Consider the following 56,249-nt stretch of genomic DNA (forward strand, 5'->3'; position numbering starts at 1 on the left):
ATGCTGTGGGCCGCCCGCACCGCGTCGGCATCGTAGGCACCGGGTTCATCTCCGCCGCGTACCTCGGCACGCTGGCCGGCCATCCCGGCGTCACCATCGCGGCGGTCGCCGACATCGACGCCGCCCGGGCCGCGACGGTCGCCGCCGGCCTGGCGGGCTGCCGCGCCCTCCCGGTCGACGAACTCCTGCAGGACCCGCAGGTCGACACGGTTCTCAACCTCACGGTGCCGGCCGCGCACGGACCGGTCGCGCTGGCGGCCATCGCCAACCACAAGCAGGTGTACGGCGAGAAGCCGCTCGCCGCCGACATGACCGCCGCGCGTGCCCTGCTCGACCAGGCCGCCGCCTTCGACGTGGCGGTCGGCTGCGCCCCCGACACCGTGCTCGGCACCGGCATCCAGACCGCCCGGGCCGCCGTCGACGACGGGCTGATCGGCCGCCCGCTGTCCGCGGTGGCGGTGATGGCCACACCCGGCCACGAACGCTGGCACCCGAACCCCGACTTCTACTACCTGCCCGGCGGCGGCCCGCTGCTCGACATGGGCCCCTACTACCTGTCCGCCCTGATCCACCTGCTCGGCCCGATCGTGGCGGTCACCGGCGCCGCCTCCCGCCTGCGTGACTCCCGGGTCATCGGGTCCGGCCCGCGCGCCGGTTCGCCGGTCCCCGTCGAGGTCGACACCCACGTCACCGGCGTCCTGCACCACGCCGGCGGGGTCCTCTCCACGATCACCACCAGCTTCGACGCGGTCCGCACCACGGCCGCCCCGATCGAGGTGCACGGCGAGACCGGCACCCTGGCCGTCCCCGACCCCAACCACTTCGACGGCGACGTCCGGCTGTTCGCGCTGGGCGCCGACGACTGGCGCACCCTGGAACCGTCGGCCGGCTATCAGGGCGCGGGCCGCGGCATCGGCCTCCTCGACATGATCACGACCGGCGCACCCCGGGCGAGCGGCGCCCTCGCCCTGCACGTGCTGGACGCGATGACGTCGCTGCTGCGCTCGGCCGCGGAGGGCCGCCGCATCGACCTGACCACGACGGCCGACCGGCCGCCGGTGGTGCCGTTCACGCCGGCGTCGGGCTGGCGCTCTTAACGGCGGCCGGGCTGAGCACCGACTGGCCGTTACGCTCGGTGCTCATCGGACGGCCGCCGCGATCTCGTCGGCGCAACCCCAGGACAGCGTCATGCCGGCGCCGCCATGCCCGTACGCATGAATGATGTTGCCGTTGATCTCCATCCGAGGGCCGCCGTGCCGGGCCGGTCGCAGGCCGATCCGCTCGGCCAGGATCTTTGCCCCGCGCAGCTCCGGCACCAGGTTCGTGCAGCGTTCGACGATCGCGGCCGCCTCCGCCGGATCGGGGTCGAGGTCGCCGCGGCCGATCTCGAACGTGCCGCCCAGCACCACGTCGCGGGAGCGCGGATGCACGTAGGTGGAACCGTTCTGATCACGGACCGCCACCGTCACGCCCGGATTTTCGACCAGCACGATGTGCCCGCGCACCGGATGCACCGCCGGGTCGCCGGCCAGCTCGCGCGCCGCCAGCCCGGTCGCGTTGACCACCCAATCGGCCTCGGCCTCGGCCAGCGCATTCACCCGGCGGCGCTCGATCCGGCCGCCGGCCTCCTCGACGCGGCCGGCCAGCCACGGCAGGTAGGTGTCCATCTCGGCGAGCGGGGCCAGAAAAAGCAGTTCCTGAGCGTACGGACCAAAGCCCTCCCGCAGCTGTACGCCGTCCGCCTCCCCGGCCCACCACGGAAGCTCGGTGATCGGGGTGCGTAGCAGGTTGCGGGTCGGCCGGAGCAGCAGTCCCGGGACGCTGTCGGCCAGCTGCTCGCGGAACTCCCGGTAGGTCGCGGCCGCCCACCGTGCCACCTGCGGGTTGCCGTCGGTGCGGGTCGGGTACCAGGCGGCGGCCGCCACCGCCGACACCGTGTCGAGGGGGTCGTCGGCGGTCCACACGGTCACCGCGGCGCCGCGCTCCAGCAGCCGGATCGCCGCGGTCAGCCCGATCACCCCGCCGCCCACCACAATCACGTCGGTCATGCTTCGATCCTGGCCTACCGTTCTTCGCTGGCCGGCGGCGCCACCTCGTCCAGAGCCCGCAGCGCGTTGAGCGTGCGCGGGTAGCCGACGAACGGCAGCAGCTGGGTGATGACCGCGAGCACGGTGGCGCGGTCGTTGCCGACGTGCAGGTTGGCGGCGACGTGGCCCTTGACCTGCGGGTCGGCGCCGCCGAGGGAGATCAGCATGGCCAGGGTGAGCAGCTCGCGGGTCGGGATGTCGATGCCGTTACGGGTGTAGTGGTCGCCGAAGCAGTTGGCCGACAGCAGCCGCTGGATGTGCTGCTCATCGGCGGGCGCGTTGGCGTACATCGCGTCGACGCGCTCGGCGCCGACGATCTGTTTCTGGACCGCCAGCCCTTTCTCGGCCCGGGTCTCGGGGGTGGTGGTCGACTGGCCGGGCAGCGGCAGCACGACGCCGTGCTCGGTGAGCACCTCGTTGGTGACGTGCAGGAAGTCGTAGACCCTGCCCATGCCGGCGTAGGGCACGGCCTGGTAGACGATCTCCTTGATCTCGACCGGGGTGACACCGGCGGTGAGGGCGGCGCCGAGCATCATCCGGTACTCCCTTATCGCCTGCCCGGCGATGAGGGCGGCCAACTGCACCATCAGCCGGGTGCGGGTGTCGAGGTCGCTGTGTTGCAGCACCTCGTCGAACGCGAAGTTGTCGAAGTACTCGATCAGCTCCGGGTCGGTGACCGCGAGGGTCGACACGTGCCCCGGGAACAGCTGCTCGTGGTTCTTGCGGGCCGTCTCGCTGATGGCCATGGCACACCTCGTCTCTCTCCGACAGCAGCGTTACCACCTTGCCGGGATCCAAACCGGGGTGGGAGGTAAAGCCAGAACCCCCCCTGGCAGCGCGTGCTGCGTTCAGGGGCGCAGTTCGGCGGCGACGGATGTTCGCAGGTAGGCCTCCACCCAAGCGGTCACCGCCTCCTCGTCCGGGTCCGGGCCGAGCAGCGCGGCCAGGGTTTTCAGGGTGTCGGCGACCCGGCGCAGGCCGGTGCGGCCGAGGCGGTCGGCCGCGGCGTGCAGGCGGGCCGGCATGGTCGGCGGGGTGTGCAGCAGGCCGCGGTGGGCCACCTCGGACAGCAGCGACAACGCCTCCTCCAGCGCGTGCCCGAGCGGATCGGTCGCGGTGTCCGGCAGGCGCTGCGGGTCCGTGCCGTTCCCGGCCGGCGCCAGATCCGGGACCAGCACGCCGTCGCCCACCGCGAAGCCGATCGGATCGATCAGCACACTCCCGCCGGCCCGCCGCACGCTGCCCGCGACAAACCGAACCTCGCCGCTCAACGCCTCGGCCACCGCGTCGAGCCGGCCGGGCGCGCACGCCGCGTGGGTCGCGCTGATCGTCGCGGTGGTGCCGGACTCGTCGGCGATCACGGCGTCCAGCCGCTGCGCCCCCGGCGCGTAGCTGATCGACAGCACCTCGGCGACCGGCACCACCCGGACCAGTTCGGCCTCGACCCGCGCCCGGATCTGCCGCGGCGGCAACGCCGCCAGCTCGGCGGCGAGCCGCCCCAGGTCGGCCGCGATCAGCGTGCGGGGCAGCTGCTCCCACGACCCGCGCGAGGTCATCGCCTCGGTCCGGCTGAGCCGCCGGCTGCCGAGCCGCACGGTCCGGCTGGCGCTGCGCGACGCCGACTCGGTGACGACGGCCCCCGACGCGAGCGCCCGGAGGGTCACGCCGGCGACGCGGCGTTCGCCGAGCCGTGGTCCGGCTTCCTCCGTTTCGTACGCCCGTCGCAGCACCAGAACGCTCGCACTGTCCGCATGAGCGAGGAAGACCTCGACGACCCGCTCGGCTCCGACCACCGAGACCCGGGCCCCGAGCCCGTCGAGCCGGGCCCGCCGCAGCGGAGTCTCGGACGCCTCGTCGGTCCCGAGCACCCGGGAGGCGAGGCCGGCCCCACCGAGAGCCCGATCCCGCGCGAACAGCTCCGCCACATGATCGGCGAGCGCCTCCGGCCGATACCGCGCACTCCGCTCCCGATAGGCGTCAAGCTGCCCGACCAGGTCATCCACCGCGAGCAGAGGCCACCGCATCCGCTCCGACTCGAGCCCCCGCCGAACCGAGGTGACCTCAGCCCCGATCCCCGCCCCGAGGTGCACGGCCCCTTCCCGAAGCACAAGTCCGGCGAGCCCGACGGCCCGCCGAAGCCCGGCCCCACCGACAGCCGAAGCCCCACCACCGACCTGAACCTGAACGTCACTCCGCCCAGGAGCCCGCTCGTCGGCGGCCCGAAATGCCCAGACCGCAAGCGCAATGACGTCGTCCCGAACCCCGGCCACCGCATCGGTCCGAGCAAACCCAAGGTCCCGGGGCACAAGAAACCGAACGGTCGCGGTAGGAAGCTCCACAGTAGGAACCGGATCCCCCGGCCGCCCCCGATGAACCCGAGCCACATACCCGGCCCGCTCCACCCGCCGCGCCGCAGCAACCCCACGTTCCCCGACCCGAGCGACAACCTGAGCATCAGTGAATTCCCCAGGTGACCACCCGCCCCCCACCACACCAGACCAAGCACCGCTTGCCCCGGCATCCGCGCTGGCGCTCGGTCCCGCGGAGGTGTCCGCGCTCGTGCTCGCATCGGGCTGAGCGGTTGCGCCGGGCTCTGCGTCTTCGACCCGACCCGCGGGCGATCTTGTGGAGTCTGGGGCATCTGCTTGCGGCAAATCGACAAGATCGGAGGCGGGTTGCCGTGCGGTGGTTGATCTTGATGAGTTGTCGCCACGATCGACCGGAAAGTCGACTAGATCGCCGGAGCCGGCTGTTGGCGGTGCTTCGCCTGCGGTGGTGGTGGCGTCGTGCGAGTGCTGGTAGGCGAGTGCCAGGGCGACGATGTGGCGGCACACGCCGGGGGCGCCGCAGCTGCACTTGCCGGCTTCCAGGCCGCCGGTGGGCAAGGTCGTCGTGGTGCCGTCGGGGGCGGTGGCGTGGACCGTGCCGTCGGGGTCCTCGGAGAGCGTGGGGGGCTCCCGGTCCACCTCGCGGCCGGCGCGTTTCACCAGGCCCCGGTTGGTCAGCTCGGCCAACGTGTCGGGGGTCAGGGCCAGGAGATCCGCTCTCATCGGGTCACCTGCTCGGCCACGAACTCGGCCAGCCGGCCGGGAGTCATCGCTCCCACGGCGGCGCCCACGTCGGCCAGGCGCTGGCCCATCGAACGGTCGTAGACCGGGTTGGCCTCCTCGTCCAGGGCGGCCAGGCAGAGGACCTTGGTGCCCTGCTCGACCAGGTCGCGGACGGCGCGGACCAGGGCGCCCTCCGAGCCGCCCTCGTAGAAGTCGCTGATCACCGCCACGATCGCGCGGCGGGGCTGTTCGATCAGGCCGGCGCCGTAGCGGACGGCCAGGCCGATGTCGGTGCCGCCGCCCAGCTGGACCTTCATCAGCAGTTCCACCGGGTCGTCGACGTCCTGGGTCAGGTCGACGACCGTCGTGTCGAAGGCGACCAGGTGGGTGCGCACCCCGGGCAGGCCCCACAGGCAGGCGGCGGTGACGGCCGAATGGATGACCGAGTCGACCATCGAGCCGGACTGGTCCACCAGCAGGATCACCTGCCACTGGTCGACGTGCTTGCGGCTGCGGGAGAAGAAGTGCGGCGTCTCGATGTAGAGGCGCTGCTCGTCCGGCCGGTAGTGGCCGAGGTTGGCGCGCAGGGTCCGCCGTACGTCGAAGTCCCGGGCCTGCTTCCAGCGGCTCGGTCTGCGGGCCCGGGTGCCGGTGAACGCGGACCGCACCTCGGTCGCCATCCGGGCCATCAGGTCGCGGACCACGGCCTCGACGATGCGCCGGGCCAGGCGCAGGACCTCGGGGTTCATCAGGTGCTTGGTCTGCAGGACGGCGCGCAGCAGGGCCGGGTTGGGTTCGACGGTCCGCAGCACCTCGGGGTCGGTGACGATGTCGGTGATCTCGTACCGTTCGATGGCGTCGCGCTGCAGCCGCTCCACCGTCTCCTTCGGGAAGAGCTGGTTGATGTCGTTCAGCCAGTCGACGGTGGTCAGCGGCGACGGCCCGCTGCCGCCGGCCCGGCGCCGGACGTCGCGCTGGTCGAGCTCGCCGTCGCGCCCGTAGAGCCAGTCGAGGGCCGCGTCGCGCCGGGCGGCCTCCGCGCCGAGCTCGCCGGCCGCGGCGGCCGGCTCGCCGAGGACGAGCCGCCACCGTTCCAGGTCGGGATCAGTCACGACGCCCTCCGATCAGGCCTTCCCGCCGCAGCACGGCGTCCACCAGTTCGTCGAGCGCCATGCCGGCCGCCACAACGGCCGGGTCGCCGCCGCCGCGCAGCAGCAGCCGCCCGGTCCCGCCGATCCCGCGCCGGGCGAGCAGCCGCCCGGCGATGGCCTCCCGCTCGCGCGGCGGGAAGTATGCGAACGCCTGCCGCAGGGCCGGCAACGCCACGAGAAAGTCGTCGGCGGCCATCCCCGACATCAGCTCGTCGAGCAGCCCCACGATCTCCGGGTGCTGCAACACCTCTTCCCGGGCCAGCGCGAACAGCCCGGCCAGCCAGTCCCCGGCCGACCGCGGCACGAACGCCCCGCGAACAGCCCGCACCGGATCGAAAGCGCCCGGCGCCGAAACCGCACCGGCGGGAACGCCGAGCCCGCCGCGCCCGCCGGACTCGGCACTCACCTCGGGAGCAGCACTCCCGGCCGGCGCCGAAGTCGCTGCAACGGCATCGACAGGCGGCGCCGGTGGCTCAGCGGGTGCTGCGGGCGCGGCAAGGGTCTCGGCCGGCGCAGCGGCGTCGGCGGGCACGGCGAACTGGGCAGATGCCGCTACGTCGACCGGCGATGTGGCGTTGGGTGGCTGCGCCGGGTGGCCGGCCGATGCTGCGGCGGTGGGTTCTGTGGGGGACGGTGGGGTGGGGAGCAGGGCCCAGCGGAAGCCGAAGGCTGCGCCTCGCAGGTCGGGTGGGACCTCGTCGTCGGTGGCCAGGCGGGTGGCCGTCTCCAGGGCCGCCTCGCGGTCCAGGGTCAGGCGGCGGCCGGCGTGGTGCAGGGCGTCGCGGCAGGCGGCCAGGGCCGCTATGCGGGCCGGGTCGGCGGGGGCGTCGCCGCCTCGGATGCCCTCGGCCAGCCACATCACCCGGCGGACCGACGCTTCGATCACGGTGCCCAGGGTCGCGCTGTGGGCGGTGCCGAACAGGTGGTCGTGCCGCCACATGGTCAGGACCACCGCCAGCATGCGGCCCAGTGGGCCCAGCTCCGGCGCGGAACCCACCGACGCCTCGATGTCGGCGAGGGTGCGGGACGAGATGTCGGTGATGCCGGCCAGGGCGGCGTCGAACAGGACGGTGGCCAGCGCGTCCACGTCGCGGCCGGCCTGGGTGGCCCGGTCGGCCAGGGCGGCGCCGGCCGCGTCGGCGAGCGTCGCACCGTAGGCGCCGGCCTCGATCACCGCGGGCAGGCGTTCGGCGGTGGGGCGCAGGGTCCAGCGTTCGCGCAGGATCGGGTCGAGGCCGGTGGTGGGGCCGGCGTCGCGGCGGAAGCCGGGCAGGCCGAGCACGCGGACCCGGTGCAGCACGCGGCTGCGCAGCCGGTCCGGCTCGCGGGTCAGGTCGAGATCCAGGTCGGCGGAGCCGTCCAGGCCGGCCCGGGACAGCTCGGCGTCCAGGTCGTGCACCAGCGGCGGCGCGGGCGTCTCGGGGTGCAGGCGGCCGACGCGCGTTCCGCTCAGGGCGGCGACCATCTCGACCACGACCGGGTGGCTGCCGGCTCCGAGGATCCCGCGCTGCGACCACGGCAGGGGTACGTCGAGGGCCTCCTTCACCAGCGCCGACACCAGACCGTCGAGCACGTCGGTGCGGCCGGGGTGCCGGTGCCCGCGCACCGTCGCCAGGCCGTCGGCGGTGGCGTGCGCCGCGATCAGGTCGGCGGTCGAGACCGGCTGTTTGCGCTCGCGGAGCCGGGTGGCCACGGCCTCGACCAGGTGCCGGGCGGCGCCGTCCGTGCCGGACTCCCAGAGCTCCTGGTAGTAGCCGGGCGACGGCATCCCGGACTGGTAGCCGTCGAAGGCGTCCAGGCGCCGGAACGAATACGGAACCAGGAAGCTGCCGCCGATCGCCCCGTCCGGCATGGCCGGCACCGACGGCCAGACGATGTCGACGGCGGCCGGTACCGACGGCCCGGCGACATCGACGGCGGGCCGTGCGGCCCGGGCCGCGACCAGGGCCGGGCGGTGGAAGCCGCCGGTCACCACGACGACCGGGCGGTCGCCGGCTGCGGCCTCGGCGGCGGCCACCCACGAAGCCATGTAGGACTCGCGGGCGCGGTCCGATTCGCCCGGGTCGGCGTCGCCGCGGATCAGGTCGAAATACGTGTCCAGGTGGGTGGTGAGGGACTCGGCGGGGGCCAGCTCGAACAGGTGGTCCCAGAGGGCGTCGGTGTTGTCGACCTCGAACGAGCGGCACAGCCGGGTCATCACGTCGGCGTAGCGGAGTTCGGCGTCGGCGTAGCGGTTGGTGCGGCCGTCGAACGCCGGGTGCCAGGCCGGCAGGTCGATGAAGCGGGCCGTCGCGCCGACCTTGCGCGCGTGGGTCAGGGCCAGCCACTCGGGGGAGTAGTCGCACAGCGGCGCCCATGATGCGTGCCGCCGCTCCTCGTCGCGGTAGCTGCTGAAGATGGCCACCGGGAATTCGTGGCCCAGCAGCAGCTCGTCGAGCCGGGGGTTGAAGTCGGCCGGGCCCTCGATCAGGACGTAGGCCGGGCGTAGCTCGTCGATGGTGTCGGCGACCAGCCGGGCGCAGGCGGGACTGTGGTGGCGGACGCCGATGAACGTGACCGGCATGGCTCAGCCGGGCAGCAGGTGACGGGCGCGGTGCAGGGCCTGCCACTGGTCGCCGTCGCGCCAGGTGACCTGCTGCGCAAGGTACCGGCGGAGCTTGGCCAGGTCGTCGGGGCTGTCCTTGGCGGCGGTGCCGGCCAGGCAGGCGACCACGTCCTCCGCGTTGCCGGGCTCGCTGCGCAGGAACCAGCCGCGCAGGCCGACCGCGTGCGCCACCGAGACCGCCTCGGCGGTGCTCATCACGGCCGACAAGCGGTCCATCGAGTCGCCGCGTGCCGTCTCCCCGGTGCGCAGCTCGCGGAACGTGGTGACCAGGACCTCCAGGACGTCGCGCCGGGGCTCGGCGGTGACGCCGGAGCGGCGCAGCAGGCGGGCCGCCTCGTCGGTCACCAGGTCGAGCTCGGTGCGGAAGTCGGCGATCGGGAAGACCGTCTCGAAGTTGAAGCGGCGTTTCAGGGCCGAGCTCATGTCGTTGACGCCGCGGTCGCGGGTGTTCGCGGTGGCGATGATGTTGAAGCCGTCGCGGGCGAACACCAGCGCGTCCGGGCCGGTCAGCTCGGGGACGGTCAGGACCCGGTCGGACAGCGGGGAGAGCAGGCAGTCCTGCACCTCCAGCGGGCAGCGGGTGATCTCCTCGAAGCGGACCGTGCGGCCCTCGGCCATGCCGCGCAGCAGCGGGGCCGGCACCAGCGAGCGCTTCGACGGGCCCTCGGCGACCAGGAGCGCGTAGTTCCACGAGTAGCGGATCTGGTCTTCCGTGGTGGCGGCGCCGCCCTGGATGGTCAGGGTGGAGTCGCCGCTGACCGCGGCCGCCAGCAGCTCGGAGAGCAGTGACTTCGCGGTGCCGGGCTCGCCCACCAGCATCAGGCCGCGGCTGGTGGCGAGGGTGATCAGGGCGCGGTCGATCAGGGACGGGTCGCCGACGAACTTGCGGGACACGTCCAGGGCCGGGTCGCCGACCACGAAGCGGCGGGCGGCCTGGACGCTCAGGTGCCAGCCGGGCGGGCGGGCCGCCGTGTCGGCCGCGTGCAGGCGGGCCAGCTCGGCGGCGTAGCGGGTCTCCGCGGGTGGCCGCTGCACGGCGTCGGCGGGCTCGGTGACGTCAACAATCATGGGAGGCCTCACGAGGTGATGTCGGTCAGGTCGCGGATGATCTCGGACGCGGCGACCGGGTCGAGCTTGCCGAGCTGGATCTTGCCATGGCTGCCGCGGGACCAGCCGGAGACGCTGCCGTCGTGCAGGATGATCTCGGTGATCTTCTGCTCCGGGAACTCGGTGGGCATGCCGACGATGATGCCGGGGTCGAGCTCGACGGCCAGCTCCACCCGCGGGCCCAGCTCCAGCTCCATGGCGCCCTGCACGCCGCCGTCGAGCGGTTCGGCCCGGCGCCAGCCGCGCCGCTCCAGGCCCAGCAGCTTGGTGGTGGGCAGGGTGATGCCCTCGAAGCGGTGCAGGTGGCTCTCGGTCGCCTCCTGCTCGGTCAGGGCGAACGTCTCCCGGCTCAGCTGCGGGAACGGCTGCAGGATCTCGTAGTCGGCGAACAACTCCGACCAGGTGGGCAGGTCGCCGGCCAGCTGCAGCGGGTGGGCGACGCCGACGAGCGCGTCGTCGGGGACCGTGGTCGCCTCGTCGTCCGCGGTGGTGAACGTGCGGTCCTCGGCGACCCGGATCGCGCCGACCAGCGTGCCGGCCGGGTCGTAGACGCCCCAGACCAGGCGGCGGACGATGTGCCAGACCAGCGGGTGGCCGACGAACAGCTGCCGGAACTCGGTGCCGGACCAGCGGCGGCCGGTGACCATGGCGCGCTCCAGCCGGCGGATCTGGTCGGCGGCAACCGTGCGGACGTCCTTCTTCAGGGCCGCGAACTGCTTGGACGCCGCGTCGCCCAGGGCCGCGTCGTCGCGGGCGCCGGGCTTGGGCAGCGCCTTCAGGTGCTTGCCGGCGGCATCGGTCACATACGGCCTGAGCTGCTCGTCGAAACCCACCACGAACTGGCGGGGGCCGTAGTCGAGGCGCAGGCTGCCGTCGGCGTCGAGGCCGAAGTCGGGCACCAGACGGTCGGCCAGCTGCTCGGCGCTGAGCCCGAGCGCGGCGGCGACCTCGTCCATCTTCTGGTTGGCCGCCGCCTTCAGGCCCTTGAACTTGGCCCGCTGGGCGATGCCGTGCAGGTGCATGAGCGCCACGTCGCTGCCGATCGCGGCCAGCACGTTGACGCCGGTCACGGCCTTGGTGTGGCCGCCCTCGCCGGGCCAGGCCAGGATCAGCGGGGTGAGCCGGCGGACCGTCTCGTCGTCGCCGATCAGGCCGAGCGCGTCGAGCACCCAGCCCTCCTTGGCGCTGGCGCCGGCTGACTGCCAGCGCTGGAACACACCCCAGGCGAACTCGGCCAGGCCGGCCGGTTCGCACGCCTGCTTGACGATCTCGACCCCGCCGTACGGCTCGTCGATCTTGGAGAGGGCCAGGACGGTGAGCAGGTTGGTGACCGCGTCGGCGGGCAGGCAGCCGGCGCCGTCGCGCAGCGGAACCGGGGGCAGCAGGCCGGGGACCGCCCACGGCGGGGTCGCCGGGAGCTTGGCGGGCAGGACGGCCAGCGGGTCGGTGGCGAGCAGCGTGTCGATCGCGGCGGCGGCCACCGGGCCGTACGAGATGCCGGCCGCCCGGACCGCCTCGGTGTGGCCGTTGGTGTGCAGCGCGAACAGGGCACTCTCGGCCTGGCGGCGGGCGGTGCCGGCCTTGCCGAGCGCGGCCGGGACCAGCGCCCGGGCGGCCGTCGCGGGGTGCCGCAGCAGCCACGTGAGGGCGAGCCGGCGGGCGCTCTTGAGCCGGGCCAGCCAGTCGGCCATCTGCACGGCGAGCTCGGGCGTGGAGAACGGCAGCAGGGCCGGGGCGATCTCGGCGGTGCGCTGGGCCAGGTGCAGCATCGGCTTGAGGGCGTCGACCTCGAAGCGGGCCGCGACGACCCGCATCCAGGTGCCGGACTCGTAGGTCTCGTGCGGCCGCCACTGCGCCAGGGCGGGCCGGACGAACATCTCGGGGGCCTGGGTGAAGAACCGGACCGGCTCGTAATAGGACGTGCGGCCGAGCAGGACCCGCTTGGCGATCGACGCCCAGTCGTCCTTGTTGCCGTCGTAGTAGGCGTCGATCCTGGTCTGCGACCAGGTCTCCCGCTCGCCCGGCAGCCACTCGACGGTGGCCGGGTCGTCGCAGGTCAGGTCGGGGATGACGATCGGCTTGGCGGCCTTCGCCCGGTTCTGCCACGGCGGGGCGGCCAGCAGGGCGGGCACGGCGCTCGGGTCGGCGACGATGAGGGAGGCCGCGTTGTCGGCGATCGCGTCGACCCGGGTCGCGGCCTCCGGGGTCAGGGCCGGCCGCACCTCGTCGATCAGGTCGGGGTGCGCGAGGACGTGACCGCGCAGCAGGTCGGCGATGACCCGTTTGCCGGCCGCCTCGGCCAGCAGGCGCAGGGCCCGGGCCGGGAACCGCTCGGCGATCTCGAGGAGGGCGGGCACCACGTATTTGACGTCGGCCCGCTCGATCAGGCCGGCCATCGCCGCCTCGCCCGGGAGCGCGGCGAGCACCGTCAGCACGCGGCGCTGGGCATCGGCGCCCTGGTCCTCGTCGAACCAGTGGAGCAGGGCGGGCGCGGCGGCCGGCCCGACCCCGTCGGCGAGGGTTACCGGCAGGCCGATCTGGCCGGCCGCCGACCAGGTGTTGACCAGCGAGGAGAGCAGGGTGGCCTGGTCGCCGGTGCCGGCCGCGGTGATCAGGGCCATGCCGAGGTAGCCGTCGCTCGCCGCGTCGGCGGCGGCGATGTCCTGCTCGACCCACTCGGTCTGGCCGGGGGCGAGCACCGAGGTGGCGACCCGGGAATAGAGGTGGCCGGAGCGGTAGCGGGTGAGAAGCGTCAGCGCGGCCGCGTAGTCGTCGTCGGGGGCGGTCGCGAGCGCCTGGCGGACCCGCAGCGCGATGGCCAGCGGCACATCGATGTTCCACCCGGCGGAGCGCTCCTCGCCGGGCCGCATCGGGCGGATCTCGAACGTCTGCCGGCCGGGCATGCGATGGCCGCCCTCGACCAGGCGCAGGGTCATCAGCTCGACGGCGGCCTCGATCGCGAACAGCAGGCCCCGGTCGGTGATCCAGAGGTCGGCGAAAGCGGCCGGCTTGCCGTCGTCGCCCCAGTGGCCGAACGAGGCCGCGATTGCGACGGCGGCCGCGCCGATCGGGGGAGCGGTGGTGTCGCCGCCGAGCCAGGCGAGGGCGGGCTGCCGGATGGCCGGGTCGGTGCCGGGTGCCTCGACGATCTCGCGCACCTGGCCGGGGCGCCACTTGATCTCTTCGTCGACGGTTGCGCGGGCCTTGGGGTCGGGGGTGAATGTGCCGAGGCCGGCGCTGCCCCGGCGGGCGTAGCGGTATCGGTACCACCCGGTGGGGACCACGAAGGTGTCCTCATCAGCGGGAGCCGGAGCCGGAGCCGAAGCGGGAGCGGGAGCGGGGATCGGGGCCGGCGGCGCGGCAGCGGGCGCGGGCACCGTGAGAGCCGGCGCGGGCGTGGAAGCGGGGGCGGCCGCCGCTGCGGTGGTGGAACTGACCTCCGCGTACCCCTTGCGAAGTTTTTCGGTGATGAGTTTGTCGGTGTGCACCTGGGCGAGCGACGGGTCGTCGAAGGGTTTGACCTTCGTCTGGCCGCTCGTGCCGACACGGCCCCACCGGACCGTGACCTCGGCGCCGTCGCGCCAGATCTCCCAGAACTTGGCCGAGGTGCCCTCGACGAACTCGAAACTCCGCATGGGCCGAAACGTTAGCGGGGGCGTACGACAAAAAGCCGGGAGTCCGATGTGGACGGACGGCTTGCCTTGTGGGCCGCGAAACAGGCTTGTAACGTCCGGATCGATAAATGAGCTAGTTGTTCGGATATCGAACTAGGGAGCCCGTCATGGCCGCCAAGCCCTTCGCCTCCTCCGCGGACCTGGACGCCAAGGAGCAGACCCTCGAGGTCCTCGCCGACGGCGTCTACGCGCTGACCGCCGAGGGCGACCCCAACGTGGGCGCCATCGAGGGCGAGGATTTCCTGGTCTGCTTCGAGGCCCTCGCCACCCCGGTCGCGGCCCGCCGCTGGCTCGCCAAGCTGCGCGAACACACCGACAAACCGATCCGCTATCTGGTCCTGTCGCACTACCACGCGGTGCGGGTGCTCGGCGCCGCCGCCTTCGGCGCCGACGTCATCGTCAGCACCGAGCAGACCCGCCGGCTCATCGCCGAGCGCGGTAGGCAGGATTGGGAAAGCGAGTACGGACGAATGCCGCGTCTCTTCGAAGAGCCGGCCTCGATCCCCGGCCTGACCTGGCCTTCCTTGACTTTCACCGACAGTTTGACGATCCAGCTCGGGGGGCAGCGCGGCGAGTTGCAGCTGCGCTATGTTGGTCGCGGCCACACCGAGGGCGACCTCGTGGCCTGGCTGCCGCGGTCGGGCATCCTCTTCGCCGGCGACCTGGTCGAGTCGCAGGCGGCGCTCTACACGGGAGACGCTTTCCACTTCGATTGGGCGTCCGGCACGCTCGACAACGTCAAGGCCCTCGGCGCCGAGCAACTCGTCGGTGGTCGCGGCGCGATCGCCCGGGGCCGCGACGAGGTCGACGCCGCGGTCGAGCAGACCCGGGACTTCCTTCTCACCATGCAGCAGACGGTCGGCGACGCCTACAAGCGTGGCGGCACTCTCCGCGAGGCGTTCGCGGCGACGCATGCTGCGCTGGCACCGAAGTACGGGCGGTGGCCGATCTTCGAACACTGCCTGCCGTTCGACGTGCAGCGGCTCTGGGACGAGTTCCACGGCGTCGAGCGGCCGATCATCTGGACCGCCGAGCGGGACCGCCAGGTGTGGGACGAGCTTCAGGGATGAAGCCGGTCCTGGTCCTGGGCGCCGGCCCGGTCGGCCAGACGGCGGCGCTGCTGCTGGCGCGGTGGGGCCTGCCGGTGCTGATGCTCGACGCCCGGGAAAAACGCGACATGGTCGGCAGCAAGGCGATCTGCCAGCAACGGGACGTGCTGGACGTATGGGAGACGGTGGGTGCCGGGGCCGAGATCGCCCGGCGCGGGGTCACCTGGACGACGGCACGCACGTTCCACGGTGACCGGGAGCTGTTCAGCTTCGCGTTCACGGATCGGGGCCGGTCACCCTTCCCGCCGTTCGTGAACATCTCCCAGTGCGAGACCGAGCGAATCCTGGACGAGAAGATCGCCGGGAACCCGCTGATCGAGGTGCGGTGGGCCACCGCGGTCAGCACCATCACACAGGACGACGAGGGGGTGACGGTGAACGGCACGATCGACGGTTCCTACGCCGTCGCCTGCCCGGGCGCGCGCGGTGACCTGATCCGCGACCAGCTCGGGGTGAGCTTCGACGGCGAGAGCTTCGACGACCATTTCCTGATCTGCGACATCCGTACCGACCTGCCCGGCTGGCAACGGGAGCGCCGCTTCTACTTCGACCCGGAGTGGAACCCCGGCCGGCAGGTACTGATCCACCCCTGCCCGGACGACACGTTCCGGATCGACTGGCAGGTCCCGCCCACCTTCGACATCGCCAAGGAGGACCTCGACGGGCGCATCCGCCTGGTCATCGGCGACCGGCCGTACGAGTTGCTCTGGCAGTCCGTCTACCGCTTCCACTCCCGGATCGCCGACCGCATGCGCGTCGGCCGGGTCCTGCTGGCCGGCGACGCCGCCCACCTGGTCTCGCCGTTCGGGGCTCGCGGCCTCAACTCGGGGGTCCTGGACGCCGAGAACGCGGCCTGGAAGATCGCCTTCGTCGCCCACGGCTGGGCGCCGGAGTCGCTGCTGGCGAGCTACCACGACGAGCGGCACGCGGCGGCCGCGGAAAACCTGGCGGTGACCGGCGCGACCATGCGGTTCCTGGTGCCGCCGACCGAGCGCGACGCCCGGCGCCGCCGGGAGATCCTGGCCAAGGCCGCGGTCGACCCGTCCGCGCGCAGCCAGGTCGACTCGGGCCGGCTGGCCGAGCCGTTCTGGTATGTCGACTCGCCCCTGACCACCCCCGACCCGCACCGCCCGTTCCCGGGCCGGCCGGCCCGCGGCGACGTGCCCGTCCCGGCGCCCGGCATCCTGGTCCCGGACTGTCCGATCGGCACCTCGAGGCTGCGCGCGAAAGCCCGCAACGGCATCATGGTGCTGGTCGGGGACGACGCGGAAATGCCCGTTCTGCACAACGAGAAAGTCGAGTCGCACCGGATGAGCGACCCGGAGCTCCGCGAGGCGCTCGGGGCCGAGCCGGGCGAGATCTGGCTGCTGCGCCCCGACGCGCACGTGGCCGCCGTGGTCCGCTCCGCCCACGAGGTGGAGCCGGCCCTGAACCGGATGCTGAACAAACCGGAGGTAAAACAATGACGTTCTACCGGCAGGTCGGAAGCATTCCGCCGAAGCGGCACACCCAGCATCGGCGGCCCGACGGCGGCCTCTACGCCGAGGAGTTGGTCGGCGAGGAGGGCTTCTCCTCGGACTCGTCGCTGGTCTACCACCGGGGGATCCCGTCGGCGCTGGTCGACGCCCGCCCGTGGGAGCTGCCCGACCAGAGCATCGTCGCGAACGCGCCGCTGATCCCGCGCCACCTGAAGCTGCACGACCTGTTCGTCGGCGAGGAGTACAAGGCGGTCGACGCGGTCACCGGCCGCCGCCTGGTGCTGGGCAACGCGGACGTGCGCATCTCCTACGCGGTGTCGGGCCGGCCGTCACCGCTCTACCGGAACGCGGTCGGTGACGAGTGCGTGTTCGTGGAGCGGGGCACGGCGACGGTGGAGACGACGTTCGGCGCCCTCGATGTCGGCCCCGGCGACTACGTGATCATCCCGCGGACGACGACTCATCGCTGGGTCCCGACCGGCGACGAGCCGCTGCGCACCTACGCGATCGAGGCCAACTCGCATATCGCGCCGCCGAAGCGCTACCTGTCCCGCTACGGCCAGTTCCTGGAACACAGCCCGTACTGCGAGCGCGACCTGCGCGGCCCGGCCGAGCCGTTCCTGCAGGACGGAACGGACGTCGAGATCTACGTGAAGCACCGCGGCGACGGCCCCGGCGGCCTCACCGGCACGGTCCACGTCGTCCCCGAGCATCCGTTCGACGTGGTCGGCTGGGACGGCTGCCTCTACCCGTACGCGTTCAACCTCAAGGACTTCGAGCCGATCACCGGCCGCGTGCATCAGCCGCCGCCGGTCCACCAGGTCTTCGAGGGCGCCAACTTCGTCATCTGCAACTTCCTGCCCCGCAAGGTCGACTACCACCCGCTCGCCATCCCGGTGCCCTATTACCACTCGAATGTCGACTCCGACGAGGTCATGTTCTACGTCGACGGCGACTACGAGGCCCGCAAGGGCTCCGGCATCGGCAAGGGCTCGATCTCGCTGCATCCGGGCGGCCACTCGCACGGCCCGCAGCCGGGCGCGGTCGAGCGGTCGCTGGGCGCCGAGTTCTTCGACGAGACCGCGGTCATGGTCGACACGTTCCGCCCGCTCGGCCTCGGCGAGGCGGGCACCGCGTCGGACGACGGCCGGTACGCCTGGTCATGGTCGGGCCGGGGGCCGTCATGATGTTCACCGGCCTGTTCGACGACGCCGCGCTGTTCCCGCCCGGCAACGCACCCCTCGACGAGGCGATCCCGGCTCATCGGTCGCTGCGCGCCCGCTTCGGCGACCTGGTGGGACCTTTCGTCACGCCCGCGTCGAGGCTTCCGCAGCTCCTTGCGTACGCGGTGGAAGACGCACCCCTGGATCTCGCGCTGATCGCCGCCCCCGACGAGCTGGCGTCCGCGCTCCGGGCCGCCGACCGGCCGGGCCTGCGCGTGGCCGCGGTCGAGATCCCGGTGCAGTCGACGGCGCCGGACGCCCGCGACACGGTCAAGATCCTCGACGACGTCCTGCCGCCGGACGTGCCCGCCTACGTGGAGCTCGCCTGGCACGCCCGGCACGTGGTCGAGGTGCTGGCCGGCACCCGGTACCGGGCGAAGCTGCGCACCGGCGGGCTGCGCGCCGACCTCTTCCCGGCGCCGGCCGCGCTGGCCGACGCGATGGCCGCCTGCGCCGCCCGGGACGTCGCGTTCAAGTGCACGGCCGGCCTGCACCACGCGATCCGGCACACCGATCCGGCGACCGGCTTCGAGCACCACGGCTTCCTCAACGTGCTGCTGGCCGCGGCCGCGCTCGGTGACGGCGAGTCGGTCGTGATCGCGGAGGGTCACCTGGAGGCCGATTACGGTCCGGGGATAGCGGCCGCCGTGCGGGCCCTGTCACCGGCCCAGGCGACCGAGGCCCGGCGGCTGTTCACGTCGTTCGGCACGTGCAGCGTCCTCGAACCGATCGCCGACCTGACCGTCCTCGGCCTGCTGCCGGACCCCGCCGAGCCGGACCCCGCCGAGCCGGACCCCACCCACGCCGATCGGAGCGCCGCATGACCGGCTACGGCATCTTCTCGACTCCCGGCACCGCGCCCCGGACCGGCGTGCAGGTGAACGGCCAGATCCTCGACCTGGCCGCGGCCACCGGCGACCCGGTCCACGCCACCGGCAGCCTGAACGCGTTCCTGGCCCAGGGCCCGGCCGGGTGGGCGGCGCTGCGCGAGCGGATCGCCCACCTGGACGGCCCGATGATCTCGCCGGCCGAGGTGACCATGCACCTGCCGGCGGAGATCGCCGACTACGTCGACTTCTACAGCTCCCGCCACCACGCCGAGAACATCGGCCGGATATTCCGCCCCGGGTCGCCGCCGCTCACCCCGAACTGGACGCACCTGCCGATCGGCTACCACGGCCGGGCCGGCACGGTGCGCGTGTCCGGCACCCCCGTCGTACGGCCGAAGGGCCAGCGCAAGCCCCCGGAGGCCGCACCGACGTTCGGGCCTTCGCTCCGCCTCGACATCGAGGCGGAGGTCGGGTTCGTCGTCGGCGTGCCGTCGGCGCTGGGGGAGTCGGTGCCGGTGAGCGCGTTCGCCGAGCACGTGTTCGGGGTGTGCCTGATCAACGACTGGTCGGCGCGGGACCTGCAGGCGTGGGAGTACGTTCCGCTCGGCCCGTTCCTCGGCAAGTCGTTCCTGACCTCGATGTCGCCGTGGATCGTGCCGTTGGCAGATCTCGAGGCGGCCCGGGTGCGGCCGCCGGCCCGGGACGAGCCGTTGCTGCCCTATCTGGACGACGCCGACCATCCGTGGGGCCTGGACCTGGCGATGGAGGTGCGGCTGAACGGCGAGTTGATCAGCACGCCGCCGTTCGCGGGGATGTATTGGTCGGCCGCCCAGCAGCTCGCGCACCTGACGGTCAACGGCGCCGCGCTGCGCACCGGTGACCTGTTCGCCTCGGGCACGGTGTCCGGCCCGGAGCGGGACCAGCGCGGATCGCTGATCGAGCTGTCCTGGAACGGCGCCGACCCGCTGAAGCTGGCCGACGGCAGCACCCGCACCTTCCTGGAGGACGGCGACGTCGTCACGATCAGCGCCACCGCGCCGGGCGCCGGCGGCACCCGCATCTCGTTCGGGGAAGTGACCGGGCGGATCGAGCCGGCGACGTGACCACCGGCCCGCTCGACTGGTTCGAGCACGCGGTGTCGGCGGCGTGCGCGCCGGTGCAGGTGCGCCCGGACGACGGCGTCGCGTTCTCCGGATCGCTGCGCGGGGCCCGGGCCGGCGATCTGATCGTCGCGCATCTGCGCACGTCACCGAGCACGGTCCGGCGCAGCGGCCGGTTGCTGTGCTCGACCGACCCGGAGTTCGTGAAGCTGGCCTGGCAGCGCCGCGGGTCGAGCCGCCTCGAACAGGACGGCCGGCGGTGCGTGGTCGCGGCCGGCAGCGTGGTGGCCTACGAGACGATCCGGCCGTACCTTCTGCACAGCGACGACCCGCGCTGGGAGGCCCTGGTCGTCGCGGTGCCGAGGTCGCGGCTGGGCACGCACCGGCTGCGCACCGCGCTGCCGGTCTCGGTCGGTTCCGGCCCGGGCCGGGCGCTGACCCTGCTGGTCGAGGAGCTGGCCCGGAACACCGGGTCGCCGGCCGCCTCGCACCTGGCCGACGCGGTCGCCTCGACGATGCTCGCGGTCTACGCCGGAGCTCCGGCGTCCCCACCGGCCGATCCGGGCACCCTCGCCGAGCGGGTCCGGACGTTCGCGCTGGCCAACCTGAGCGATCCGGGCCTGTGCGTCGAGTCGGTGGCCGCCGCGCTGGGGGTGTCGGTGCGGCAGGTCCACAAGGCATGCGCGGCCGGGGGTTTCACGATCGCCGCCTGGATCCGCCGGGAGCGCCTGGAACGAATAAGGCGCGACCTGGCCGACCCGGCATTGGCCGGCCGGGGCACCGCCGCCGTCGCCCGCCGGTGGGGCCTGCTCGACGTGAGTCACCTGGCCAGGCAGTTCCGGGCGGTTTTCGGAGCGCCGCCGTGATCTTCAAAGCAGCTGGACAGGTTTCTCCGGGCCAATACCTAACCTTGTTGGTCAACATACTGCGCCATGGTGAAGATCTTGTATATCGCTGGGTGGGGGCGCAGCGGAACCACGATCGTCGACAACATCTTCAACTCCTACAAGAACGTGTTCTCCACCGGAGAGCTGTTCTACCTGTGGCATCGCGGCCTCATGATCGGCCGGCGGTGCGGCTGTGGCATCCCGTTCGCCAAGTGCGCCACCTGGAAGAACGTCCTCGAAACCGCGTTCGGCTCGCGGCGGCCCGACCCGGCGCACGTCGTCGCACTGCAGAAGCAGGCGATCCGGGTACGCCACACCCAGCACCTCACCGACGGCGCGCTCTCCGCCGAGGCCGCCGAATACCTCGACATCTACACCCGGCTCTACCACGCGATCGCCGAGGTGACCGGGGCCGAGCTGATCGTCGACTCGTCGAAGGTGCCGTCCGGGGCCGCGTTGCTCACCCGGATGCCCGGCACCATTCCGTACCTGCTGCACATGGTCCGCGACCCGCGCGCGGTGACCCACTCGTGGATGCGGGCCGCCCCGCCGCCGGAGAAGCGCAACGGCAGCACGATCCTGCAGCGGCCCACCTCCAGCACCATGCACTGGCTGGTCCGCAACGCCATCACCGAACGGCTCGGCCGGGCCTTCCCGGGCCGGCACACCCGGCTGCGCTACGAGGATTTCGCGGCCGAGCCGCAGGCCGCCATCGAGCGGGTGCTGACCATGACCGGGGTGGAACCGGCCGACGGCCCGTTCGTCGACGAGAACACGGTGGTGCTCAAGCCGAACCACACGATCGCCGGCAACCCGAGCCGCTTCCGCAACGGCGAGATCGCCGTCAAGCCGGACAACCGGTGGCGCTCCGAGCAGCACTTCGGCCCGCGCTTCACCTCGACCGCCCTCGCGCTGCCGTTCCTGCACCGCTACGGATATCGGATGAACGCCGGCCGGTGACGGCGGTAGGTTGCCGCCATGTCCGAATTGCTTGCGGAAACCCGGCGCGCGCTGCGCCATCGTCTCGCCACCGGCCAGGTCCAGGGCCGGGCGCCGTCGGTCGTCGCCGCGATCGTGCGCGACGGCGGTCCGGTGTGGCTGGAGAGCTGGGGGAGGGACACCGGCGGCGACGTGCAGTACCGGATCGGCTCGATCAGCAAGACATTCGTGACGGTCCTCGTCCTGCAGTTGCACGCCGAGAGCCTGATCGGGCTGGCCGACCCGCTCGGCGCGCACCTGCCCGGCACCCTCGCCGACGGCGCCCGGATCCGCGACCTGCTCGCGCACACGGCCGGCCTCGTATCGGAGTCCCCCGGACCGTGGTGGGAGCGCACCGAGGGGACGCTGCGCCCGGAGCTGACCGACGTGCTCGGCAGCGCCCCGCGCGAGGATCGCGGTTTCCACTACTCCAACCCCGGGTTCGCGCTGCTCGGCGCCCTGGTGGAGAAGCTGCGCGGCGCGTCGTTCGGCGACGTCCTGCGACAGCGGATCCTCGAGCCGCTCGGGATGAACCGCACGACCTTGCTGCCGGTCGCCCCGCATGCCCTCGGCTGGGCCGTCCACCCCTGGGCCGATGTCCTGCAGCCGGAGCCGCTCACCGACACCGGCCGGATGGCGCCGGCCGGCCAGATCTGGTCGACCGCCGAGGACCTGTCCCGCTACGCCCAGTTCCTGATGCACGGCGACGACCGGGTCCTCGACGCAGAGTCAATTTCCTTGATGCGTACGCCCGCCAGCGCCCCCGACGTGACGAGCTGGCACAGCTCCTACGGCCTCGGCATGGAACTCCGCAACCGCGAGGGCCGGCTGCTCAGCGGCCACACCGGCTCGATGCCCGGCTTCGTCGCCACCGTCTGGACCAGCCCCGGCGACGACGTGGCCGCGGTGGTGCTGGCCAACACCACCGCCGGCCTGCGGGTCGGCAGCCTGGCCGCCGAGTTGCTCGACATCGTCGCCGACCGCGAGCCGCGCATCCCGGCGCCGTGGGAGCCGCTGGAGTCGATCGTGCCGGAACTGCTCGCCCTGGCCGGTCCCTGGTACTGGGGTCCGGCCGCCCACCTGCTCAAGCCGCGGGCGGACGGCTGGCTGGAGCTGACGAGTGTCTCCGGTGCCGTCGAGGGCCGGCTGCGCCCCACCGGCGACGACCAGTGGGTCGGCGTCGGCGGCTACCACGACGGCGAGGACGTGCGGGCGGTCCGCGACGAGGCCGGCGCGGTCACCCACCTCGACTTCGGCACGTTCGTCTACACCCGGCAGCCCTACGACCCGGCGGCGGTGATCCCCGGCGGGGTCCTGAGCCCGTGGAGCACGAAGTCGAGCCTGCGCCGGTAGTCGGCCCGGGTCTGCTTCGTGCAGGCCCGGACGATCACCCCGCGTTCGAGGATCAGGCAGGTCAGATCCTCGGGCGTGAGGTCGGGGCGGACCACGCCGGCCGCCTGCGCGTCGTCGAGGAGCCGGCGGCCGAACTTGGCCGCCCGGTCGCACAGCGTGGTCAGCGGCTCCGACTCGGGGAGCATCCGGACCAGCACGTCGTTGGCGGCCGGCTCGTCGAACTGGAGCAGCCACGTGCGCAGCAACCACTCCTCGAAGCGGACCAGCGGCCCGTCGAGCGCCTCGACCGCTTCGATGATCTCCCGCACCTGCTCGGCGACGAGTTCCTCCACCACCGCGTCGATCAGCCCGCGGCGGCTGCCGAAACGGTGATAGATCGTGCCCTTGCTGACCCCGGCGACCCGGGCCACCTCGTCGAGCGGGGTGGCCAGGCCGCCGGTGCGGAAGACGTCGAGGGCAGCCCGGCGGATGCCCTCGACGTTGCGTTGCGCGTCGGCCCGAAGCCGCTGCTCAGCGGTCATGTTGACTGGGTCGCCCGGTCCTGCCACGTGATGTCGAGCGCCTTGCGGAACATCTCGGCCGGCTGCGCGCCGGAGACGGCCCGCTTGTTGTCGAAGACGAAGAACGGCACCCCGCTGATCCCGAGCTGGCGGGCCTGCGCCAGGTCGGCGCGGATGTCCTGCTCGTACGCCTGGGTCTCCAGGGCCTTGACCGCGTCGGCCCGGTCGAGCCCGAGCTCCACGGCCAGGTCGGCGAGAACCGCGTGGTCGGCGAGGTTGAGCCCCTCGGTGAACTCGGCCTTGAACAGCCGGTCGACCATCGGCAGCTCCTGGCCGTGCGCCTTGGCCAGGTGGATCATCCGGTGCGCGTCCAGGGTGTTGACCATGAGGGTGGTCTCGAACCGGTAGTCCAGGCCGGCCTGGGCGCCGCGCGCGGACAGCTGCGCGTGCGAGGCCTCGAACTGCGACTTCGGCATCCCGTACTGCTTGGTCAGGTAGTCGTCGGCGAGGATCGCGTCGCCCACCGCGAAGCCCGGGTTGAGCTGGAAGCTGTGGTAGCGGATCTGGACCGCGGAGCCGTGCGGGAACCGCTCGACGGCCTCTTCGAGGATGGCGTGGCCGAGGTAGCAGAACGGGCAGACGACGTCGCTCCAGACGTCCACCACGATCGGCTCGGCGGCGTGCCCGAAAACGCTGGCACTCATCAGTTGCACCATCCATCCGGTGTGCAGGTGCCGGCGTCCTCGACCGGCTCCAAAAGGATCAAAGGGGGCGGCTCGACAGCCTCGGGTTCTTCCTCGACGACCACCGGCTCGGCATTACTTGACTGCATCGTCAAGAAGCTACCAGCAACTTGACCATGCCGCCAAGATCGCCCCCTTCGGCTGATCGTCGCTCATTCCGCCTGGCCGGACCCGGCCGGGCGGGACCGACAAGGTCAAGAGCGGCAAGCCGGTGACCGGCTTCACCGTCTACCTGGCGGCCTACCAGAAGAACACCCACCTGGACCGGGACAAGGACGGCGTGGCCTGCGAGAAGAAGTAGCGCCTCAGCCGCGCCTTCTCGCCAGGCCCTCCAGGAGCAGGTCGAGGGCGAACGCGAACTCGGTCTCGTCGTCGCAGCCGCTCAGCTCTCCGCTGTGCGCGACGGCGGCGGCCAGCTCGGCCACATGCGGCAGCGCGGCGAACACCTCGGGCGGGGGTGGGTCGGCGCCGGGGGCGTCGTCGAAAAGGTCCTGGCTGAAGCCGAGGATGCGGCTTCCGAGCAGGTGGATCGCGTGGTGGCAGAGATCCACCGAGCAGCCGCCGGCGCGCATGATCGCCAGCACCCGCTCGATGTGCAGCAGCACCGCCGGGGTGGGCGTGTCCCGTTCCTCGATCACCCGGGCCGCCCACGGGTGCCGCAGCATCGTGCGCCGGGCCTGCATGATCAGTGCCCGTAGACGGTCGGTCCAGGCTCCGGCCTCATCGCCGTTCTGATCGTCGGCGGCGATCTCGGCGGTCACCGCGTCGGCCATCGCGGCGAGAAGCGTTTCCTTGTCGCGTACGTGGTAGTAGAGCGACATCGCGTCCACGCCCAGGTGCTGGGCGAGCCGCCGCATGCTGAAGCCGGCCAGCCCGTCGCGGTCGGCCAGCTCGACGGCGGCGGCCACGATCCCCTCTCGGCTGAGCCGGCTGTTGGCGCGGGTCGGGGTGCGTTCGTCGGAGCGTCGGGCCACGGCGGAATCCTACTTGCTGCCCTACGCCGTAGGGTCTACTCTACGGCGTAGACCTACACCGTAGGAGGCCATGATGCCCAAGCTCCCGCCCCGATGGTTCATCCGCAGCGCCTGGCGCGCCCACCGCACCCTGCTCCGTGTCACCGCCGACCGGGTCGGCCTGTCCGCCCCCACGCCCGGCGGCAAATTCGGCATGCTCCGGCTGACCACCACCGGCCGGCGATCCGGGCGCCCGCGGGGCGTCGTCCTCGGCTACCTGGAGGACGGCGACCGCCTGGTCACCCTGGCCATGAACGGCTGGGACCGGGCCGACCCCGCCTGGTGGCTCAACCTGCAAGCCGACCCGCACGCCGGCGTCGACCTGGTCACCGGCTCGCACCCGGTGACCGCGCGCGAGGCCACCGGCGAGGAGCGGGAGCGCCTCTGGTCGGCCCTGCTCAACTGCACCGGCTACGGCGACCTGGCGGGCTTCGCCGCCCAGCGCGGCCGGGAAACCGCCGTCGTCGTCCTCGATCCGGTGGCCGGATGAGGGTTGGCGGCGGCGAAACTGGAGATCGTAGGGGCATGAGCCGATCCTCCGGAGCCGTCCTGCGCGGGCTGGGCCAGGCCGCGCTCGGCGCTGTCCTGCTCACCGCCGGCAGCGGCCACCTGACCACCAAACGGCAGGAGTTCCAGGCGCAGGTGCCGTCCTGGTTCCCGGTCGACCCCGACCGGGTGGTGCTGGTGTCCGGGTTCGCCGAGCTGGCGCTGGGCGCGGCACTGCTGACGACCTGGCGGCAACCGGCCCGCCGCCTGCTGGGTACGGCCGTGGCCGGCTTCTTCGTCGGCGTGTTCCCCGGCAACATCGCCCAGTTCGTCGAGCGCAAGGACGGCTTCGGCCTCGACACCGACGGAAAGCGCGCCCTGCGCCTGCTCGGCCAGCCGGCCTTGGTGGCCTGGGCGCTGGCCGCGACGCGCGCTCTGAAATGATCGGTGGGTGGCTACGGTTCGCGCCGAGGCGCTCATCAATCTGCCCGCCGCGGACGTCTGGGCTGCCATCGCGGACGTCGGTGCTGTCCACGAACGACTGCTGCCGGGCCGGGTGGCCTCCGCGAGCATCGACGGTGACATCCGCATCCTGACGATGCCCGACGGCTCCGAGATCCGCGAGCTCATCATTTCCATCGACAACGAAGAACAGCGTCTTGCGTACGCGGTGGTCGGCGGCCAGAAGCTGCCGCTGACCTACCACCATGCGACGTTTCAGGTCTTCGCCGAGGGTCAGGGCAGCCGGCTGGTCTGGCTGACCGACGTCCTGCCGCACGACATGGCACCCGCGGTGCGGGCCCGCACCGAGCGCGGCATCGTCGAGCTGAAGGCGACTCTCGAAGCCGCCTGACCATCGCCGCCCAGCCGGTCGGTGCGACCGGTGTCCCAGGCTCGCCGGTCTACTCCCAGGTTTTGGCGTTGCGGGCGAAGACCTCCGGGTCGCTGTGCAGCGGAATCACGCACAGGATGTGCCCGCCGGGAACGCGCAGGATCCGGCACCCCAGCCAGCGGTTGATCTCCACCGCTCCCAGCCCGAGCAGCCGGGCGGTCTCGGCGTCGACGTCGTCGGTCTCGATGTCCATGTGATAGCGGGCCTCGTCGTCGACCGCCTGCACGGCCACGGTCAGCCCGGCCAGGATGCCCGGCAGCGAGGTGAACTGCTCCTCGTCCGGGACCGGGGTGGCGGGCACGCCGAGCGCCGCCGACCAGAAGGCGGCGGCCTTGGCGGCCTCGCCGGTCGGCGCGTCGATCAGCAGGGTGGACAACCGGCTCCGATGCATCCGAACAGGTTACGGCGGCCGGGCGGTCCCGGGCAGCCCCGGAGAGGTAGGCCCGGGTCCGGTGGCGACTATTCAGGGTGCCGGTCGTGCACCACGCGTGCGTCCGCCCCGTGAGCCGCCTCGTACTTCCACCGGTTCGGCCGTCGGGCCTCGGGCGCCCCGGAGCGCCTGTTGTCGGGACGGACTGAGTCTCGCAGTTGCTCGGGCGGCGCGACAGCGAGTTATCGGCGGCTCCAGATCATGGTGCCGATGGGGCGTGGGCGGGTGTCGGTCCAGGCGTGGAACTGGCGGACGGCCAGGTCGTCGGAGCGCCACCATCGGTCGCACGGGCCGGATGCCTCGGGGACGGGAGACAACGGAGCGAGGAGTTCGGTCAGCTGGTCGTCGTCGGGCCGGGTGGGCACCCAAGTTTCCAGCGACGACGGCGTCACCGGGTCCCAGCCGGCCAGCTCGTCCATCAGTGCGTGGCTTTCGATCAGGTGGTCGAACGATGTCCACACCTCCAGAAACGGTCCGCCGGCTCGCACCCCGACCCGGCCGTCGGTGTGCGCCAGATAGAACACCGGGGACGACACAAGCTCGCCGTACCAGTCGAACGACCATCCGCGGCGCTCGGCGTGGACCGCTTCGAGCAGGTCGAACCGCCAGCGGCGTACGCTGTCCAGCCGTTGATCTCTGATTCGGACGCTGCGGCGTACGTCGTAATTCAAGCCGCCGAAACGGGCCGTGAAGCCTTCACGCCGTACGGCGAAATCGGTTGCCTGATCCCGCAGGGATGACTGAGGCGCCGCAGGCGGCTCCACCCACGCTCGGCGTAGGAAAGCCTGGGCCCTCGGGGAAAGTCCGTGCGGGTCGTCGAGGACGTGCATGTGGGTTTCCTAGATGCGGGTGCGGTCGGTGCTGCGCGGGTCGTCGACCTGGCGGGTGCGGTAGATGTCGCCCCTGTTGGCCTCGGCTCGCCATGGACGGGCCAGGTCGATCGGGATGTGGAACTCGGGGGCGGTGCGGTCCAGGGTGACGATGGCCAGCTCGTTCCCGGCGGTGATGGTGGCCGGCTCGCTGCCGTCGGGGCCGAAGATCGTCGAGGGCATCAAGCCGGCGCTCTGGTGGGGGACGGACAGGCTCAGCCAATAGTTGTGGATCGCGGCCAGGGCCTGGGCCTTGCGGTAGAAGATCTTGTCGACCGGCCAGGCCGAGAGCAGCACGCAGTCCACGCCGAGGCGGTCGTACTCGGCGAACAGCTGCGGGAAATTCACCTCGATGCAGATCAGGCAGCCGAATTTGTAGCCGTCCACCTCGAAGACGATCGGCTCGAAACCGGGGCTGTAGAAGCGGGTGATCTCGGTGTTCGAGCAGAAGCGCTTGTCGTAGCGGGTGACGATCTCGCCGCGGTCGGAGATCACGTAGAGGCTGTTGTGCGGGCGGTGCGGCGGGGTCAGCGGGTGCGCGGAGCCGATCACCACCCACATGCCGAGCTCGGTGGCCAGGTCGGCGGTCGCCGCCAGCTCGCCGCGGACGGTGGTCCAGTCGACGTCGGCCCAGTCGGCGACCTGCTCCTTCGCATACCCCGACAGGAAGCCCTCGGGGAGGTGGATCAGGCGGACGCCGGCCGTCGCGGCCTGGCGCATCAGCTCGCGAGCGGTGCGGCCGTTGTGCCGGGGGTCGGTGCTTCCGGCCGGCTGGGTGGTGGCGATCCGCAGCGACATCGCGGAATCCTGTCACACCCCTTTGGAAGGATGGGGGCATGACAAATCTCGGGCAGGTCTTCAACGAGGTGCCGGAGCTGTATGACCGGGTCCGGCCCGGTTATCCGCCCGAGCTGTTCGCCGACCTCGCCGACCTCGACGGTCTGGGCCCGGGGTCGTCGGTGCTGGAGGTGGGCGCCGGCACCGGGCACGCGACCGTGCCGTTGGCCGCGCTCGGCTGCACGGTGACCGCGCTCGAGCCGGGTGCCGAGATGGCGGCGATCGCCCGCCGGAAGCTGGGAAACTATCCGAATGTCACCGTGCGGACGACCTCGTTCGAGGAGTGGGACGATCGCGGCGCCCGCTTCGACGCGGTGGTGGCCGCGTCGTCGTGGCATTGGATCGATCCGGCGACGGGCTGGCAGCGGGCCCACGACGTGCTGAAACCCGGCGGCCGGCTGGCCGTGCTGGGCAACGTCGTCCACCGCCGGGAGGACGAGCCCGAGATGTACGCGGAGACCGCCGACCTGCACGAGCGGTTCGCCCCGGGCGACCCCGACTGGGGGCATCCGCCGCTGGAGGATGAGGTGCGCGCGGAGGGCTTCGACTGGAGTTCGCTGTTCTCGCCGGCCGAGACCAGGTGGTACCCGACCGTTCAATGGTTGGACGGCAACGGCTTCGCCGACCTTTTGCGGACGAATTCGCCGTACCGGAAATTGGACCCGGCCGTGCGGGAGCCGTTGCTCGACGCCATCGCCGAGCGGATCCGTTCCCGCATGGGCGACCGGGCGGCGCGCCGCTACCTGAGCGTCGCCCGGGTCGGCACGATTCGGTCGTAGCGGGGGAAGGGCAGGTCACAGCGGCCCGTCGCTGCGGTCGGCGCTGGTCTACTACCACCACACCGAGCTGCTGGCCCACGTGTTCTTCCAGGAGCTGGGCATTCCGTATCCCGACGGCCACGACATCGCCGACGAATCGCTCGGTTCCTACTACGACTGAACGGCCGCGCGGGGGCGTCGCCGGCGGCGGTCGGTCCCTATTCTGGGGCGGTGGATGCCGTCCTGCTGTTGTCGCTCGCCGGGCTGGCGCTCGTCGACAGCACCAGCATCGGGACGCTGTTCATCCCGGTCTGGCTGCTGCTGACGCCGGGCGGGATTCGCGCCACACGGCTGCTCGGCTATCTCGGCACGATCGCCGGTTTCTACTTCGTGGCCGGCCTGCTGCTGGTCGTGGGCGGCAGCCGGGTCGCGGCCGCCGCCGGCGGGCTCGGGGACAGCCGGCCTCTGCTGATCGCCCAGCTCGTGGTCGGGCTGGCGCTGTTCGCGCTGAGCTTCTGGGTGGAGAAACGCAAGGCCGCCGCGGCCGCCGCCGTCGCGCGCTGGCGCGATCGGGCCGTCGGCGGTGCGTCCGGGTCGGGGGCGCTGACCGGGCTCGCTCTGCTCGCGGCGCTGGCCGAGGTGGCCACGATGCTGCCCTACCTGGGGGCGATCGGCATGATGGCGACGGCCGGGCTGCCGGGCTGGTCGACGGCGGTGCTGCTGGCCGGCTACTGCGTGGTGATGATCCTGCCGGCGCTGGCGCTGTTCCTGCTGCGCGTCTCCGGTCCGGCCTGGGTGGAGAGGGTGCTGCAGCGGCTGAACGCCTGGATCATGGCCCGGAGCAGCGGAATGCTGAGCTGGGTGCTGGGCATAGCCGGCTTCCTGGTGGCCCGCGACGCCGCCGCCCGCCTGTGGTTCCCCCAACTGATGGGCGGTTAGCGGACGTACCGATCATGGGGTGGGTGCGGAATACTCCAAGTCTGGGCGGTCACCGGTCGGCAACCCGCTTCGTTCGTTTTTGCCACTTACGCAGAAAGAAGGGCCAGGGCCAGCTCTGCTGGGCCCCGGCCCGGCCTCGGCGTGAGCGACGGTCTGGGCCATGCAACCAGCTACGACATCCTGAAGTTGATCTTTTAAAGGGCCGTCCAGATGCTCTTGACCTCGGTGAAGGCCTCGATCGCGTCGAAGCCGTTCTCGCGGCCCAAGCCGGAGGCCTTCATGCCGCCCCAGGCGGCGGCGGGGTCGAGCAGCGGCGGCATGTTGATGTAGACCGAGCCGGCTCGGATGCGGCGGGCTATGCGGTTGGCGGTGCGGATGTTCGTTGACCAGATCACCGCGGCCAGGCCGTAGTCGGTGTCGTTGGCCCTCGCCACCAGGTTGAGCTCGTCCTCGTCCTCGTAGGGGATCACGGAGAGTACGGGGCCGAAGATCTCCTCCCGGGCTATGCGCATGCTGTCGGTTACGCCCGCGAACACCGTGGGCTGGTAGAAGTAGCCGTCGCCGTCTGCTCGGTGTCCGCCGGTGACCAACGTGGCTCCCTCCGCCTCGCCCAGGCGGACGTAGCTGTCCACCCGCTCCGCCTGTTCGGCCGAGACCAGCGGGCCCAGCTGGGTCTTCGGGTCCAGGCCGTGGCCCAGGACCTGGGCGGCGGCGCCTGCGGCCAGCTTCTCGGTGAACTCGTCGGCCTTCCGGCGAGCCACGTAGAAGCGGGTGTACGCGGCGCAGACCTGACCGGAATTGAGCAGGCCGCCCATCAGGTTGCCGGCTACCGCTGCGTCGATGTCGGCGTCGGCCGTGATCACGCTGGGTGCCTTGCCGCCCAACTCCAGCGAGACACGCTTCAGGGACCGGCCGGCGGTGGCGGCGATCTCCCGGCCCACCTCCGTGGAACCGGTGAAGCTGATCTTCGCCACGCCGGGGTGCTCGACCAGGGCCCGGCCCACCGACGGGCCGCCGGTGACCACGTTGACCACGCCGGGCGGGAGACCCGCCTCGCGGCACAGCTCGGCCAGGCGGATCGTGGACAGCGACGTCTGCTCGGCCGGCTTGATGACCACCGTGTTGCCGGTGGCCAGAGCGGGAGCCAGCTTGAACGCCAGCAGCATGATCGGGAAGTTCCACGGGGTGATCAGGGCGCAGACGCCGAGCGGCTCGCGGCGGGTGCGGTAGTCGATGTCGGGGATGGAGACGTCGACGGTGATGCCGGTGAGTTTTGTCGCCCAACCCGCGTGGTAGCGGAACTGGTTGATCACCATCGGGATGGCGAAGCCGGCGCTGATCGGCAGCGGCTGGCCCTGATCCGTCGTCTCCAGGCGGGCCAGCTCGTCGGCGTGCTGTTCGACCAGGTCGGCCACCCGCAGCAGCAGCCGCGCGCGTTCGGCCGGGACGATCGCGGCCCAGTCGTCGAAGGCTTCCGCCGCGGCGTGCACGGCGGCGTCCACGTCGGCGGGGCCGGCGCTGATCAGCTCGGCGATCACCTTGCCGGTGGCGGGGTCGTGGGAGGGGAAGGTGGCCCGGTCGCCGGCCTCGATCCAGTCGGCGCCGATGAGCATCTGAGTCCGTGGCATCTGCCCAGTGGACGGTGTCGTCCCGGGTTTCGGCAGCCATCGCGTGCACGCTGGGGCGCCAATTCGTGCACGGTGCCGGCGGGGCGGACCGGATCAGTACGCTGGACGCATGCCGGAACTGCCGCAGTCGCAGACGCTGCACCGCGGGATCCGCATTCTCGAACTCCTCGCGGCGGCCGGTTCGCCGCAGACGATCGCCGAGGTCGGGGCGGGGCTCGGGGTGCATCGGTCGATCACCTACCGGCTGCTGCGCACGCTCGAGGACCATCGGCTGGTCGAGCGGGACGCGGGCGGGCGCTATTGGCTCGGGCTCGGGTTGACCGGGCTGGCCCGCGGGGTGCGCAACGATCTGCAGGCGGCGGCCGGGCCGCGGCTCAACGCCCTCGCCGGTGAGCTCGGGATGACCGCCTTCCTGGTGGTCCGGGCGGGGGACGAGGCGGTGACCGTGGTCAGCGTGGAACCGCAGGACACGGCCGCCCATGTCACCTATCGGCCGGGCACCCGGCATCCGGTGGACCGCGGGGCGCCGGGGGTGGCGATGCTCATCCCGGAAGCGCCCGCGGCGTCGGACCGGCCGGAGCTGGTGGCGGCCCGGGAGACGGGGTGGGCGGTGTCGTTCGGCGAGGTGCTTCCGGGGCTGCGGTCGGTTGCCGCGCCGGTTGTCGGGGCGCGGGCGGCGATCGCGGTGGTCTACGTCGACGAGAGCGCGGACGTGGAGCGGATCGGGCGGGCGCTGGTCGATGCGGCGGCGAAGATCGCGGCCGGGATCTGATGCGATTGGCGCTGGCCGCGGATGTGGCCGCTGTCCGGGAGCTCGTTCGGGCGGCCTTCCTGGTCTATGTGCCGCGGATCGGGCGGGAGCCGGCGCCGATGGGGGTGGATTACGCCGCTGTCGTGGGGGAGGGGCGCTGCTGGGTCGACGTCGGGGATGACGGGCGGATCGTCGGGATGATCCAGTGCGCTGTCGCCGACGGGTTTCTCGAGGTGGAGACGGTTGCGGTGGCGCCGGAGGCACACGGGCGCGGCGTCGGGTCGCGCCTGCTGGCGTTTGCCGAGGAGCGGGCGCGGGAGTTGGGGCTGCCGGAGGTCAGGCTGTGCACCAACGAGGCCATGACGGAGAACATCGCGTATTACCCGCGGCGCGGATTTCGCGAGGTGGGGCGGACGACGCAGCACGGATACCGCCGGGTCTTCTTCGCCAAAGGTATTGTCGGGCCGGACGGTTGACGATCCACAGTGGAGGTCAGGGTGACGGTGGACGGCAGCACGCCGCTGACGGCGCGGATCTGGAACTACTTGCTCGGGGGCACCGACAACTTCCCGGCCGACCGGGCCGTCGGGGATCAGATTCTGCAGTCGCTGCCGGCTCTTGCGGCCAGTGCGCGGCTCTCCCGGCAATATCTGGTGCGGGTCGTCCGGTTTCTTGCCGTCGAGGCCGGGGTGCGGCAGTTCCTCGACATCGGCACCGGGTTGCCCACCGCCGACAACACGCACGAGGTGGCGCAGGCCGCGGCACCCGATGCGCGGATCGTCTACGTCGACAATGACCCGCTCGTTCAGGAGCATGCGCGGGCGCTCCTCACCAGCACGCCGCAAGGGGTGACCGCCTATCTGCACGCCGACCTGCGCGACCCCGAAGCAATCCTGCACGAAGCCGCGAAGGTGATGGACCCGGACAAAATAACGGCCGTCCTCGTCATGGGCATTCTCGGGCACATCGAGAGCGACGACGAGGCCAAGGCGATCATCGACCGGCTGATGGCGCCGCTGCCGTCCGGCAGCTATCTGGCGATGTACGACGGTGGGGACACCACCGAGGACAACCGGGAAGCCACCCGCATCTGGAACCTGTCGGCCGAGCCGAAATATCACCTGCGCAGCCCGGAGCGCATCGCGAAGCTGTTCGACGGTCTTGAGCTGGTCGAGCCGGGCGTCGTCTCGGTGACCCGGTGGCGGCCGGAGGCCGACGAGCCGGTCATCGATCAGTACTGCGCGGTCGGCCGCAAGCCCTAGCCGGTGCCGGTGCGGACGTAGATGACGTTCGGCTTGCCGTCGCCGACCGCACGGCGCTGGGTCTCGAACAGGGACGTCGCGGTCACCAGGTCGGAGAGCTTCGCGTAGCCGTACGTTCGGGGGTCGAAGTCGGGGCGCTGCTTCACGATGATGTTGCCGACGTAGGCGAGCGGCGCCCACCCGTCGTCGTCCGAGGCGGCCTGCACGGCGTTGCGCAGCAAGGTCGTCACCGAGGCCAGTGACGACTTCGGCTCGGCGGCCGCGGTGGCCGGCGCGGCCGGGGCCAGCAAGTTTTCGGTGTAGATGAACTTGTCGCAGGCCGAGACGAACGGCTTCGGCGTCTTGCGTTCGCCGAAGCCGTAGACGGTCAGGCCGGACTCGCGGATGCGGGCGGCCAGCCGGGTGAAGTCGCTGTCGCTGGAGACCAGGCAGAAGCCGTCGAACCTGGCCGTGTAGAGCAGGTCCATCGCGTCGATGATCAGCGCCGAGTCGGTGGCGTTCTTGCCGGTGGTGTAGGCGAACTGCTGGATCGGCTGGATCGACTGGGCCAGCAGTTGCTCCTTCCACCCGCGCAGGGAGGTGCTGGTCCAGTCGCCGTAGGCGCGTTTCACGTTCGCCGTGCCGTACTTGGCGATCTCGGCGAGCAGCGCGGCCCCGATGCCGGGTGGCGCGTTGTCGGCGTCGATGAGAACCGCCAGCCTGGCTGTGGTGTCGCCGTCCATGGCGATCACCGTACCGGGCCGGGACGGCGCACGCTTGAGACGATCATGCGACGTCGTCGACCCGCAGGGTGCGCAGGTCGCTGACGGTGGGCGTGGTGTGCCCGCGCATCCGGCCCGCCTGCCGGGTGATCACCTCGTCCAGCACCTGCCGGGCGAAGCGGCCGTTGCCGAAGCCCTTGCCGCGCGGCGCCTGCTCGAAGAGGCGGCGCAGGGCGAGCAACGTGTCGCCGGGGCAGTCGTAGCCGCCCGAGCGGGCCAGGCCCTCGACGATCGCCACCAGCTCGTCGGCGGTGTAGGACGCGAAGTGGATCCGCCGGGAGAACCGCGAGTTGAGGCCGGCGTTGGCCGCCAGGAACTGCTCGATCTCGTCCTCGTAGCCGGCCACGATCACCACCACCTCGTCGCGGTGGTCTTCCATCAGCTTGACCAGGGTGTCGATCGCCTCCCGGCCGAAGTCGTTGCGGGCGTCCGGCGGCGCGAGCGTGTACGCCTCGTCGATGAACAGCACCCCGCCGCGGGCCTTGTCGAACGCCTCCCGGGTGCGCTGCGCGGTGTGCCCGACGTACTCGCCGACCAGGTCGGCCCGGGCCACCTCGACGACCTGACCGCCGCGCAGCGCGCCGAGCGCCGCGAGCAACCGGCCGTAGAGCCGGGCCACCGTGGTCTTGCCGGTGCCGGGCGGCCCGGAGAAGACCAGGTGCCGGGAGACCGACGGCGCGGGCAGCCCGGCCCGGGTGCGGGCCCGCACGGTGACCAGGAGATCGACCATGTCGGAGACCTCCTTCTTCACCGAGTCCAGGCCGATCATGGCGTGCAACTCGGCGAGCATCGCGTCGAGCTCACCCGAGGACGGAGCATCCGGCTGAGCAACCTCGCCCAAATCTTGGGGGAGCAACCGGGCCAATTCCACCCCGTCGTCGGCGCCGCTGACCGCCAGCCGCAGCGCCTGCCGGCTCAGCATCTCCTCGAAGACCTGCCGGGCCACCCGGGCGTTGCCGAACGACTCGGTGCGGGCCATCTTCGCGAAATGCCCGGTCAGCGTGATCCGGGTGTCGTATTCGAGGGCGTAATGGTGGCTGCTGCACAGCCGCTCGACGATCAGCACGAGCTCGTCGGTGGAGTAGCTCTCGAACTCGATGCTCTTGGCGAACCGCGAGGCCAGACCGGGGTTGGCGGCCAGGAACGAGCGCATCTGGGTGGAGTAGCCGGCGACGATGACGACGACCTCGTCGCGGTGGTCCTCCATCAGCTTGACCAGCGTGTCGACCGCCTCCTGACCGAAATCGCCGCCCTTGCCGCCGCCCGACACCAGGGTGTAGGCCTCGTCGATGAACAGGACCCCGCCGATCGCCTCCTGGAACTTCTCGGTCGTCTTCACCGCGGTCCCACCGATGTGTTCGGCCACCAGATCGGCCCGGGCCACCTCGACGAGCTGGCCGCCGGGAAGCACGCCGAGCGAGGCGAGGATCTTGCCGTAGAGCCGGGCCACCGTCGTCTTGCCGGTGCCGGGCGCGCCCGCGAACACCATGTGCCGGGACATCGGCGGCGCGGAGAGACCGGCGGCGAGCCGCTTGCGGGCGATCCGATGCAGCCCGACCAGGGTCGCCACCTCACGCTTGACGCCGGCCAGGCCGACCAGCGTGTCCAGCTCGGCCAGCAACGCCGCGGACGCGTCGCCGGTCCCGCTCACCGGGGCGACTTCCGGCATGACGGGTGCGGAGGGCAAGGTCAAGGGCGCCTCCGGCGGTTTGGGGGTACGGGTGACCTCGCCGCCGATCGTCCGCAGTTGCTCGCCGGCGTTGCCGCGAAGTTCGTTGCCGATCAGCCGGATCGGTTCCCGGGTCTCGACCCGGATGCCGTCGCCGCCGTTCTCCACCACCACACAGTTGACCAGTTCGCCCCGGGCCTCGGCGGCGAACCGGACACCGTGGCCGCCGCTCGCCTGCACCCGGCTGCCGCGCAGGGTCAGCTCGGCGCCGCGCTGGACGAGCACGCCGACGGTTCGGCACGACTCCACCCGCAGGCCGGTGCCGCGCAGCACCCCGCCCGCCGCGATCAGCCCGGTGCCGGCCCCCTGCACCGCCACGTCGACGAGCACCAGCTCGCCGCCCGACACCACCGCCCCGGCGCCGGTGAGCGTTCCCCGGCGTACGGTCAGATGGGCCTGCTCGGTGACCTCGACGCTCTCCTCCGTCGTCTCGCGGACCGTCAGGTCCTCGATCTCGGGCCGGGCGGAGCCGCGGGCCCGCAGGCCGCCGCGCGCCGGACCGATGGTGATCCGCTCGCCGCCGCCGGTCGCCTGGTCGGCGAAGAGCAGGCCGACGCCGCCCGGCGCCGCGAACGTGCCGCCCTCGAAGCGCGGCGCGGCCCGGCCGGTGACCACCACGGCCGCGCCCTCGCCGCCGGTGGTCACGGTCAGGTCCGCGTAGGACCCGGTCGCCTGCTCCTGGATGCTGAGTGCGTAGCCGTCGGCCACCTCCAGGGTGCAGTCGCGCAGCGTGGGCCGGGCCAGGCCGGCCACCGTCACGGCCGGCCCGGATTCGGCGCGGACCGTGCAGCCGGTCAGCACCGGCACGCCGCCGGTGATCAGCACCGGGACGCTGCCGACCTGCTCGATCGTGGTGCCGGAGAGCCGCACGCCGCCGTCCTCCTCGACGACCACACCGTGGCCGTCGACGCCGCTGATCACGCACTCCTCGGCGACGCCGCGGCCGCCGCGGGTGCTGACCAGGCCGGCCCCACGCGCGTCGGTGATCGTGCAGCGGACCAGGTGCGGGTCGGCGCCGCCGGTCACCACCACGCCCGCCGAGCCGAGGCCGGCGATCCGGGTGCCGGCCACCCGGCCCGAACCGTGGCGTTCGAACAGCAGACCGGCGCCGCTCGGGTTGGTCACACTGCCGTCGCGCATGGCGAACTCGCCGTCCGGCACGTGCACGGCCACGATCCCGCCGCCGCGCACCGTGCACCGGACCAGCTCCAGGCGGCCGCCGCCGAGCTGCACGGCGGGCAGCTTCGCGCCGCCGCCGACCACGTCGATGCCGGTCAGCGTCACGGTGCCGGCCGCCACGAACACCGCGACCTGCCCGCCGCCGTCCACGGTCACCGTGCCGGGGCCCTCCTCGGCCACCAGGCGTACGCCCTGGGCGAGGCGGAGCTGCTCGCGGTAGACGCCGGGCTGCACCACGATCGTCACCCCCGGCGGGGCCTCGGCGAGCGCCGCGCCGATGCTCGACCGGCAGCCGGGATCGGTCTGGGAGACCGCCACGATGGTCCCGTTCACGACGCCACCTCATCATTCGTCCGCGTCACGTAGATCCGGCCGTGCTCGTCGAGGCCGGGAAGGTCGGTCAGTGCGTCGATCGCCGGGCCGGCCGCGCCGGGCGGCACCGCGGCGAGCCGTTCGGCGAGGCGTTCGCCGCCGGCGGCCGGGCGGCCGCCGGGGAGCTCGCGCAGATACACCCGGTCCGGCTCGGCCTCGAGCACCTCGAAGCTGCTGCCGGGCGGGAAGAGCACCAGGTCGCCGTCGGTCAGCCGGCCGACCCGGCGGGCGCCGGCCGACCAGATCACCAGCTCGGGCCCGGTCGGCGCCGGGCGGACCCGCTCACCGTCGAGGAAGGCCGGCTCGGTTACCACGGTGCCTTTGCGGTACGCGTCGGACGGGAGCTCGGCGACGGTGCGGAACACCGGGCCGAAGACGGCCGGGAGGCGATGCAGGCCGTACGCGATCCAGGCGGCGAGGGCCTCGGCGCGCGGGTCGGCCGCGCCGCGCAGGGCCGCGTTGACGGCGGCCCGCTCGGCGGTGCCGTAGGCGCGCACCGCGATGAGGCCGGCGAGCAGGTCGGGGGCGGTCTGGGCGGCCACCCGCAGGCCGGGCTCCTCGGCGAGGATGCGGGCGGCCACCCGGGAGTACGCGTCGTAGCGGCCGGCCAGCAGCTTGCGCAGGTCGTCGCCGGGGTGGTCACGGCCGAGCCGGCGGCGCGGGACGACGATCCGGGCCCGCTCGGCGGTGGACACCTCGGCGGCCGGGGCGGGGTGCGGCTCCGGATCGGCCGGCTCCTCGGGCCGCGCCGCCGCCACCAGGCTGAGCGAGGGCGGCTCCGGGGCCGGGCGGCGGGCGGTCAGCAGCTCGGCGACCTCGTCGCCGACCGGCTCCGGCTCCCGGTCGGGGGCCGCCGGGGTGGGTGGGGGCAGCGTGCGCCGGAACGGCAGCACCTCGGCCTCGGCCGTCGGCGCCTCGGTCGCGGCGGCCGGCACTTCGCTCGCGGTCGGCGTCTCGGTGGGGACGACCGTCAGGCGCGTTGTCTTCTCGGCCGGCCGGGGTGCGGTGGGGGCGGGCGGTGGTGTTCTGGGGATCGCCGTCAGGCGGGTGGTCTTCGCGGCCGACAGCGGCCGGGCCGGCGCCGGGCCGGCGAGGGCCACCAGTCGGCTGGTCGTCTCGTCCGGTGCCGGCTTGGGGATGGCCGACAGCGGCAGGGTCCTGTCGGGCAGCAGGGTCCTGTCGGGTGTCAGGGTCCTGTCGGGCGGCTGGGTCCTCTCGGGCGGCCGCGCGGTCTTCTCGTCCACGAGGGCCGTGGCCACCGTGACCGGCGGCGCCGCCGGGCCGGCTTTCGCGGGCCGGGCGGCCGCCGGCGGCTTCGTGGCGAAGTCGGGTGGGAAGGGGACCGGGCCGGGCGGGTCGAGGGCGACGGTCAGCTGGTCGAGGCCGAGCTCGGCGCCGAGGGCCCGGGCCAGGGCGGGCACCGCCGCCCGGTCGGCGTACGGGCCGAGCGGGACCAGGCGGATGCCGTCGGCCAGGCCGGCGAGGTGCTCGACCAGCAGGCCGGGCAGGAGCGCGAACAGGTCGGGCCGCCCGGCGACCTCGGCCGTGCAGACCACCGTCGCCCGCTCCGGTACGTGCGGCAGGGCGGCGGCCACCGCGCGGGCGTCCGCGGCCGGCTCGCCCTCGGCGTACAGAAGGAGCGTGTCATCGATGATCTCGGCCCGGACCAGGACCGATGCGACGGGCGGCGCGGTCATCAGCGCCCGGCCGGACCGTCGTCGGGGCGGTCGCCGTCGAGCAGCACCTCGGCGAGGAGCTTTTCGAGGGGCGTCTCCACGTTGCCGCCGGCCCGGCCGGTGAACGCGTCCACCATGGCCTGGCCGCCGGGCAGCACCGCCGCGAACGCCTGCATGGTCTGCGCCATCGCCTCGGCCCGTGCCTCCTCGATCGTGCTGACCAGCAGGTCGCCGAGCTCGGCGCCGGACATGCTCCGGTACGCCGAGGTCGGGAACTTGATCTCGGCGACCGCGCCGCTGCTGTTCACCGTGACCGCCACCGCCCGGTTCTTCGCGACCACCGTCGTGCTGGAGCCGTGCAGGCCGCGTTCGATCTCGCCGAGCGCTGCCTTCTGCCGCTCGAATTCGGCCATCGCCTGCTCGACCTGGTTCATCTGCGGACTGGTCATGGCTGCTTCCTTTCCTCGTACGTCAGCGGATGCCGTGGATCTGGACGCGTTCCTCGGCGGGAGCCTCGACCGGCTCGGGCCGCGGCCCGGTGGGCAGACCCTCGACGGCGGTGTCGGGGGCGTCCTGTTTGGCCGGCGCGTGGGTGCGGCCCACGACCGCGGCCTGGGCGTTCGGGTCGGTGCCCCAGGCCTCCGGGTCCTCGGCCCCGCGGCGGCGGCGCTGGCGTTCGCCGTCCTGGCCGCCGAGCCCGCCCGGTGCCCCGAAGCCACCGGGGGCGCCGAAGCCCGGCGACATCTCACCGGCGGTGGTGGCGGTGGACACGCCGGGGCCGGTGGCCGCCGAGTATCCGTCGAGCAGGCCCGCCAGGTCGTCGCCGACGGCGGAGCCGCCCTTGGCCAGGGCCGCGCTGCTGCCGCCGTCGGCGCCGAGTCCGCCGATCCCGAGTCCGCCGCCGGCGCTCCCGAGGGCGCCGATCGTGCCGGTCCCGCCCGCCTCGGTGCCGTCGAGGCCGTCCGCGCCGACCGCCCCGTACTGGTTCGGCCCTTTCGTGAACGTGCCGCCGTCCGCACCGAAACGGCCGAGCCCGCCGAGCCCGGCGAGGCCCAGCGCCATGCTCCCGGCGCCGCCGATGCTTCCGCCGCCGAAGCCGGTGGCACCGCCTGCGCCGTCGAGCCCGCCGATGACGTTGCCGCTGGTGACCGAGGTAGAAAGCTGGTCGAAGCTGCCGAGACCGCCATCGGCCGTGGCGAAGCTGCCACCGGTCCCGAAGCCGAAGGCCGTCAGCGAACCGTCGCCGCCCCCGCCCAGGACGCCGTCCGGGCCGCCGAAGCCCCCGGAGCCGCCGGAGCCCCCGGAACCGCCGGAGCCCCCGGAACCGCCGCCGAAGTCGGTGCCGTCGCCGCCCGAGGAGATCGTGCCGTCGCCGCCTGAACCGTTGCCGCCCGAGCCGTCACCGCCGGTGTTCGTACCCGTGTTCTCGTGGTGTTCTTCGCCGGTCGAGGTGAACTTCTTGATGATCGACGTGGTGGTGGCCAGCTTCTCGCCGAGCGTCGTCAGATAGCCGCGCATCTGGGCGTCCAGCCGTTCCACCTGCTCCGTCCAGGCCCGCTGGAGCAGCGCGTCGAGCCCGCTCCAGCCGCCGGCCGTGGTCAGGTCGAAGGTGCCGGTGTACTGCCCGGTGCCGTACGTGTTCGGGATGTCGATCGGGACGGCGTTGAGGGTGCCCTGGTCGAAGTGCTCCAGGACGGTGCGGACCGCGACGATCAGCTCGGTCGGGTTGAACGTGTTGAACCACTGGAAGGTGTGGTCGCTGAACTCGCGCCAGGCCAGGTTGACCTTGTTGCGGAAGTCCCACAGGTCGTTCGAGGTGTAGTAGACCTGGTCGGACCAGCGGACCCCGGCGCCGGTCATGTCCTTCAGTAGCAGATCGGTGTCGGCGTGCAGCCGCTGCACGGCGGCCAGGAGCATCGCGGCCGTGGTGCCCTGGAAGTCCGCGGCGTCGCCCAGGTCGGTGATCAGCGCCCGCAGGTCGGCCTGGGCCGAGGTGAGGTAGTCCTCGGTCTGCTTCAGCAGGTGGCCCGCGTCGTGGAAGCTGAGCGGGTCGAACGCGCGGTTGCCGTCGGCGAACAAGGTGGTGAGCGCGGTCGTGGTGGACTGGTAGAAGTCGGCTAACGCGACGTTCGGCGCCGGGTTCCCGTCGTAGAAGGAGATCCAGCCGCGGACCACCTGCCAGACGTCCTGGCTGCCCTCGGTGCCGGTCTTGCGGTAGCCGAGCAACTGGTTCGGGCCCGCGGTGAGCTCCGGGGTGCTGCCGGTGGCGGTCTTCACCGTGGTCAGCTCGGCGAACCGGACCCAGTCGATGCCGGGGCCGGCCACCTTGAGCCGATCGTTGGGCACCGCGGAGCCGAACACGTTCCGGACCATCTGTTCCCAGGTCCAGCCGTCGTAGGAGATCGTCGGTTCGGGCATCGCGTCAGCCCCGGCGCCGCAGCGGGCTGAACCCCGGGGTCTGCCGGGTGCCGCCACGGCCGGGCGCGGCCGGCACTGGGACGGACGGTTCGGCCGGCAACTCCTCGCGGCCGATCACGGCGACCGAGCAGTCCGGGTCGGTGCCCCAGACCTCCTCGTCCTCCTCCAGCCAGGTCTTGCGTTCGCGTTCCTTGTCCTCCTGCTGGCCGTTGCCGCCCATCCCGCCCATCGGCGGCATGAACGGCATGCCCGACGAGGAGCTGCCGCTGCTCAGCGGGCTGCCGGTGGTGACGCTGCTGGTGGCGGGCTCGCCGAGCAGACCCGCGAGGTTCTCGCCGAGCCCGGTGCCGGCGGTGGTGGTGCCGTCGAGGCCGGCCCCGCCGCCGAGCGAGCCGATGTCGGCGCCGTCCACGTCGGTCGGGAAGAGCGAGGAGGCGGTGCCCTCGCCGAGCTGGTCGAGGTCGCTCGCCTTGGAGCCGCCGCCGAGGCCGCTGGATCCGCTCGAACCGCTCGAACCGCCGAGGCCGCCGAGGCCGCTCGACACGCCACCGAGGATCGGGATGCTGCTGCCCAGGCTGCCGGCCCCACCGGTGCCGGCGCCGGTGCCGACCCCGAGGTCGGAGCCGAGGCCGGAGCCGCCGAGGTCACCGAGGCCGCCGGTGCCGCCGCTGCCCAGGTCGCCGGTGCCGAGGCCACCGGTGCTCAGGTCGCTGGTGCCGAGGTCACCGAGGCCGTCGAGGCCGGAGCTGCCGGAGCCGGAGCCGGAGCCGCTGCCCAGGCCGTCGAGGCCACCGGATCCGGAGCCGCTGCCGAGATCGCCGAGGCCGTCGAGGCCGCTGGATCCGGAGCCACCGCTGATGTCCGGGATGTCGGCGCTGGATCCGCCACCGACGTCGGGGATGTCGGTGCCCGAACCGCCGCCGATGTCGGGGATGTCGGAGCCGGTGCCGCCGCCGACGTCCGGGATGTCGGTGCCGGTGTTGGTGTTGCCCGTGGTGGCGGTCGGCGGCGGGGTGAGGTCGCGGACGTCGTCGGCCAGGGTGCTGAGCCTGTCGGTGAACGGGCCGAGCACCGAGCGCACCTCGGCGTCGAGCACCTGGGCCTGCTTGAGCCAGGCGCCCTTCATCAGGGTGTCGAGCGCGACCCAGCCCGACGCGGTGGTGATGTCGACCGTGCCGGAGCTGGAGCCGTAGCCGTACGGGTCGGGGAAGGTGATCGGGACGGCCTTCATGTTGCCGATGCGTACGCTGCTCAGGATCTGCTTGAGCGCGGCCCGCAGGGTCCAGGGGTTGAAGCCGTTGAACCATTGCACGGTGTGGTCGGCGAACATCCCGAACGACTGGTTGACCTTGTTCCGGAAGTCCCACAGGTCGTTCGACGTCTCGTAGACCTTCTTCGACCAGCTGTGGTCGGTGCCCGCATCCATGTCCCGGGCCAGGAAGTGGATGTCGTCGTGCAGCTTCTTCAGCGAGGCGGCGAAGGCGCCGGCCGCCGTCCCCTGCAGGCCGGAGGTGTCGCTGCCGACGTCGTCGAGCACCTGCTTGAGCGCGGCGTCGGCCGCGGTCAGGTAGAGCTCGGCCTCATGCAGCAGCACGCCGGCACTGTGGAAGGAGGTCGGGTCGAAGATCGCGTCCCGGTCCTGGAAGAGCTTGTCGAGCGCGTTGCGGCTGCCCTGGTAATAGGTCTCGAACGCGATGGCCGGGCTGGTCCCGCCCTGCTGATCCCAGAAGGTGACCTTGGCCTGCACGGTGAGGTTGCGCGAATAGGTCTTGCCGTTCTCCCGCCACATCTTGTAGACGGCGAAGAAGATGTCGTTGGAGTCGTCCGGCGTGACGTTGAGGTTGCCGTCGGAGTCGTCGCCGTAGTTCTCGATCACGCCGGAGTCGACCGCCTGGACGAACTGGATCCAGTGCACGCCCGGCCCGGCGACCAGGTTCCGGTTGAGGACCTTGCCGCTGCTTCCGTCGGCGTTGTCGTTCCCCATCCCGAAGATGTGGATGACGACGTCGTCCCAGGTCCACGCGGACAGTTCGGTGGGCGGGTTGTCGGTTGCGGCCATGGCGATGCTCCTTGCGCCGGGTCGGGCGTGCGTGGTGCGGAAAGGTCAGCCGGCGGTGGTGGTCGTGGTCGTGCTGCCGCCGGCGAACGGGTCGCCGAAATGGTCGTTCCAGGTCTCCACCGACATCTCGACCAGCGACTCGGCGTGATCGGTGGTGTTGATCAGGTCGTCGAGCCCCTTGTAGAGGGCGTGCAGGGCCTTGCTGTGCATGACCGTCCGGGCGCCGATCGCCTTCGAGGTCGCGGCGATCGTGGTCTCCACCTCGGTGCCGGGGGTGAAGGCGTCGGTCCCGCATCCGACCTTGTTGGCGGCGAACGTCTGGGTGGTGCCCTCGCCGTGGGTCGGGATGCTGTCGTGCACGGCCTTCAACTTGGCCTGCAGCGTGCGCATGTACGGGGTGTGGACGGAGTAATCCATGGGCTGCTCCCGGTAGTGGGTGGCCGGGACGGGCGGCTGGCACGCCCGTCCCGGCCGGTCATCCTCAGAAGAGGCCGGCGGTCGAGCTGTCGGTGTGCTTGTAGGCCGCGCTGGCTTCCTCGATCTTCTGGCGGCCGACCGCGGCGGCGAACCGCATGCTGTTCAGGCCCTCGTTGATCTTGGCGTGCGCCTGCGTGTACTGCAGCTGCGTCTCACCGTCGTTGGTGGTGAAGTACGCGTTCGACCGCTCCTGCACGTGATCGGTCAGGGTCTCGATGTGCGTGGTGGCGGTGTGCAGGTCGTCGGCCGCGCCGTCCATGTGGCCGTAACTGACGTTGAAGCTAGCCATGTGTCTGCTCCGATCGGGGTGTGCGGTGAAGGGGGATCAGGTCCAGCTCGACGACTGGGCGGCGATGTCGCCTTCGGCCCGCGCGCTGACGTTGGCGTGGGTCGACATGATGCCGTGCAGGTCGCGGACGCCCTCCTGCACCTTGGCCAGCCCGTCCAGCCACTGGTTGGTGGCGGCGCCGTGCTTGAGCGACGCCTCGCCCTGCCAGCCCGCCTGAAGGTTGGCCTGCGAGGCGGAGACGTTGCTGTGCACGTTGGTGAGCTGGGTGTGCGCGTCCTCGAGCTGGCCGACGAGCGGGTGGAGACTGGTGTCGTCGACCCTGTTCAGCTGTGCCATCACTTCTCCTTTGCCATGTGCGGTCGGGACCCGGTCGGGTCGCCGAGGGTCCGGCTGCCGTTCACCCCACGACCCGGTCCGGGTCGAGCAGCGGTCCGGTCGGCAGCAGGTCGAGCAGGTCCGGTGCGATCACGGTGGCGGCCTCCGGCGCGTAGCCGAGCGTCTTGGCCACCGCGGCACCGGCCAGCGGAAACTTCGTCCCGGCGTCGGTGACCAGGTAGAGGGCCGAGCCGGGGGTCTCGTCGGGGCGGCCGGCCACGGCCAGGCCGCCCAGGCCCGGCTGTACGGCGACCGCGTCGGCGGTGCGCGCCTCGCGGGTCAGCCCGACGCCGGCCCGGGTGACGTTCAGGGCGGGCGCCGCCCCCGCGGCGACCAGCCGGGTCTGTTCGGTGGGCGAGTTCTGCACGCACCAGGTGGCACCGGCCGGCGGCACCGCGGACGGGATCGTCGCCGGCAGGTCCGCGCCCCGCGCAGCCTGGGCCGACACCGGGGTCCGGGCGAGTGCGGCCGGGCTGATCCGGGTCGTGGTCACCACCCCGTCCGGGTAGGCCTGCGCGGTCCGCGGGTCGCCGGCGAGCAGCGCGTACGCGGTGGGGGTGAGCCGGCTGAGCCCGTCGCCGAGCAGCACGTAGTAGCGGTCGTCGCCGGCCGTGAACAGCTGGCCGACCCGGGTCGGCGCGCCGTCGGCCGGCGGCCCCGCCGCGCCGCGGCCGGGCACCTCCTGCGGGCCCAGGTCGGGTCCGGCGGGCATCAGGTCGAGCCAGGCGGCCGGCACCGGCACGGTGGTGCCGTCGTAGCCGAGCACCTTGGACACCCACGGCTCGGCCAGCCGGTAGCGGTGGCCGTCCCAGATCACGTAGGTGTCGCCGTCCGCCTCGACCGGCAGCGCGTGGTCCGCGTCCAGCGGCGTGCCGGTGGGGGAGTCGCCGACCTGGACGGTGAGCGCGGTGACGCCGTCGCCGACCGCGGCGCACGCGGTCCACCAGGTGTTGCCCAGGCCGCGGGTGGGCAGCCCGTCGGGCGCGCCGACGATCCCGACCGGCAGCCCGCGCGGCACCCCGTCGAGGGAGCCGCCGGCCACCGACTTCACGGTGAGCTTGTCGCCGAGCAGCAGCCGGGCCGACGCGTAGTTGAGCACCGGCCGCAGCCGGCCCTGCGCGTACAGGTAGCGGGTGCCGGTCTCCTTCTCGATGACGACCGTGCCGGACTTGCGCCACGAGGTCGCGCCGCCCGGCACGAACAGGCCGTAGACCGCGAACCCGCCGGCCACCAGCGCCGCGACGAGCACGCCGGCGACGAGGCCGGTGATCGTCCGGCGGTGCGGTGTCTCGGCGCTGTCGAGCTCGCCGGTCACCAGGCCGGCGGTGAGCCGGCCGAACAGATAGGACTGGGCATGCGCCTGATCGCGCCGGGACTGCATCGCGTCAGCCCCCGATCGCCCGGAACCAGCCGTACGCACCGAGGACCGCGAGCAGCACCGGCAGCAGGGCCACCGCGGCGACGGTCAGCAGCACGTCGCCGATCCGCCCCCAGTACGGCATCAGCCGCCGTTCGCGCATGGTGCGGGCGAACCCGGCGATGATCCAGACCCCGAGCGGCACCACCGCCAGCAGGCCCAGCCGGACCAGCGGGCCGGCCGCGGACAGCAGGCCGAGCATGCTGCCGGCCAGCGCGGCCAACGCCGGGATGCCCTGGGCCAGGCGGTGCCGGCCGCTGGTCATCGGCCGGGCCGAGAGCAGCCACACCAGCGCGAGCAGCACCGGCAGCAGCAGGCCGGCCCAGCCGCCGGTGCGGCCGATCGGCGCGACGCCGAGGGTCACCGCGGCGCCGAGCCCGGCGTAGAGCGCGGTCATCTGCGCGTCGACCACCCGCGAGCGTTCCATCAGCGGGGCAGCCGGCACCGGGTCGAGCTCCTCCTGCAGGTGCTCGGGCTTGGTCGGCAGCGGCGACAGGCGCAGGCCGGACAGCCGGAACGCCAGCATCGGCACGGCCGGCACCAGCGCGGTCGCGAGGACCGCCACCACCGCCGCCGCCTGCCCGCCGGTCAGACCGGCGAGCACCCGGGACGCACCGGCGGCCACCCCGAGCGACGCCGCGGTAGCGGCCGCGACGAAGGGGAGGCCGGCCGGGCCCAGCAGGACCGCCGCGAGGACGGCGGTGGCGGCGGCGGTGGCGCTCGCGGCGAGCAGCTGGGGGGCGCTGTCGCCGCCGGTCAGGATCAGGCCCGCCACCCCGGCGAAGCCGACCGCCGCGGCGGCCAGCACCACGCCGAGGCCGGGTTCGTCCAGCCGCCGGGCCAGCACCGCGCCGGCCGCGAGCGACACCAGCGCCGCGAACAGGGCCACGGCCGCCCGGGGCAGGGCCGGGCCGGGCATCGCCAGGCCGGCCACCCCGACCGCCAGCAGCACCGCGGCGGCGCCCTGCGCGGCCCACCGCATCATCTCCGGGCGCCACTTGCCGGGCCGGTTGCCGACGCCGGTGGCCACCCCGTCGACCAGGTCGTCGAAGTCCACCTCGGGCAGCTGCTCGGCGCGCGGGCGCAGGTGCACGACCTCGCCGTCGTGCAGGCCGGCGGCGGCGACCGTGACCTCCTCGTCCAGCGGGGCGGTGCCGATCCGCTGCAGCACCCAGCCGCCGTGCGGCAGGCCGTTGTCGGCGAGGCCCTCGCCCAGGTGGTGCAGCAGCGCCGGCAGCAGGTCGGCGACCAGCACCGACGCCGGCACGGCGACCTCGATCTGCCGGTCCGGTCCACACACGACCAGGCGGCACATCTCGGCGGTGGAGGCATCCGTCATGGCCCCCACTACGAAGCGGCCGGGAACTGGTTCACGCCAGATCCGGAAAAACTTTTTCGACCCGGTCGGGCCCGCCGTCCGTTGTGGGGGCGAACCCCGACTCACCTGGAGGCGCAATGGCGACGGTCCTGTTTCGGCGTCCGGCCCGGCGCAGCGGTCCGGAGATGCCCACCGGCGAGCTGGGCCTGCAGGATCCCCCCGAGCTGGCCGAGCCCGAACCCAAGGGGCTCAAGCAGGCCATGATGGTGCTGCCGATGGCGCTGATGAGCGGCGTCATGATGCTGATGTTCATGGGCTCCGGTCGGGGCGCGCTGACCTGGGTGATGGCCGGGATGATGGGCGCCGCGATGGGCGGCATGATGCTCGGCCAGATGGCGATGAGCGGCGGCGACCGCAAACGCAAGAGCGGCGGCGACCGGCGCGACTACCTGCGCTACCTGGCCCAGCACCGCAAGCGGGTGCGGAAGTACGCCGTACAGCAGCGTGATTCGAGTTTGTGGCGGCATCCCGACCCGGCTTCGCTGTGGTCGGTGGCGATGACCACCCGGCGCTGGGAGCGCCGGCCCACCCACCCCGACTTCCTTGAGGTACGGGCGGGGACCGGTGAACAGCGCCTCGCGGTGCGGATCGCGCCGTTGCAGACGAAACCGGTCGAGGATCTCGAACCGTTGTCGGCCAAGTCGTTGCGGCGCTTCATCAAGGCGTACAGCACGCTCGCCGACCAGCCGGTGGCGATCTTCCTGCCCGGCTTCGCCGAGGTGCGGCTGACCGGCGAGAAGGAACTCACCCGCGGGCTGGTCCGGGCGATCGTCGGGCAGCTCGTCACCATGCACGCGCCGGAGGAGGTGCGGATCGCGCTCTGCGTCGACGAGGCCGGCGCCGCCGACTGGGCCTGGGCCAAGTGGCTGCCGCACCTGCAGCACTTCACCGAGCAGGACGCGGCCGGCGCCACCCGGCTCGCCGCCGACAGCGTCGAGCGCCTCGAACAGCTGCTCGGCGAGGAGTTCAGCAGCCGGCCCCGGTATGAGCCCGGGGCCACCGCCGACCGCGACGAGCCGTACGTCGTGGTGATCCGCGACGGTGGGCGGGTGCCGGCCGGCACGAGGTTCACCAGCGGCGGGTACCGCAACGCCGTACTCGTGGACCTGGATGATCCGCCGGTGACCGTCGCCAAAGGCGTACTCAATCTGGAAGTCACCGAGCCGGCGGTGACGATGCTGGGCCGGGACCGCGCGGGGGTGGAGACCCGGCAGCAGCTGGCCGTGCCCGACCGGCTCAGCGTGATCCGCGCCCGGGTGGTGGCCCGGATCCTTTCGCCCTACCGGCTCGGGGTGGCCGCCGAGATCGCGCAGGAGCCGATGAAGGCCGACTTCGACCTCGGCGCCCTGCTGCGCATCCCCGACCTGGAACACCTCGACCTGCCCACGCTGCGCGCCGCCCGCTCCTCGAACGACCGGCTGCGGGTGCCGATCGGCGTCGACGCCTCCGGCGCGCCGGTCGACCTCGACCTCAAGGAATCGGCGCTGGGTGGGATGGGCCCGCACGGCATGCTCATCGGGGCGACGGGATCAGGCAAGAGCGAGTTGCTGCGTACGCTCGTGCTCGCCCTCGCCACCACGCATTCGTCCGAGACGCTCAACCTGGTGCTCGTCGACTTCAAGGGCGGCGCCACCTTCCTCGGCCTGGACCGGCTGCCGCACACCTCGGCGGTGATCACCAACCTGGCCGACGAGGCGGCCCTGGTCGACCGGATGCGCGACGCCCTGCACGGCGAGCTGGTCCGCCGGCAGGAGTTGCTGCGCGCGGCCGGCGGGTACACCTCGGTCCTCGAATACGAGAAGGCCCGCGCGGCCGGCACCCCGCTCGACCCGCTGCCCACGCTGTTCGTGGTGGTCGACGAGTTCAGCGAGCTGCTCGCCGCGCACCGCGACTTCATCGAGCTGTTCGTGATGATCGGGCGGCTCGGCCGGTCGCTCGGCGTGCACCTGCTGCTCGCCTCGCAGCGCGTCGACGACGGCCGGATCGGCCAGCTCGAATCGCACCTGTCCTACCGGGTCGGCCTGCGCACCTTCTCGGCGATGGAGTCGCGCTCGGTGATCGGCGTGCCGGACGCGTACGAGCTGCCCAGCTCGCCCGGCAACGGCTACCTGCGCAAGGACGTGTCGACGCTGATCCGGTTCAAGGCCGCGTACGTCTCGGGGGAGTTCCGCCGCAGCGCGCGCCGGACCCAGCAGGACATCGTGCAGCGCCAGGTGGTCGCGTACGGCCTGGACTACGTGCCGCCGTCGACGGCCGAGCCGTCCCCGTCGACGGAGGAGGCCGAGATTCCCACCGGCCGCAGCGTCTTCGCGGTCGTCGCCGACCAGCTGGTCGACTCCGGGCCGCCCGCGCACCAGGTGTGGCTGCCGCCGCTGGCCGCCTCGCCCACCCTGGACAGCCTGCTCACCGCGCTCGTCCCCGACCCCGACCTCGGCCTGATCGCCGGCGACTGGCCCGGCCGCGGCAAGCTGGTGGTGCCGCTCGGCTTCATCGACAAGCCGTTCGAGCAGCTGCGTGACCTGCTCACCGTCGACCTGTCCGGGGTCGGTGGGCACCTCGGCGTGGCCGGCGGCACCCGCAGCGGCAAGAGCACCCTCATCCGTACCCTGATCTGCGCCCTTGCCCTCACCCACACCCCGCGCGAGGTGCAGTTCTACTGCCTCGACTTCGGCGGCGGAACGCTCAGCACGATCGCCGGGCTGCCGCACGTGGGCAGCGTGGCCGGCCGGCTCGACGCCGACAAGGTGGGCCGCACGGTGGCCGAGGTGATCGCCCTGCTCAACGCCCGGGAGCGGCGGTTCAGCGAGCTCGGCGTGGACAGCCTGGAGACCTACCGGAGGTGGCGGGCCGAGGGCAGGGTGACCGACGACCCGTACGGCGATGTCTTCCTCGTCGTCGACGGCTGGTTCACGCTGCGCCAGGAGTTCGAGGCCCTCGAGGTCTCGCTGCGCCAGATCGCCGCCCGCGGCCTCACCTTCGGCCTGCACCTGATCGTCACCTCGGCCCGCTGGTCCGAGGTGCACCACAGCATGCGCGACCAGCTCGGCAGCAAACTGGAGCTGCGGCTCGGCGACGCCGTCGACTCCGCGGTCGACCTGCGGATGGCGGCCACCGTGCCGCGGGTGCCCGGGCACGGCCTCACCCCCGACAAGCTGCACTTCCTGGCCGCGCTGCCGCGGATCGACGGCAACCCCGACCCGGACGACCTGGCCGACGGGGTCCGCGCCCTCGCCGCCACCTCGGCCGAGTTCTGGGGCGGGCCGGACGCGCCGCCGGTGCGCACGCTGCCGGCCACGCTGCCGGCCGGGGAGCTGCCGCCGGCCGAGGGCGACGTGCGGGTCCCGCTCGGGCTGGACGAGACGGCGCTGCAGCCCTACTGGCACGACTTCGCGGAGCTGCCGCACCTGACCGGCCTCGGCGACAGCGAGAGCGGCAAGACCAACCTGCTGCGGCACCTGGCCCGGTCCATCGTCGCCCGGTTCGGCCCGGACGAGGCCCGGATCATGCTGGTCGACTACCGGCGGCAGCTGTTCGACGCGGTGCCGCCGGAATACCGTCTCGGCTACTCGGTGTCGGCCGACTCCACCCGGGAGACCGTCGCCGACGCGGTGGCCGGGCTCCAGGGCCGGCTGCCCGGCAAGGACGTCAGCCCCGAACAGCTGCGCCGCCGCGACTGGTGGACCGGGCCGCGCCTGTTCGTCCTGGTCGACGACTTCGAGTTGCTGGCCGGGCAGGACAACCCGCTGCTGCCGCTCATGCCGTACGTGCCGCACGGCACCGACATCGGCTTCCACCTGGTCGCCGTGCGCGGCACCGCCAACCTGATGCGGATGGCGATGGACCCGCTGCTGCGCCGCCTGCAGGAGACCAACAGCCCGGACGTCGCGCTCTCCTGCCCACCCAGCGAGGGCGCCCTGCTCGGCGGGGTCAAGGGCCGAAACCTCCCGCCGGGGCGGGCCATGGTGCTCACCCGGCGCGGTTTCAAGCTCATTCAGACGGCGTACGCCGAGCCGGTACCCGCCGGGAGCCCCGCATGATCCGGCTGCTGCTCCTGGCCGCGCTCGCCGCGGCCCCGCCGACCCTGCCGACGCCGGCCGGCGGGTGCGTGCCGCCGTCCCCGGTCACCTCGGCCGAGACGCCACCGCCGCTGCGGCGACTCGCCCCGCGGACGATCTGGCCGGTGAGCAGAGGAGGGGGCGTGGTCGTGGCGGTCGTGGACACCGGGGTCAGCGCGGCCGCGGTCGACCTGCGCGGCGCGGTGCTGCCCGGCACCGACGTCACCGGCGGCCCGGCGGACAGCGACTGCCGGGGACGCGGAACCGCGCTGGCCGGCATCGTCGCCGCCCGGCCCCGGGGCGGCTCGGGGTTCACCGGCATCGCGCCCTCGTCCACGGTGCTGCCGATCCGGGTCACCGACGCCGACGGGAAGTTGACCGGCGACCGGATCGCGGCCGGCATCCGGGCCGCCGCCGACGACGGCGCGGACGTCATCCTGGTCGCCACCGGGGTCACCGCGCCGAGCGGGACCCTGGCCGGCGCCGTGCGGTACGCCGCCGGCCGGGACGCCCTGGTGGTGGCGTCGGCCGCCGACTCCGGGACCGGCGTCGCCTATCCGGCCGCCTACCCGGAGGCGCTGGCCGTGAGCGCGGCCGAGGCGGCGGCCGCACCCGCCGCGGCCGGGGTCGACCTGACCGCGCCGGCCGACGGGGCGTTCAGCATCGGGCCGACCGGACCCGGCCACTACGGGGTGGAGGGTGCGGGCGTGGCCGCCGCCTACGTGGCCGGCGCGGCCGCGCTGGTCCGCTCCTACCATCCGGGCCTGACCGCGGACCAGGTGCGCGACCGGCTCGAAGCGACCGCGCGCCCGGTGCCCGGCGGTCCCGCCACCCTGGACGCCTACGCGGCGGTGACCGCCCTCGCGCCACGCGGCGGCCCGGCCGGAACCATGGCGGCGGCCGCCCCGATCACGGTGCCCGTCCCGCCCGGCATCTCCACATCGGCCCGCACCGCCCTGCTGACCGCGGCCGGCGCGGCCGCGGCCCTGCTGGTGTTCGCCCTCGCCGCCGCCTGGCGCCGCCGTGCTCCCGCATGAGTCTGTTCCGGCGCGCTCGTGATCTCCGCCGCGTCATATTGACGAACGTTGCCGGGGGGGCGATTAAGTCGCGTGCAAGTGCACCTGTGGAGGATGTCCCGGTTCTCCGCACCTCCATCCGCCGAGGAGTTCCGTGGCCGCCCTGAACGCCCTGAGGCGACGTGTCACGTCGTCGCTTCCCCGCGGCCGCGCCGCCCGCCTGCTGGCCGGCGGCGTAGCAACCCTGCTGCTCACCGGAGTCGGTGGCGCGGTGGCCGGGGCCGCGCTCCGCGGCGGATCGGACAGCAACGAGCTGGTCGGCGATCCCGTTCCGGCGAGCCAGGTCGCGGTCATCGCCCGGGCCGCGCTGGCCTGCCCGCAGCTCACCGCCGCCCGGCTGGCCGGCCAGCTGATGGCGGCCAGTCGCTTCCAGGTCGACGCCACCACCTCCGGCGGCGGCTCCGGCGTGGCCGGTCTGACCGACGCCCAGTGGCAGCTGTGGGCGCCCTGGCCCGGTGCGGCCCGGCACGACCCGGCCGCCGAGACCACCGCCCTCGCCCACCTCATGTGCGACCTGGCCGGGCAGCTGCGCCGCGACGACCTCGGCGACGATCTCTGGCAGCCGATGCTCGCCGCGCACAAATCGGGAGTGGACGCGGTGCGCACCGCCCGCGGCATCCCGGCGGACGCGCGCGACTACGTGCGTACCGTCGTCGCCTACGCCGACTGGTACACCAACCACTCCGCCCTGGTCGCCCCGGCCGACTCCGCCGCCCCGACCACCTCGGCGGCGCCGGTCAAGACCGCCCAGCCCGTCCCGCTGCCGGCCACCCTGCTGCCGCTCGTGGTCGCCGCCGGAAAGCAGTGCCCGCAGGTCACCGGTGTGCGGATCGCCGGGCAGCTGATGGCCGCCTCCTCGTTCCGGGCCGACCTGCTCGGCGCGGACGGCGCGCAGGGCATCGCCCAGTTCCTGCCGGCCCTGTGGTCCCGCTACGCCCGCGGCGGCCAGTCGCCGTGGCAGCCCAAGGACGCGGTGCCGACCCTGGCCACCGCGATGTGCTCGCTGACCTCGGCGCTCGGCGGGCTCACCGCCGACCCGTACCCGGCAGCGCTCGACGCGTTCCGCGGCGGCCCGGTCACCGCCGCACCGACCGCGGCCGACCCGGCCGGCGATTTCACCGACCAGGTGCTGGCGTTCGCGGCCTACTACGCGAAGGACCCGCGCCTGGCCACCGCCACGGCCGCGCCGGGCGCCCGAGTGCCGGCCGTCCCGCCGACCGTTCCGGTGCGGGCCAGCAGCGCGGCGCCGGCGCCGGGCAACCCGCCGGCCGCGGCGGCACCCGGCGCGGGCGGCACGACGACCACCACCACGGCCGCCGCCGCACCGGCGCCGGTCAAGACGACCGCCGCCCCGGCCGCGACGACCCAGGCCACCCCGACCTTCAAGATCGTCACGCTCGGCGACAAGTGCCTGGAGGTGCCGTCGTCCGGCTCCCGCCTGCAGATCTGGACCTGTAACGGCTCGGCCGGCCAGAAGTGGTCCACCGGCAGCGACGGAAGCCTGCGCTCCGGCGGCGACTGCCTGTCCTTTGCCGGCGGCGCGGGCGACAACGGCACGGCGGTGGTGCTGGCCGCCTGCACCAGCGCCTGGTACCAGAAGTTCTGGGTGAACGACTCGAACGACCTGGTCAACTACGTGAACGGCAAATGCGTGGACGTCACCGACAACGTGAACGCCGACGGCACCCAGCTGCAGGCCTGGGACTGCACCGGCGGCGCCAACCAGAAGTGGTCCCGCCAGTAGATCCCTGGCGGCGACGCCATTCAGCCAGGGTCGGCGGCGGCCGCCGCCGTCGGCGTGTGGGGTCGGTCCAACGTAGTGGAGTTACGGTCAGAACCGAACACGAGATCCACAAGATCTCGTCGATGAGAGGCGGCAGGCCTCGGGCTTCCCGCGTTTCGATCGACGCACCTTGGCCGCCAACCGGACTTGCCTGGCTGAACGGCGTTGTTCCTAGTGGGTCACCTTTGCGGAGACCACGGCTGAGTCGGCGGTGCCGCGAGTGACGGCGAAGAACGCCAGATCGGCCAGCGGCACGTCGGTCCGGCCGGTGATCGTGCGTTCGGCGGCGGGGCCGGCCGTCCACTGTGTCACCAGGTGGTTGGTGCCGGCTGCGTCGATCGCGTAGAGCTTGTAGCGCTCGCCCTCGGTCAAACCGGACACGGTCGCGTTGACCTTGCTCGTCTTGTCGACGGTGACCGCGAGGCGGGCGGCGGCGCCGGTGCCCTCGGCCGAGACCGCGCCGACCTGGTCGGTCTGCACCGCGGGGGTGCTCGGCTTCTCGGCCAGCTTGACCACTACGCCGACGCCGAGGCCGGCCACGACGAGCGCGGCGAGCACCGAGCCGACAAGCCGGCGACGGCGGGACCGCCCGGGTCCGCGGGAGTCGCCGTTCCGAGCCGGAGGCCGCGTCCCGGCCGCGGCCGGCGTCTTCACCGGTGCGGCAGGCACGCCAGTAGGCGCGACGGCGGGGGCGGACGCGGCGGGAGCGGCGGAAGCAGGCGTGGATGCGGGGGCAGGCGCGGCGGCGGGTGCCGCAGGCGCGGAGGCAGCGGCAGCAGGCGCGGCGGCGACAGCGGGAGTGGCCGGCGCGGACGCGGCAGACGGGGCGGCGGCGGTGGTCGGGGGCCATGGCTCGGTGCGGAGCAGTTCCTCGACGTCGGCTGCGGGCAGGCGGGACAGGCCGGAGGCGGTCTCGCCGAGGCGCTCGCACTCGTCCATGCAGTCGGGGCAGGAGGCCAGGTGGCGCTCGAAGTCGGCTTCCTCGGCGGGCTGCAGGGCGCCGGACAGGTAGGCGCCGCAGAGCGGCTGCAAGGTTTCGTGGTGCAGGTCAGTCATGGACTCGTCGGATTCCTGTCGATCGGCTCGAGCGCCAAGCGGTGCGAGGACCAGCGTAACGCCACGGGGCAGGGAGAAGGCATGGCTGCTGCATGCGGTCATGTCCCGTCCACGGCGCCGATGGCGGCGCGCAGCGCCCGCAGCGCGTAGTGCGTCCGGGATTTGACCGTGCCCTCCGGAATGCCCAGTGCGCCGGCGATCTCGGCGGGGGACAGGCCGCGGAAGTAGAGCGCGGTCAGCACCGCCCGGTGTTCCGCGCTGATCCGCGGCAGTGCCTTGTGCACGGTGTGCGCGGCGACCACCCGCTCGGCCGCGTCCCCCTCGGCCGGCATCCGGGTCAGGTCGAGGGCGCCCACCTCGGCCGGGCGGGCCTGCCGGGCCCGGGCCGCGTCGATGGCGACCCGCCGGC

The 56,249-nt window shown here is 72.8% G+C and carries 49 protein-coding genes (2 of these 49 cut by a window edge); 22 read left to right on the top strand and 27 right to left on the bottom strand.

Going from position 1 to position 56,249, the window contains the following annotated elements; genetic code table 11:
• Nucleotides 1-36, top strand: the final stretch of a protein-coding gene (locus Adu01nite_RS27230) for a ThuA domain-containing protein (RefSeq protein ID WP_438871097.1). Its footprint begins 612 nt before the window's first position; the window shows 36 of its 648 coding nt (coding positions 613-648); the start codon falls outside the window, past its left edge; its stop codon occupies nt 34-36.
• Entirely contained in the window at nt 6-1,097 is a 1,092-nt protein-coding gene (locus tag Adu01nite_RS27235) for a Gfo/Idh/MocA family protein (protein WP_203730628.1), read from the top strand. The genes Adu01nite_RS27230 and Adu01nite_RS27235 overlap by 31 nt, the downstream gene beginning before the upstream one ends.
• Before the next feature lie 42 nt (nt 1,098-1,139).
• On the opposite strand, the gene Adu01nite_RS27240 is transcribed toward Adu01nite_RS27235, so the two are convergent.
• From Adu01nite_RS27240 to Adu01nite_RS27270, 7 genes are all read right to left on the bottom strand, one after another.
• Nucleotides 1,140-2,048, bottom strand: a complete 909-nt coding sequence (locus tag Adu01nite_RS27240; RefSeq protein WP_203730630.1) for an FAD-dependent oxidoreductase — start codon at nt 2,046-2,048, stop codon at nt 1,140-1,142.
• Nucleotides 2,049-2,062: 14 nt separating this feature from the next.
• Entirely contained in the window at nt 2,063-2,833 is a 771-nt protein-coding gene (locus Adu01nite_RS27245) for a carboxymuconolactone decarboxylase family protein (RefSeq protein ID WP_203730632.1), read from the bottom strand.
• Nucleotides 2,834-2,935: 102 nt separating this feature from the next.
• Complete coding sequence (locus Adu01nite_RS27250) at nt 2,936-5,137, bottom strand: YehQ family protein (protein WP_203730634.1); 2,202 nt, start codon at nt 5,135-5,137, stop codon at nt 2,936-2,938.
• Nucleotides 5,134-6,249 (bottom strand): VWA domain-containing protein, encoded by a 1,116-nt coding sequence (locus Adu01nite_RS27255; protein ID WP_203730636.1) that lies wholly within the window; start codon nt 6,247-6,249, stop codon nt 5,134-5,136. The genes Adu01nite_RS27250 and Adu01nite_RS27255 overlap by 4 nt, the downstream gene beginning before the upstream one ends.
• Complete coding sequence (locus Adu01nite_RS27260) at nt 6,242-8,851, bottom strand: DUF5682 family protein (RefSeq protein ID WP_203730638.1); 2,610 nt, start codon at nt 8,849-8,851, stop codon at nt 6,242-6,244. The genes Adu01nite_RS27255 and Adu01nite_RS27260 overlap by 8 nt, the downstream gene beginning before the upstream one ends.
• 3 nt (nt 8,852-8,854) lie before the next feature.
• Nucleotides 8,855-9,961 carry an ATP-binding protein gene (locus Adu01nite_RS27265; RefSeq protein WP_203730640.1) on the bottom strand — a complete coding sequence of 369 codons (1,107 nt, stop codon included), beginning with the start codon at nt 9,959-9,961 and terminating at the stop codon, nt 8,855-8,857.
• Nucleotides 9,962-9,969: 8 nt separating this feature from the next.
• Entirely contained in the window at nt 9,970-13,635 is a 3,666-nt protein-coding gene (locus tag Adu01nite_RS27270) for a DUF4132 domain-containing protein (RefSeq protein WP_203730642.1), read from the bottom strand.
• A 146-nt stretch (nt 13,636-13,781) separates the two neighbouring features.
• On the opposite strand from Adu01nite_RS27270, the gene Adu01nite_RS27275 reads away from it, so the two are divergent.
• The 8 genes from Adu01nite_RS27275 to Adu01nite_RS27310 all read left to right on the top strand — a co-directional run bounded on the left by Adu01nite_RS27275 (nt 13,782) and on the right by Adu01nite_RS27310 (nt 22,632).
• On the top strand, nt 13,782-14,744 hold the full coding sequence (locus tag Adu01nite_RS27275; protein ID WP_203730644.1) for an MBL fold metallo-hydrolase: 963 nt from the start codon (nt 13,782-13,784) through the stop codon (nt 14,742-14,744).
• Nucleotides 14,741-16,249: an FAD-dependent monooxygenase gene (locus Adu01nite_RS27280; protein ID WP_203730646.1), complete on the top strand. Its 1,509-nt coding sequence runs from the start codon at nt 14,741-14,743 to the stop codon at nt 16,247-16,249. Before Adu01nite_RS27275 ends, Adu01nite_RS27280 begins: the two co-directional genes overlap by 4 nt.
• Nucleotides 16,246-17,448: a homogentisate 1,2-dioxygenase gene (locus Adu01nite_RS27285; protein WP_203730648.1), complete on the top strand. Its 1,203-nt coding sequence runs from the start codon at nt 16,246-16,248 to the stop codon at nt 17,446-17,448. The genes Adu01nite_RS27280 and Adu01nite_RS27285 overlap by 4 nt, the downstream gene beginning before the upstream one ends.
• Complete coding sequence (locus tag Adu01nite_RS27290; protein WP_203730650.1) at nt 17,445-18,308, top strand: hypothetical protein; 864 nt, start codon at nt 17,445-17,447, stop codon at nt 18,306-18,308. Before Adu01nite_RS27285 ends, Adu01nite_RS27290 begins: the two co-directional genes overlap by 4 nt.
• Complete coding sequence (gene fahA, locus Adu01nite_RS27295; protein WP_203730652.1) at nt 18,305-19,417, top strand: fumarylacetoacetase; 1,113 nt, start codon at nt 18,305-18,307, stop codon at nt 19,415-19,417. The genes Adu01nite_RS27290 and fahA overlap by 4 nt, the downstream gene beginning before the upstream one ends.
• On the top strand, nt 19,414-20,280 hold the full coding sequence (locus Adu01nite_RS27300; protein WP_203730654.1) for an AraC-like ligand-binding domain-containing protein: 867 nt from the start codon (nt 19,414-19,416) through the stop codon (nt 20,278-20,280). Before fahA ends, Adu01nite_RS27300 begins: the two co-directional genes overlap by 4 nt.
• Before the next feature lie 66 nt (nt 20,281-20,346).
• On the top strand, nt 20,347-21,261 hold the full coding sequence (locus Adu01nite_RS27305) for a sulfotransferase (protein ID WP_203730655.1): 915 nt from the start codon (nt 20,347-20,349) through the stop codon (nt 21,259-21,261).
• A gap of 18 nt (nt 21,262-21,279) precedes the next feature.
• A complete protein-coding gene (locus Adu01nite_RS27310) occupies nt 21,280-22,632 on the top strand; it encodes a serine hydrolase domain-containing protein (protein WP_203730657.1) in 1,353 nt (450 codons plus the stop codon).
• Here Adu01nite_RS27310 and Adu01nite_RS27315 read toward each other — a convergent pair.
• A complete protein-coding gene (locus Adu01nite_RS27315; protein ID WP_203730659.1) occupies nt 22,560-23,153 on the bottom strand; it encodes a TetR/AcrR family transcriptional regulator in 594 nt (197 codons plus the stop codon). The genes Adu01nite_RS27310 and Adu01nite_RS27315 overlap by 73 nt on opposite strands.
• On the bottom strand, nt 23,150-23,836 hold the full coding sequence (locus tag Adu01nite_RS27320; protein WP_203730660.1) for a DsbA family oxidoreductase: 687 nt from the start codon (nt 23,834-23,836) through the stop codon (nt 23,150-23,152). The genes Adu01nite_RS27315 and Adu01nite_RS27320 overlap by 4 nt, the downstream gene beginning before the upstream one ends.
• Nucleotides 23,837-24,086: 250 nt before the next feature.
• Between Adu01nite_RS27320 and Adu01nite_RS48960 the strand changes: the two genes are divergently transcribed.
• Nucleotides 24,087-24,176 carry an excalibur calcium-binding domain-containing protein gene (locus tag Adu01nite_RS48960; RefSeq protein ID WP_203730662.1) on the top strand — a complete coding sequence of 30 codons (90 nt, stop codon included), beginning with the start codon at nt 24,087-24,089 and terminating at the stop codon, nt 24,174-24,176.
• Between the two features lie 4 nt (nt 24,177-24,180).
• Here the strand turns inward: Adu01nite_RS48960 and Adu01nite_RS27330 are convergent, their stop codons facing one another.
• Nucleotides 24,181-24,849 carry a TetR/AcrR family transcriptional regulator gene (locus Adu01nite_RS27330; protein ID WP_203730664.1) on the bottom strand — a complete coding sequence of 223 codons (669 nt, stop codon included), beginning with the start codon at nt 24,847-24,849 and terminating at the stop codon, nt 24,181-24,183.
• Nucleotides 24,850-24,922: 73 nt separating this feature from the next.
• On the opposite strand from Adu01nite_RS27330, the gene Adu01nite_RS27335 reads away from it, so the two are divergent.
• Genes Adu01nite_RS27335 through Adu01nite_RS27345 form a run of 3 tightly spaced genes read left to right on the top strand, consistent with a single transcriptional unit; the run spans nt 24,923 to nt 26,227 of the window.
• Entirely contained in the window at nt 24,923-25,378 is a 456-nt protein-coding gene (locus tag Adu01nite_RS27335) for a nitroreductase/quinone reductase family protein (RefSeq protein ID WP_239132734.1), read from the top strand.
• A 35-nt stretch (nt 25,379-25,413) separates the two neighbouring features.
• Nucleotides 25,414-25,818, top strand: coding sequence for a DoxX family protein (locus Adu01nite_RS27340; protein WP_203730668.1), 405 nt, complete (start codon nt 25,414-25,416; stop codon nt 25,816-25,818).
• 7 nt (nt 25,819-25,825) lie between these two features.
• On the top strand, nt 25,826-26,227 hold the full coding sequence (locus tag Adu01nite_RS27345) for an SRPBCC family protein (protein ID WP_203730670.1): 402 nt from the start codon (nt 25,826-25,828) through the stop codon (nt 26,225-26,227).
• Between the two features lie 49 nt (nt 26,228-26,276).
• On the opposite strand, the gene Adu01nite_RS27350 is transcribed toward Adu01nite_RS27345, so the two are convergent.
• The 3 genes from Adu01nite_RS27350 to Adu01nite_RS27360 all read right to left on the bottom strand — a co-directional run bounded on the left by Adu01nite_RS27350 (nt 26,277) and on the right by Adu01nite_RS27360 (nt 28,363).
• Nucleotides 26,277-26,657, bottom strand: a complete 381-nt coding sequence (locus tag Adu01nite_RS27350) for a VOC family protein (RefSeq protein WP_203730672.1) — start codon at nt 26,655-26,657, stop codon at nt 26,277-26,279.
• A 221-nt stretch (nt 26,658-26,878) separates the two neighbouring features.
• Nucleotides 26,879-27,367, bottom strand: coding sequence for a hypothetical protein (locus tag Adu01nite_RS27355; RefSeq protein WP_203730674.1), 489 nt, complete (start codon nt 27,365-27,367; stop codon nt 26,879-26,881).
• Between the two features lie 168 nt (nt 27,368-27,535).
• Nucleotides 27,536-28,363: a carbon-nitrogen hydrolase family protein gene (locus tag Adu01nite_RS27360; RefSeq protein ID WP_203730676.1), complete on the bottom strand. Its 828-nt coding sequence runs from the start codon at nt 28,361-28,363 to the stop codon at nt 27,536-27,538.
• Nucleotides 28,364-28,401: 38 nt separating this feature from the next.
• Between Adu01nite_RS27360 and Adu01nite_RS27365 the strand changes: the two genes are divergently transcribed.
• Nucleotides 28,402-29,181, top strand: coding sequence for a class I SAM-dependent methyltransferase (locus tag Adu01nite_RS27365; protein WP_203730678.1), 780 nt, complete (start codon nt 28,402-28,404; stop codon nt 29,179-29,181).
• A gap of 210 nt (nt 29,182-29,391) precedes the next feature.
• A complete protein-coding gene (locus tag Adu01nite_RS27370; protein ID WP_203730680.1) occupies nt 29,392-30,099 on the top strand; it encodes a GAP family protein in 708 nt (235 codons plus the stop codon).
• A gap of 194 nt (nt 30,100-30,293) precedes the next feature.
• Here the strand turns inward: Adu01nite_RS27370 and Adu01nite_RS27375 are convergent, their stop codons facing one another.
• Nucleotides 30,294-31,727: an aldehyde dehydrogenase family protein gene (locus Adu01nite_RS27375; protein ID WP_203730682.1), complete on the bottom strand. Its 1,434-nt coding sequence runs from the start codon at nt 31,725-31,727 to the stop codon at nt 30,294-30,296.
• A gap of 109 nt (nt 31,728-31,836) precedes the next feature.
• Between Adu01nite_RS27375 and Adu01nite_RS27380 the strand changes: the two genes are divergently transcribed.
• From Adu01nite_RS27380 to Adu01nite_RS27390, 3 genes are read left to right on the top strand one after another with little or no spacing between them, the layout of a single operon-like run.
• The gene (locus Adu01nite_RS27380; protein WP_203730685.1) at nt 31,837-32,499 is read left to right on the top strand and encodes an IclR family transcriptional regulator; all 663 of its coding nucleotides are present in this window, start codon (nt 31,837-31,839) and stop codon (nt 32,497-32,499) included.
• Entirely contained in the window at nt 32,499-32,954 is a 456-nt protein-coding gene (locus tag Adu01nite_RS27385; protein WP_203730687.1) for a GNAT family N-acetyltransferase, read from the top strand. Before Adu01nite_RS27380 ends, Adu01nite_RS27385 begins: the two co-directional genes overlap by 1 nt.
• Nucleotides 32,955-32,963: 9 nt before the next feature.
• The gene (locus tag Adu01nite_RS27390) at nt 32,964-33,740 is read left to right on the top strand and encodes an SAM-dependent methyltransferase (protein ID WP_203730689.1); all 777 of its coding nucleotides are present in this window, start codon (nt 32,964-32,966) and stop codon (nt 33,738-33,740) included.
• Here the strand turns inward: Adu01nite_RS27390 and Adu01nite_RS27395 are convergent.
• The 11 genes from Adu01nite_RS27395 to eccD form a co-directional block, all read right to left on the bottom strand.
• The gene (locus Adu01nite_RS27395; protein ID WP_203730691.1) at nt 33,737-34,462 is read right to left on the bottom strand and encodes an NYN domain-containing protein; all 726 of its coding nucleotides are present in this window, start codon (nt 34,460-34,462) and stop codon (nt 33,737-33,739) included. The genes Adu01nite_RS27390 and Adu01nite_RS27395 overlap by 4 nt on opposite strands.
• A gap of 43 nt (nt 34,463-34,505) precedes the next feature.
• Nucleotides 34,506-37,742: an AAA family ATPase gene (locus Adu01nite_RS27400; protein WP_203730693.1), complete on the bottom strand. Its 3,237-nt coding sequence runs from the start codon at nt 37,740-37,742 to the stop codon at nt 34,506-34,508.
• Nucleotides 37,739-39,478 carry a hypothetical protein gene (locus Adu01nite_RS27405; protein WP_203730695.1) on the bottom strand — a complete coding sequence of 580 codons (1,740 nt, stop codon included), beginning with the start codon at nt 39,476-39,478 and terminating at the stop codon, nt 37,739-37,741. The genes Adu01nite_RS27400 and Adu01nite_RS27405 overlap by 4 nt, the downstream gene beginning before the upstream one ends.
• A complete protein-coding gene (locus Adu01nite_RS27410) occupies nt 39,478-39,906 on the bottom strand; it encodes a YbaB/EbfC family nucleoid-associated protein (RefSeq protein WP_203730697.1) in 429 nt (142 codons plus the stop codon). The genes Adu01nite_RS27405 and Adu01nite_RS27410 overlap by 1 nt, the downstream gene beginning before the upstream one ends.
• A 22-nt stretch (nt 39,907-39,928) precedes the next feature.
• Nucleotides 39,929-41,875: a hypothetical protein gene (locus Adu01nite_RS48545; RefSeq protein WP_203730699.1), complete on the bottom strand. Its 1,947-nt coding sequence runs from the start codon at nt 41,873-41,875 to the stop codon at nt 39,929-39,931.
• Nucleotides 41,876-41,879: 4 nt separating this feature from the next.
• Nucleotides 41,880-43,934: a hypothetical protein gene (locus tag Adu01nite_RS27420; protein WP_203730701.1), complete on the bottom strand. Its 2,055-nt coding sequence runs from the start codon at nt 43,932-43,934 to the stop codon at nt 41,880-41,882.
• 45 nt (nt 43,935-43,979) lie between these two features.
• Nucleotides 43,980-44,351, bottom strand: coding sequence for a hypothetical protein (locus Adu01nite_RS27425; RefSeq protein ID WP_203730702.1), 372 nt, complete (start codon nt 44,349-44,351; stop codon nt 43,980-43,982).
• Nucleotides 44,352-44,415: 64 nt separating this feature from the next.
• The gene (locus Adu01nite_RS27430; protein WP_203730705.1) at nt 44,416-44,700 is read right to left on the bottom strand and encodes a hypothetical protein; all 285 of its coding nucleotides are present in this window, start codon (nt 44,698-44,700) and stop codon (nt 44,416-44,418) included.
• Between the two features lie 36 nt (nt 44,701-44,736).
• Complete coding sequence (locus Adu01nite_RS27435) at nt 44,737-45,036, bottom strand: WXG100 family type VII secretion target (protein WP_203730706.1); 300 nt, start codon at nt 45,034-45,036, stop codon at nt 44,737-44,739.
• A gap of 61 nt (nt 45,037-45,097) precedes the next feature.
• On the bottom strand, nt 45,098-46,456 hold the full coding sequence (gene eccB, locus Adu01nite_RS27440) for a type VII secretion protein EccB (protein WP_203730707.1): 1,359 nt from the start codon (nt 46,454-46,456) through the stop codon (nt 45,098-45,100).
• Nucleotides 46,457-46,460: 4 nt separating this feature from the next.
• Nucleotides 46,461-47,831, bottom strand: coding sequence for a type VII secretion integral membrane protein EccD (gene eccD, locus Adu01nite_RS27445; RefSeq protein ID WP_203730709.1), 1,371 nt, complete (start codon nt 47,829-47,831; stop codon nt 46,461-46,463).
• 116 nt (nt 47,832-47,947) lie between these two features.
• Between eccD and eccCa the strand changes: the two genes are divergently transcribed.
• The 3 genes from eccCa (at nt 47,948) to Adu01nite_RS27460 (ending at nt 54,745) form a co-directional block, all read left to right on the top strand.
• The gene (gene eccCa, locus Adu01nite_RS27450; RefSeq protein WP_203730711.1) at nt 47,948-51,907 is read left to right on the top strand and encodes a type VII secretion protein EccCa; all 3,960 of its coding nucleotides are present in this window, start codon (nt 47,948-47,950) and stop codon (nt 51,905-51,907) included.
• Complete coding sequence (locus tag Adu01nite_RS27455; RefSeq protein WP_203730713.1) at nt 51,904-52,962, top strand: S8 family serine peptidase; 1,059 nt, start codon at nt 51,904-51,906, stop codon at nt 52,960-52,962. The genes eccCa and Adu01nite_RS27455 overlap by 4 nt, the downstream gene beginning before the upstream one ends.
• Before the next feature lie 133 nt (nt 52,963-53,095).
• Nucleotides 53,096-54,745 carry a ricin-type beta-trefoil lectin domain protein gene (locus Adu01nite_RS27460; protein ID WP_203730715.1) on the top strand — a complete coding sequence of 550 codons (1,650 nt, stop codon included), beginning with the start codon at nt 53,096-53,098 and terminating at the stop codon, nt 54,743-54,745.
• A gap of 210 nt (nt 54,746-54,955) precedes the next feature.
• Here Adu01nite_RS27460 and Adu01nite_RS27465 read toward each other — a convergent pair whose 3' ends face one another.
• Both Adu01nite_RS27465 and Adu01nite_RS27470 read right to left on the bottom strand, forming a co-directional pair.
• Nucleotides 54,956-55,840: an anti-sigma factor family protein gene (locus Adu01nite_RS27465; protein WP_203730717.1), complete on the bottom strand. Its 885-nt coding sequence runs from the start codon at nt 55,838-55,840 to the stop codon at nt 54,956-54,958.
• Nucleotides 55,841-55,938: 98 nt separating this feature from the next.
• A protein-coding gene (locus Adu01nite_RS27470) for a sigma-70 family RNA polymerase sigma factor (protein WP_203730719.1) crosses the window boundary here: on the bottom strand, nt 55,939-56,249 show its 3' portion. Its footprint extends 229 nt past the window's final position; 311 of the gene's 540 nt are visible here — the last part of the coding sequence; its start codon lies off the right edge, out of view — the gene reads right to left on this strand; it ends in the stop codon at nt 55,939-55,941.

The organism is Paractinoplanes durhamensis, assembly GCF_016862175.1.
GTDB classification, from domain to species: domain Bacteria; phylum Actinomycetota; class Actinomycetes; order Mycobacteriales; family Micromonosporaceae; genus Actinoplanes; species Actinoplanes durhamensis.

What these genes read in the sequence shown, in the direction of transcription:
- Adu01nite_RS27240 (WP_203730630.1), bottom strand. Translation starts at nt 2,048, where the DNA reads ATGACCGACGTGATTGTGGTGGGCGGCGGGGTGATCGGGCTGACCGCG.
- Adu01nite_RS27245 (WP_203730632.1), bottom strand. Translation starts at nt 2,833, where the DNA reads ATGGCCATCAGCGAGACGGCCCGCAAGAACCACGAGCAGCTGTTCCCG.
- Adu01nite_RS27250 (WP_203730634.1), bottom strand. Translation starts at nt 5,137, where the DNA reads ATGAGAGCGGATCTCCTGGCCCTGACCCCCGACACGTTGGCCGAGCTG.
- Adu01nite_RS27260 (WP_203730638.1), bottom strand. Translation starts at nt 8,851, where the DNA reads ATGCCGGTCACGTTCATCGGCGTCCGCCACCACAGTCCCGCCTGCGCC.
- Adu01nite_RS27265 (WP_203730640.1), bottom strand. Translation starts at nt 9,961, where the DNA reads ATGATTGTTGACGTCACCGAGCCCGCCGACGCCGTGCAGCGGCCACCC.
- Adu01nite_RS27270 (WP_203730642.1), bottom strand. Translation starts at nt 13,635, where the DNA reads ATGCGGAGTTTCGAGTTCGTCGAGGGCACCTCGGCCAAGTTCTGGGAG.
- Adu01nite_RS27275 (WP_203730644.1), top strand. Translation starts at nt 13,782, where the DNA reads ATGGCCGCCAAGCCCTTCGCCTCCTCCGCGGACCTGGACGCCAAGGAG.
- Adu01nite_RS27280 (WP_203730646.1), top strand. Translation starts at nt 14,741, where the DNA reads ATGAAGCCGGTCCTGGTCCTGGGCGCCGGCCCGGTCGGCCAGACGGCG.
- Adu01nite_RS27285 (WP_203730648.1), top strand. Translation starts at nt 16,246, where the DNA reads ATGACGTTCTACCGGCAGGTCGGAAGCATTCCGCCGAAGCGGCACACC.
- Adu01nite_RS27290 (WP_203730650.1), top strand. Translation starts at nt 17,445, where the DNA reads ATGATGTTCACCGGCCTGTTCGACGACGCCGCGCTGTTCCCGCCCGGC.
- fahA (WP_203730652.1), top strand. Translation starts at nt 18,305, where the DNA reads ATGACCGGCTACGGCATCTTCTCGACTCCCGGCACCGCGCCCCGGACC.
- Adu01nite_RS27305 (WP_203730655.1), top strand. Translation starts at nt 20,347, where the DNA reads ATGGTGAAGATCTTGTATATCGCTGGGTGGGGGCGCAGCGGAACCACG.
- Adu01nite_RS27310 (WP_203730657.1), top strand. Translation starts at nt 21,280, where the DNA reads ATGTCCGAATTGCTTGCGGAAACCCGGCGCGCGCTGCGCCATCGTCTC.
- Adu01nite_RS27315 (WP_203730659.1), bottom strand. Translation starts at nt 23,153, where the DNA reads ATGACCGCTGAGCAGCGGCTTCGGGCCGACGCGCAACGCAACGTCGAG.
- Adu01nite_RS27320 (WP_203730660.1), bottom strand. Translation starts at nt 23,836, where the DNA reads ATGAGTGCCAGCGTTTTCGGGCACGCCGCCGAGCCGATCGTGGTGGAC.
- Adu01nite_RS27335 (WP_239132734.1), top strand. Translation starts at nt 24,923, where the DNA reads ATGCCCAAGCTCCCGCCCCGATGGTTCATCCGCAGCGCCTGGCGCGCC.
- Adu01nite_RS27340 (WP_203730668.1), top strand. Translation starts at nt 25,414, where the DNA reads ATGAGCCGATCCTCCGGAGCCGTCCTGCGCGGGCTGGGCCAGGCCGCG.
- Adu01nite_RS27350 (WP_203730672.1), bottom strand. Translation starts at nt 26,657, where the DNA reads ATGCATCGGAGCCGGTTGTCCACCCTGCTGATCGACGCGCCGACCGGC.
- Adu01nite_RS27360 (WP_203730676.1), bottom strand. Translation starts at nt 28,363, where the DNA reads ATGTCGCTGCGGATCGCCACCACCCAGCCGGCCGGAAGCACCGACCCC.
- Adu01nite_RS27365 (WP_203730678.1), top strand. Translation starts at nt 28,402, where the DNA reads ATGACAAATCTCGGGCAGGTCTTCAACGAGGTGCCGGAGCTGTATGAC.
- Adu01nite_RS27375 (WP_203730682.1), bottom strand. Translation starts at nt 31,727, where the DNA reads ATGCCACGGACTCAGATGCTCATCGGCGCCGACTGGATCGAGGCCGGC.
- Adu01nite_RS27380 (WP_203730685.1), top strand. Translation starts at nt 31,837, where the DNA reads ATGCCGGAACTGCCGCAGTCGCAGACGCTGCACCGCGGGATCCGCATT.
- Adu01nite_RS27385 (WP_203730687.1), top strand. Translation starts at nt 32,499, where the DNA reads ATGCGATTGGCGCTGGCCGCGGATGTGGCCGCTGTCCGGGAGCTCGTT.
- Adu01nite_RS27395 (WP_203730691.1), bottom strand. Translation starts at nt 34,462, where the DNA reads ATGGACGGCGACACCACAGCCAGGCTGGCGGTTCTCATCGACGCCGAC.
- Adu01nite_RS27405 (WP_203730695.1), bottom strand. Translation starts at nt 39,478, where the DNA reads ATGACCGCGCCGCCCGTCGCATCGGTCCTGGTCCGGGCCGAGATCATC.
- Adu01nite_RS27410 (WP_203730697.1), bottom strand. Translation starts at nt 39,906, where the DNA reads ATGACCAGTCCGCAGATGAACCAGGTCGAGCAGGCGATGGCCGAATTC.
- Adu01nite_RS48545 (WP_203730699.1), bottom strand. Translation starts at nt 41,875, where the DNA reads ATGCCCGAACCGACGATCTCCTACGACGGCTGGACCTGGGAACAGATG.
- Adu01nite_RS27420 (WP_203730701.1), bottom strand. Translation starts at nt 43,934, where the DNA reads ATGGCCGCAACCGACAACCCGCCCACCGAACTGTCCGCGTGGACCTGG.
- Adu01nite_RS27425 (WP_203730702.1), bottom strand. Translation starts at nt 44,351, where the DNA reads ATGGATTACTCCGTCCACACCCCGTACATGCGCACGCTGCAGGCCAAG.
- Adu01nite_RS27430 (WP_203730705.1), bottom strand. Translation starts at nt 44,700, where the DNA reads ATGGCTAGCTTCAACGTCAGTTACGGCCACATGGACGGCGCGGCCGAC.
- Adu01nite_RS27435 (WP_203730706.1), bottom strand. Translation starts at nt 45,036, where the DNA reads ATGGCACAGCTGAACAGGGTCGACGACACCAGTCTCCACCCGCTCGTC.
- eccB (WP_203730707.1), bottom strand. Translation starts at nt 46,456, where the DNA reads ATGCAGTCCCGGCGCGATCAGGCGCATGCCCAGTCCTATCTGTTCGGC.
- eccD (WP_203730709.1), bottom strand. Translation starts at nt 47,831, where the DNA reads ATGACGGATGCCTCCACCGCCGAGATGTGCCGCCTGGTCGTGTGTGGA.
- eccCa (WP_203730711.1), top strand. Translation starts at nt 47,948, where the DNA reads ATGGCGACGGTCCTGTTTCGGCGTCCGGCCCGGCGCAGCGGTCCGGAG.
- Adu01nite_RS27455 (WP_203730713.1), top strand. Translation starts at nt 51,904, where the DNA reads ATGATCCGGCTGCTGCTCCTGGCCGCGCTCGCCGCGGCCCCGCCGACC.
- Adu01nite_RS27465 (WP_203730717.1), bottom strand. Translation starts at nt 55,840, where the DNA reads ATGACTGACCTGCACCACGAAACCTTGCAGCCGCTCTGCGGCGCCTAC.